We start from the raw sequence: 52904 nt of genomic DNA, 5'->3' as shown, positions 1-52904 counted from the left end.
CACTCGGCGACCGTGATGGCGCCCTCGAGGTCGAGATCGAGATCGTCGAGCTCGGCCTCATCGTCGTCGTCGGCGAGCAGCCGGTAGGCGTCGACGTGCTGCAGCGCGGGCCCGGCGGCGGTGCGATGGGTGCGAGCGAGCACGAAGGTGGGGCTCTGCACCGTGCCGCGCGCGCCCAGCGCCCTGCCGATGCCGCGAGTGAGGGTGGTCTTGCCGGCGCCGAGCGGGCCGATCAGCAGCACGGCATCGCCCGCGCGCAGCCGCGCGCCGATCCGCTCGCCGAGCGCCTCCATCTCGTCGGCGTCGGCGATCGAGCCGGCCAGCTCGACCGCGACGCGAGCGCCGATCATGCCGGTGAGCTCGGGGGCGGATGCGTGGGCGAGCTCGACCGCGTCGCCCACGCTCGCGAGGCGGTCGCCGATGTCGAGCACGAACTGATCCATGGCCACCCGGCCGCGGATCGGGTGCGCCTCGCCGGCGAGCACCGCGGGCCGGCCGCTCGCCGCGCGGGTGACGCCGTCGGCGTACCCCAGGCCGACGAGCGCGAGCGTCGTCTCGCCCGGTGTCACGTACTCGCCGCCGTAGGAGATGCCCAGGCCCGCCTCCGCGCGCTTGACCCCGATCACCTGACCCAGCAGCCGGCTCGGCTCGCCGTCGAGGCCGAGCTCGAGCACCCGGCGGGGCGCGGTGGCTGCGTCGCTGGCGGTGGCGGTGCCGCCGTCCGCGGCCGACATCCTGGTGACCGTCTCGTAGCCGATCGTGCCCGCGGCAGCGGCCCACGCATCCGCACTCGGCTCCCCTGCCGCCGGGTCGCCCCACAGCACGCCCTCGCCCGTCAGCGCCGGCTCGATGCGAAGCCGGCACGGGTCGATCGCGACGACCCGCGCGAGCTCGCCGCCGACGCGCACCGGCGCGCCGAGGGCGGGCAGCAGGCCGTCGTCGAGCCCGCAGCTCGCGACGCCGTCGACGAACTCCGCGGTCACCCGCATCGCCGGCACCAGGCCCAGCGCTCCAGCGGCTGCCCCGTCGCCGGCGGCCGGGCCGTTCGGGTCGATGCCGTAGGCAGCCATGCCGATGCGCACCAGGTCGAAGCGGGCCTCCGGCAGCGCGAGCGCGCCCTGCGAGTTCGCCAGGTGCCGCACCAGGGACCCGAGCGGCGCCGCCTGATCGAGCGCGGCCGTGAAGTCGGCGACCTGCGCGAGGTCGGCCTCGCGGTTGCTGCCGGCCAGGTGCGACATGGCGCCGCGGATGCGCGCACCGCCGTGGGCGAGCTCGATCGCTCGGGCGATCGCCCGTGCCCGATCCCGGCGCGCGATGCCGTTGCGGCCCAGGCCGGTGTCGAGCTTCAGGTGGATCGTGGCGCCGGCGGTCGCAGCGGCCTCGAGCTGCGCGATCGAGGAGACCGCCACCTCGATGTCGTACGCGGCGGCGACCCGGAAGTCGGTGCCCGCGCCGTGCAGCCAAGCCAGCAGCGGCGCGTCGATGCCGGCGCGGCGCAGCGCCAGCGCCTCGTGCAGGTCGACGACGCCTACCATCGCCGCGCCGCCCTCGAGCATGGCGGTCGCCGAGCGCAGCGCGCCGTGACCGTAGCCGTCGGCCTTCACGACGCCGCAGACGGGCACGCCGACGATGGACCGCAGCGCGCGGACGTTGGCGGCGATCGCCGCGGTGTCGACGTCGACGCGCATCAGGACTCCGCGATGACCGTCGCCGTGGCGATGCCGGCGTCGTGGCTCATCGACACGTGCAGGTGGGCAACGCCGAGCGCGGCGGCGCGCTCGGCGGCGGTGCCGCGCAGCTCGAGCGATGGCTTGCCGTCGGCGGCCTGCAGCACGACGTAGTCGACCCAGCGGGTGCCGGCGGTCGTGCCGATCGCCTTCTGCGCCGCCTCCTTCGCCGCGAAGCGGGCCGCGAGCGAGTGCACCGAGCGCGGCTGCCCGTCGGCGGTGAGCTCCTCGGCGTCGAACAGGCGCTCGAGCAGCTTCGGGGTGCGCGTGATGGCGCGCTCGAAGCGCGCCAGGTCGACCACGTCGACGCCGAGCCCGACGATCATGGCGCGACCGGACGCATCCGCATCACTCGACCGTGACCGACTTCGCCAGGTTGCGCGGCTGGTCGACGTCGAGGCCCTTCGCGGTCGCGAGCTCGAGCGCGAAGATGTGCAGCGGCACGACCTGCAGCACCGGCTCGAGCATCGGCAGCGTCAGCGGCACCCGCAGCACCACGTCGGCGTAGGGCATGACCGCCGCGTCGCCGGCCTCGGCGACCGCGATCACGCGGGCGCCTCGGGCGCGGATCTCCTGGATGTTGCTGATGATCTTCGAGTGCAGCACCGGCTCGTTGCGGGGGCTGGGCACCACCACGAAGACGACCTGGCCGGGCTCGATGAGCGCGATCGGGCCGTGCTTGAGCTCGCCGCCGGCGAAGCCCTCGGCGTGGATGTAGCTGATCTCCTTGAGCTTCAGCGCACCCTCGAGCGCCACCGGGTAGCCGACGTGGCGGCCGAGGAAGAGCACCGAGCGGGTGTCGCTCATCCAGTGCGCGAGCTCGTGCACCGAGGCCTGCTCGGCGAGCACCTGGCGCAGCTCGTCCGGCAGCTCCTTGAGCTCGTGCACCACCTCGGCGATGGCCGCGTCGGTCATCGTGCCGCGCACCTTCGCCAGGTGCAGGCCGAACAGCAGCTGGCCGATCACCTGCGCGAGGAAGGCCTTGGTGGAGGCGACGGCGACCTCGGGGCCGGCATGCGTGTAGAGCACCGCCTCCGACTCGCGCGGGATCGTGGCGCCCTGCGTGTTGCAGATCGACAGCGTGCGGGCGCCCTGCGCCTTCGCGTGCTGCACCGCCATCTTCGTGTCCATGGTCTCGCCCGACTGCGAGATCGAGATCACCAGCGTGTGCTCGTCGAGCACCGGGTCGCGGTAGCGGAACTCGTGCGCCAGGTCGACCTCGACCGGCACGCGGGCCCAGGTCTCGATCGCGTACTTGCCGACCAGGCCGGAGTAGTTCGCGGTGCCGCAGGCGACGATGACGATGCGATTGATGCCCTTGAGCGTCTCCTCGTCGAGCACGCCGAGCTCGCCCAGGTCGACGCCGTCGTCGGTGAGACGGCCGAGCAGGGTGTTCGCGACGGCCTCGGGGCCCTCGGCGACCTCCTTGGCCATGAACGACGACCAGCCGCCCTTGTCGGCGGCCGAGGCATCCCAGCTCACCTCGAAGCGCTTGGGCTCGACCGGGTTGCCGTCGAAGTCGGTGACGGATGCGCCGTCGGCGGTGATGGTGACGATCTGGTCGTTGTCGAGGGCCGCGGCGTTGGGCGTGAACTTCACGAAGGCGCTCACGTCGCTGCCGAGGAAGTGCTCGCCCTCGCCGTAGCCCAGCAGCAGCGGCGAGTTGTGGCAGGCGCCGACGACCACGCCGGGCTGCTCGGCGTGCACCGCGAGCAGCGTGAACTGGCCCTCGAGGCGCGCGACCACCTGCTGCATCGCCGTCGTCAGATCGCCGGTCTCGCGGAAGGCGCGGCCGACGAGCTTGGCGGCGGCCTCCGTGTCGGTCTCGCTCAGGAAGCTCTCTCCCTCGGCCTCGAGCTCGGCGCGCAGCGCGGCGAAGTTCTCGATGATGCCGTTGTGGATGAGCGAGAGCTTGCCGTCGTCGCCCAGGTGCGGGTGCGCGTTCTCGTCGGTCGGGCCGCCGTGCGTCGCCCACCGCGTGTGACCGATGCCGGCGCCCTCGTCGGGCAGCGGCGCATCCTCGAGGCTGCTGCGCAGCACGGCCAGCTTGCCGCCCTTCTTGCGCAGCGCGACGGTGTCGCCGTCGAGCACCGAGACGCCGGCGCTGTCGTAGCCGCGGTACTCGAGCCGGCTGAGCCCCTCGAGCAGCACCTCGACGGTGCTGCGCTGACCGGTGTATCCGACGATTCCACACATGCCGACAATCGTACCGGCGGTAGGCTCGCGCTCGTGTCGCACCCGATCCAGTCGCCGTTCGTCGAGATCGAGCGAGCCGACTGGGCTCGGCTCGCTCCCCGCATGCCGAACCCGCTCACCGAGGACGAGGTGCGGCGGCTGCGCGGCCTCGGCGACCGGCTCGAGCTGCGCGAGGTGGCGGAGGTCTACCTGCCGCTCTCGCGCCTGGTGAGCCTCTACCAGGAGTCGGCGGCCAGGCTGCACCGGGAGACGCACGCCTACCTGGGCACCGCCGCGCATCCGACCCCCTTCGTTATCGGCGTCGCCGGCAGCGTCGCGGTCGGCAAGTCGACCACCGCGCGGCTGCTCGAGGAGCTGCTGCGCCGCTGGGAGGGCTCGCCGCGGGTCGAGCTGCTCACCACCGACGGCTTCCTGCACCCCAACCGGGTGCTGGAGGAGCGCGGGCTGATGGAGCGCAAGGGCTTCCCCGAGTCGTACGACCGCCGGGCGCTGCTGGGCTTCGTCTCGCGGGTGAAGGCCGGCGAGGCCGAGGTGCGCGCGCCGGTCTACTCGCACCTGACCTACGACATCGTGCCGGGCGAGGAGGTCGTCGTGCGGCGGCCCGACATCCTCATCGTCGAGGGCCTCAACGTGCTGCAGCCGCCGCCCGCCGGCTCGCACCTCGCGGTGAGCGACCTGTTCGACTTCTCGATCTACGTGGATGCGCGCACGAGCGCGATCCGCGAGTGGTACGTCGACCGGTTCTGGGCGCTGAAGGAGAGCGCCTTCCAGGACCCCCAGTCGTACTTCCACCGCTTCGCCGAGATGACGCGGACGCAGGCGCGGATGTATTCGGAGGACGTGTGGGACTCCATCAACGGCCCCAACCTGGTCGAGCACATCCTGCCCACCCGCACGCGCGCCGACCTGGTGCTGCGCAAGGCCGACGACCACACCATCCGCTCGGTGCTGCTGCGCAAGCTCTGAGGCCCGAGCCGCTGAAGCTCAAGGACTCGGGATGCCCTCGACGATCGCCGGCCCCTTCGTGGGGCGCGGCCGCCGCACCTGGCCGAGCCGCACGAGCAGCACGCCGGCGATGATCGCCGCGGCGCCGAGCCACTGCACACCGGTGGGCAGGATGGCCAGCAGCAGCGCCGTCCAGAGGATGCCGAACATCGGCTCGGAGTAGCCGACGAAGCTCGCGAGCGTCGCGCCCAGCCGGCGGGCGCCGAGGATGCCCAGCACGTAGGAGAGCGAGGTCGCCAGCAGGATGAGCATGCCCATCGCCAGCCACCACGGCATCGGCGAGCCGGCGAGCACGACGGGCGCAGCGGTCGCGACGAAGGGCAGTAGGCCGGTCGCCGAGGCGATGCCGAGCACGACGGCGCCGACGATCAGCCCGAGGCCCGCGAGCGCGACCGGCGGCAGCTCAGAGTCGGCCTTCGACGCCGACGCCCAGTAGCCCGCGTTGCCGACCGCGGCCGCGAGCGCGAGCAGCACGCCCAGCGGGTGCAGCGCCTCGCCGCCGATCCCCGAGATCAGGCCGAGCCCGAGCAGCGCGACCCCCGCGCCGGCGAAGGTCAGGGCGGCGGGCGCGCGGCGGGTCCTGGCCCAGGCGTAGAACACCAGCAGCACCGGTCCGAGGAACTCGATCAGCAGGGCGAGCGAGGGGTCGATGTAGGCGACGGCGCTGAAGAACGCGAGCTGGCACACCGCGACGGCGAGCACGCCGAGCACGACCACCTCCCGCCACGACCGCAGCACCGCATCCCATCTGCCTCGCAGCATCCAGAGCGTCGGCACCAGCAGCACGAGCGCGCCGCCGGCGATGCGCACGAGCGTGACCGCGCCGGCGTTCCAGCCGCCGTCGAGCAGCGCGGACGCGAAGATCCCCGAGAGCGCGAAGGAGGCCGCGCTCGCGAGCGCGAGGGCGAGCCCGACCGGGCGACGAGACGGCATGACCACCAGCTTGCAGTTCTGCGGCTACGATCGTGCTCACCATGGCGCGGCACGCGTGTCACGACCGTGGGCCCTGACAGTCGTGAGCCTAGAGGAACGCACCGTGCCGCTGCATCACCCGCAAGAGCTCATGCATACGCTCGACTTCATGGCCGAGCTCTGCAACCGCCATCGCGAGGGCACGCTCGAGACGGCGGCGCAGCTGCGGCGGCTGTGCTCGGAGTGGTCGTTCCCGGGCGCCAGCGGTGCCACGAAGGCGGATGCGGAGGCGACGTGGGTGCAGCTGCGCACGATCGAGGCGCTCTGGGATGCCGATCGGGACGAGGCCGCCCAGATGGCGAATGAGGTCTTCGACGCGAACGAGGCGCAGCCCCGGCTCGTGCGGCACGGTGCCTTCGACTGGCACCTGCACGGCGTGTCGCCCGGAGCGCCGCTGCCCGGTGCCGTCGCGGTGCACGCGGCGATGGCCTTCGTCGACCTCGTGCGCACCGACGACACCGCCCGCTGCAAGCGCTGCGGCGACGGTCGGTGCGAGCGGATGTTCTTCGACCAGTCGCGCAACCGCTCCCGGCGCTTCTGCTCGACCACCTGCCAGTCGCGCACCAACGTCGCCGCGTTCCGTGCGCGCCACACGGCGCACACGGGCTAGACGCTACGCCGAGGCGCTGAGCTCGGCGCGCACCAGGTCGGCGAGCTCGTCGGCGATCGACTGCGCGCGGTGCTGCTCGTTCGCCTCGACCATGACGCGCACGATCTTCTCGGTGCCGGACGGGCGCAGCAGCACGCGGCCCTGCTCCCCCAGCTCGGCCTCCGCCTTGGCGACCGCGTCGGCGATCTGCTGATTGCCGCGCAGGCCGAGCCGGTCGACGCCCGTGACGTTGATGAGCACCTGCGGGTAGACCTGCATGACCGACGCCAGCTCTGCGAGCGAGCGACCGGTGCGCGCCATCTCGGCGGCGATCTGCAGCCCCGTGAGGATGCCGTCGCCGGTGGTGGCGTGCGCCGAGAAGATGATGTGCCCCGACTGCTCGCCGCCGAGGGAGAGCCCGTACTGGCCGAGCGCCTCGAGCACGTAGCGGTCGCCGACAGCGGTCTGCACGAGCGCGATGCCGTGCTCGTCCATCGCCACCTTCAGGCCCAGGTTCGACATCACGGTCGCCACGAGCGTGTCGTCGGCGAGCAGCCCGCGGCGCTTGGCCGAGAGCGCCAGCAGCGCCATGATCTGGTCGCCGTCGACGACGTTGCCGGCCGCGTCGATCGCGAGGCAGCGGTCGGCGTCGCCGTCGTGGGCGATGCCCAGGTCGGCGCCCGAGGAGACCACCAGCTCGCGCAGCTGCTCGAGGTGCGTCGAGCCCACCTCGCGGTTGATGTTGATGCCGTCGGGGTCGTTGCCCATCACGGTCACCCTCGCGCCGGCGTCGGTGAACGCCTGCGGGCTGACGCCCGCGGCCGCGCCGTGCGCGCAGTCGAGCGCGACGTGCAGGCCCTTGAGGCTCACGTCGAGCGTGCCCAGCAGGTGCACGAGGTAGCGGTCCTCGGCGTCCGCGAAGCGGCGCACGGTGCCCACCTCAGCGCCGATGGGGCGCAGCGGGGCGCCGCCGAGCGCGGTCTCGATCTCATCCTCGACGGCGTCGGGCAGCTTGCGTCCGCCGGTGGCGAAGAACTTGATGCCGTTGTCGGGCGCCGGGTTGTGCGATGCCGAGACCATCACGCCGAAGTCGGCACCGATGCTCGCCACCAGGTATGCGGCGGCGGGCGTGGGGATGACGCCGGCGTCGAGCACGTCGATGCCGCTGGAGGCCAGGCCCGCCGAGACGGCCGCGACGATGAACTCACCCGAGACGCGGGGATCGCGCGCGACGACCGCAACAGGGCGCCGCCCCTCCTGCCGGGCGAGTCGCCCGAGCACGAGTGCGGCGCCCTGTGCAAGCGCCAGCGCCGATTCTGCCGTGATGTCGAGACCCGCGAGGCCCCGAACTCCATCCGTGCCGAACAGGCGCGACACGGATCAGCGCTTCGAGTACTGCGGCGCCTTGCGGGCCTTCTTGAGACCGGCCTTCTTGCGCTCGATGACGCGAGCGTCGCGCGAGAGGAAGCCGGCCTTCTTGAGCTCCGGACGGTTGTTCTCGACGTCGATCTCGTTCAGCGCACGAGCGATGCCGAGGCGCAGCGCGCCGGCCTGGCCCGAGGGGCCGCCGCCCGAGATGCGGGCGATCACGTCGTAGCTGCCCGCGAGCTCGAGGAGCGTGAACGGGTCGTTGATCAGCTGCTGGTGCAGCTTGTTCGGGAAGTAGTCCTCGAGCGTGCGGCCGTTCACGGTGTACGAGCCGGAGCCGGGGATCAGGCGCACGCGGGCGATGGCCTGCTTGCGACGGCCGACGGCCTGGCCGCCGATGTTGACGACGCGAGGAGCCTTGGGAGCCTCAGCTGCCGGCGTCTCGGTCGAGAAGCTCTCAGGAGCCTCGATGGAGTCTGCGATCTTCGCCATGTCTGGTGTCTCCTCGCGCCCTACTGGGCGACCTGGTCGAACGTGTAGGGGGTGGGCTGCTGCGCCGCGTGGGGGTGCTCGGGGCCTGCGTAGACCTTGAGCTTCTTGATCTGGGCGCGGCCGAGCGAGTTCTTCGGCAGCATGCCGCGGATGGCCTTCTCGACGGTGCGGACCGGGTAGCGGTCGAGCATCTCGGCATAGCCGACGGCGCGGAGGCCGCCCGGGTAGCCGGAGTGGCTGTAGGCGACCTTCTTGGCCAGCTTCTGGCCCGTCAGCGCGACCTTCTCGGCGTTGACGATGATGATGAAGTCGCCCATGTCCATGTGGGGGGCGAACGTCGGCTTGTGCTTGCCGCGGAGCATTGCGGCTGCGTGGCTGGCCAGGCGGCCCAGCACCACGTCGGTGGCGTCGATGACGATCCAGTTGTGCTGGACGTCCGCCGCCTTGGGCGAATACGTGCGAGTCATTGATGCCTCACTGATCGAATGGATGGTCGTGAATCCCACTCCGAGGTGTTCCGGCAGCGACGCCGCGGGAACGATCCGGTGGAGGGCTCATTCGGGAGCGCACAGGCTGTGCGCACCAAGGATCGAGCATACTCGCCCGATCGCCCGGCGGTCAACCTCAGCGGTCGATCGCCGGGTCGTACGCCTCGTCCTCCTCGTGCCAGACGACGTCGACGACCTGCTCGCTCGTGGTGGACGCCTCGGCGCCGTCCTCGAGCGGCTCGCCCTCGACGGGCTCGTCCACCTCGATCGAGAGGTCTGCGAGCGGGTCGGCGTCGGGGGCGGATGCGGTGTGCGAGTCGGGCACGACGACGCGGTCCTCCGCGGCCACCGACGGCACCGCGGCCTGCGCGCTCGACGACGTGGACGCATCCGCCACCGCATCGCCCGGCTCGGAGCGCGCCTCGGAGCCCGCCGAACCCCAGGTGCGCGGGTCTGCCGCGTCGGCGACGTGCATGAGCGACTGCACCTCGGCCATGAAGCCGTTCAGCTGGGTCTGCTGGTAGCGCAGGCTCCGCGTGCGATCCTCGGCGTCGCGCAGCACGTCCTTCGTGTGCTTCGTGACCGTGTCGACGATCGACTGCGAGCGCTGGCGGGCCTCATCGAGCATCGACGACGCGCGCGCCTTCGCGCTCGCCTCGATCTGCGCGGCCTGCGCCTTCGAGAGCTGCTCGTAGGCCTCCGACTGCTCGGCCACGTGCTTGGCGTGCGCGAGCGCCGAGGCGACCTTGTCGTTGGCGTCGCTCGTGATGCGCTCGGCGTGGGCGACGGCCTGGCTGTGCAGCCGCAGGAACTCCTGCTGCGCGTCGTCCTGGCGACGGGTGATGGCCGCGTCGAGCTCGACCCGGCGCGCCTTCGCCTCGCGCACGATGCGGTCGGCGTCGAGCTTCAGGTCGTCGGTCTCGCGCTGCACCTGCGCGCGCATGGCGGCGGCGGCGCGCTCGGCCTCGCCGAGCAGCACCTGCGCCTCGCGGTCGGCCTGCGAGACCTTCTCGCCCAGCGAGCCGAGCTCGGTCTCGAGGCGGGCGCTGTGCGCGGTCTGCTCGGTCTCGCTGCGGCGACGGGTGAGCTCTGCCTCGTGCTGCGCCTCCTGCAGCACGCGCGCAGCCTCCTCCTTCGCGTCCTTGCGGATGCGGTCACGCTCGGCGTTCGCGTCGTCGAGGATGCGCTCAGCCGAGGTCGAGGCGTTGGTGACGAGCGTCGACGCCTGGTCCTCGGCGACGCGCAGGATCTCGGCGAAGCGCACGCGCGTCTGCCGGCCCTCCTCGCCGTCGCCCTCGGGGGTGGCGTCGTCGGCGCCCTCCTCGTCGAGCGTCTGCACCTGCTGCGCCAGGCGCAGCATGCGCGACTCCGCCTGGTCGGCGCGCGCGATCGCGGCGTCGAGATCCTCGCTCAGGTGCTGCACGCGCGCCTCGGTCGCGAGCGCGGCGGTCTCGCCCTGGCCCCGCAGCTCGTCGAGCTCGCCGCGCAGGGACGCCACCGCGGCGTCGACCTGCTCGCGGTCGTAGCCCCGGAATACCTGATCGAACGCCTGCTGCTGCTCCGACATGAGTGCCTCCCGAGTACCGCCGAACCCCTCGGCAACCGCTCACCAGTCTAAGCCGCGCGCGAACGCCTGGCGAGCCCGATCAGATACCTGAGAGCATGGTCGGACATGACTCACAGCGGCATCATCTTCGACCTCGACGGCACCCTCACCGACTCCAAGCCGGGACTCCTCGCGAGCCTCCGCCACATGCACGAGTCGGTCGGATGGCAGGTGCCCAGCGAGGCCGAGCTGCTGGAGTGGCTCGGGCCGCCGCTCGTGACCGTGCTCGGCGAGGCGGGCCGCACGCCCACCGAGATCGAGGTGGCGCTCGTCGCCTTCCGCGCCCGCCAGGCCGCCGGCGGCCTGGTCGACTCGACGCTCTACCCGGGGGTCGAGGCGCTGATCGCCTCCCTCGACGGCGCGGGCAGGCCGCTCGCTGTCGCCACGCACAAGCTGCAGAGGGATGCCGAGACCGTCATCGACCACTACACGCTGCGCCACCGCTTCCGCGGCGTGCACGGGCGCATCGACGACGAGGTCGGCCACTCGAAGGCGAGCGTCATCGCGCGTGCCGTCGAGTCCATCGGGCTGCCGGCCGCCGAGCTGGTGATGGTCGGCGACCGCGTCAACGACATCGCCTCGGCGCACGAGCTGGGCATGCGCTCGATCGGGGTCGCGTACGGCTACGGCGGCCGCGCCGAGCTCGAGGCCGCCGGGGCGACCCGCATCGTCGAGTCGGTCGACGAGCTCGGGCTGGTGCTCGCGGCCTGACCGCAGCGCGGCCAGCGCGACGCACATCGGCGCGCGCGGCCTGATGCAGCCGGCTCGCGCGCGCCGCCGCCCGGCCAAGCCGCCACCCGGCGCGACCTGCGCTGAGATGTGCACGCGCGCCCAGCCGCTCGACCCACGAATTCGCGGATCGCCGCGAGCCGGACCCGAGTCGGCGTGCACATCTCGGCCCGGCGACGAGCGCCGCTCGGCGCATCGACCACCGCGGCGCGCGCAGCGCTGGCTGGCCGAGGGCACTCAGGCGTCCAGGTCGGATGCGCTGCGTCGCGCCCTGGCGCGCTCGGCCTGCTGGGCGAGCAGGTCGTCGGGCGGATAGCCGACCGCGACCAGCGTGAGCCCATGCGCGGGCATCAGCCCGGTGAGCGGCGAGCGCCGGCGCTCGTCGAGCAGCGCGGCCGCCTCCGCGAGCCCGAGCCTGCCCTCCCCCACCCGCACGCATGCGGCTACGAGCGCGCGCACCATGGAGTGGCAGAACGCATCCGCCGTCAGTGCCGCGGTGAGCAGCGCGCCCTCCTGCTGCCACGTGAACGCGCGCAGCTCGCGGATCGTCGTCGCCCCCTCGCGCGGCTTGCAGAAGGCGGCGAAGTCGCGCAGCCCCACGAGCGCCTCGGCGGTGCGCTGCATCGCGTCGACATCGAGCGACTGCGGCACGTGCGCGGCGGTGCGCCGCTCGAGCGGGTCGGAAGCGGGGCTCGCCACGATGCGGTAGCGGTACGAGCGGGAGACGGCCGAGAAGCGTGCGTCGAAGCCCTCGGGCGCCCGCGCGGCGCCCAGCACGACGAGGTCGCCCTCCGGGGCCGCGAGCCGTGAGATGCGTCGCGCGAGCCGCGGCGCATGCGCATCGAGGTCCTGCGCGAGCGCCTGCGGCACATCGGCATGCGCGACCTGCCCGCTCGCATGTACGCCCGCGTCCGTCCGCCCCGCCACCGTCACGCGCACCGGCTCGCGCGCGATCGTCGTCAGCGCCCGCTCGAGCTCGCTCTGGCAGGTGCGCAGGCCCGGCTGCGCGGCCCAGCCGGCGAAGCCGCCGCCGTCGTAGGCGAGGTCGAGGCGGATGCGCGGCATGCCGCCAGCCTACGGTCGCGAAGCCCCAGGTTCCCGGCGCCGCGGCTGCCCGATAGCCTCGCGGCATGCCGAACCACGACACCTTGGCCATCGAGGACTACGCACTGATCGGCGACCGGACCACGGCGGCGCTCGTCGGCCGGAACGGATCGATCGACTGGCTGTGCCTCCCGCACTTCGACTCCCCCGCGTGCTTCGCGGCGCTGCTCGGCGGTCCCGAGCACGGCCACTGGCGCATCGGGCCGAGCACCGAGGCGAACTCGACCCGCCGCTATCTGCCGGGCAGCCTCGTGCTCGAGACGACGCACGAGACCGCGACCGGCAGCGTCACGGTGACGGATGCGATGCCCACCGGCGACGACCGGGCCGACGTGGTGCGCATCATCGAGGGCGTCGCCGGCGAGGTCGAGCTCGAGCAGGAGCTCGTCGTGCGCTTCGGCTACGGCAGCGTGCCGCCGTGGTTCCGCCGCCTGCAGGAAGACGGCAAGGACATCCTCGTCGCGATCGCGGGCCCGGACCGGCTGGTACTGCGCGGGCCGGAGCTGCCGCGTGCCGACGGCCACCGGCACCGCTCGAGCTTCACGGTGCGGGAGGGCGACCGGATCGTGCTCGACCTCTGCTGGCGCCACTCGTGGCGACCCTTCGCGGGCCCCGTGGGCGAGTCGGAGATCGTCGAGACGACGGTCGCCGAGTCGGCCGAATGGCTGCGCGAGCTCGACTACGAGGGGCCGTACCTCGAGGCGGTGCAGACGAGCGTGCTGGTGCTGCGCTCGCTGACCGACGGGGTGACCGGCGGCATCCTCGCCGCGCCGACCACCTCGCTGCCGGAGACCCCCGGCGGCGAGCGCAACTGGGACTACCGCTTCACCTGGCTGCGCGACGCATCCCTCACCGTCGACGCGATGCTCGCCGTGCGGCTGTCCGAGAAGGTCGACCTGTGGCGCAACTGGCTGCTGCGGGCGATCGCAGGCGACCCGCAGGACATGCGCATCATGTACCAGCGCGACGGCGGCCGCGACCTCCTCGAGCGCGAGCTCGACCACCTGCCGGGCTACGGCGGCGCCTCGCCGGTGCGGATCGGCAACGGTGCCGCCGGCCAGCGGCAGCACGACGTGCTCGGGCAGGTCATGCTGACGCTGCAGCGGTTGCGGTCGATCGGCCTCGACGACACCCAGGACTCCTGGCGCATGCAGCGGGCACTGCTGGGCGAGCTCGCCACCCACTGGGAGGAGCCCGACCAGGGGCTGTGGGAGATGCGCGGCGAGCCGCATTTCTTCACCCACTCCCGGGCGATGATGTGGGCGGCCTTCGACTGCGGCGTCCGCGCCATCGAGGAGGACGGCTGCGAGGGCGACCCCACGCACTGGATCGAGCTGCGGGATGCGCTGCGCGAGGAGGTGCTGACGCGCGGCTTCGACGAGTCCACGGGCTCGTTCCGCCAGCACTACGGCACGAGCGAGGTCGACGCCTCGCTGCTGCAGCTGCCGACCATCGGCATCGTCGAGGCGACCGATCCGCGCTTCCTCGGCACGATCGCCCGCATCGAGCAGGATCTGCTCGTCGAGGGCATCCCGCTGCGATATCGCACCACCGGCGTCGACGGCCTCAGGGGCCACGAGTTCCCGTTCGTGCTGTGCGGCTTCTGGCTCGTGACCGCCTACGCGCAGGCTGGCAGGCTCGACGAGGCGGAGCGGCTGATGGAGCGGCTGGTGTCGATGCGCAACGACGTCGGGCTGCTGGCCGAGGAGATCGACCCGGCGACCGGTCGCCACTGGGGCAACTTCCCGCAGGCCTTCTCGCACCTCGGGCTCGTGCTCGCTGCCACCGAGATCGCGAAGGCGCAGCAGGCGGCGGCAGGACCGGCGCAGGCGGAGTCGGCGGAGCAGGAGCAGCAGGACGCCGAGCGGGAGCAGGCCGATGCGACACTCACCGAGCCCGGCGAGACCGATCCCGCCGTGGCGCCGCCGGACGGCGGCGACGCGCCGCAACGCTGATCCGGCGCTCTGCGCCGCAGACGGCAGGAGGGGGCCCCGCGCGATGCGGGACCCCCTCAGTGCTGTGTCAGCGAGCTACTTGCCGGCCTCGGTGAAGCCTGCGGCCTCAGCGGCCTCGGCGGTGCGGAACCACACCTCGGCGACGGTCTGCTCGTACCACTGACCATCGGGGCGGTGGAACTTCATCGAGTCCTTGTTGCCCTTGATGTCGAAGCCCTCGGGAGCCGAACCGTCCTCGAGCGCGGCAGCGGAGTCCTCGCCGAACTCGCCGGCCTCGGTCTCGGCAACGGCCGTGTCGGCCACGGTGGCGACGCCCTCGAGGTCGCCCTCGGTGGTCTCCTCGGCCTCGGCGTCAGCGGCCTCGGCGTCAGCGGCCTTGGCCTCTGCAGCCTTGGCCTCCGATGCCTCCTGGTCGGCAGCTGCCGACTTGGCGGCAGCCGACGCCTTCGACTTCGAGGCCTTCTTCTGCACCGGCTCGAGCACGAGCTCGATCTGCGCCATCGGAGCGTTGTCGCCCTTGCGGAAGCCGAGCTTCGTGATGCGGGTGTAGCCGCCCTCGCGCTCGGCGACCAGCGGAGCGATCTCCGTGAAGAGCTCGTGCACGACGCCCTTGTCGCCGATGACGCCGAGCACACGACGACGCGCGTGCAGGTCGCCGCGCTTCGCGAAGGTGATCAGGCGCTCAGCGACGGGGCGGAGGCGCTTGGCCTTCGTCTCGGTCGTCTTGATCGACTTGTGCGTGAACAGCGCGGCCGCGAGGTTCGCCAGCAGCAGGCGCTCGTGGGCGGGGCCGCCTCCGAGGCGGGGACCCTTCGTGGGCTTGGGCATGATTCGTATCCCTCTAGTTGTTCAGTCGGCCCGCGTTCAGCGAGCGTCCTCGTCGTAACCGCTGTAGAAGTGGGCGCCGTCGAAGCCGGGCACCGCGTCCTTGAGCGAGAGGCCGAGCTCGACGAGCTTGTCCTTCACCTCGTCGACCGACTTCTGGCCGAAGTTGCGGATGTTCATCAGCTGCGTCTCGCTCAGCGCCACCAGCTCGGACACCGTGTTGATGCCCTCGCGCTTGAGGCAGTTGTACGAGCGGACCGACAGGTCGAGCTCCTCGATCGGCGTGGCGAGCTCGCCCGAGCCGATGGCCTCGGCGGGCGCCTGGCCGATCTCGATGCCCTCGGACTCGGCGTTCAGGTCGCGCGTCAGTCCGAACAGCTCGACCAGCGTGCGGCCGGCCGACGCGATGGCGTCGCGCGGCGAGATCGCCGGCTTCGACTCCACGTCGACGACGAGCGAGTCGAAGTCGGTGCGCTCACCGGCACGCGTCGCCTCGACGCGGTAGGTGACCTTGAGCACGGGCGAGTAGATCGAGTCGATCGGGATGACCCCGGCCTCGGCGAACTCGTCGCGGTTCTGGGCGGCCGAGACGTAGCCGCGGCCACGCTCGATCGTCAGCTCGAGCTGCAGCTTCGCCGAGTCGTTCAGCGTCGCGAGCACGAGCTCGGGGTTGTGGATCTCGACGCCGGCCGGAGCCGTGATGTCGGCAGCCGTGACCGTGCCCGCGCCCTGGCGCGAGAGGTAGGCGACGACCGGCTCGTCGTGCTCGGACGAGACGACGAGGCGCTTGATGTTGAGGATCATCTCGGTGACATCCTCCTTCACCCCCGCGATCGTCGAGAACTCGTGGAGCACGCCGTCCAGGCGGATGCTGGTGACAGCAGCGCCGGGGATCGACGAGAGGAGGGTGCGGCGGAGCGAGTTGCCGAGGGTGTAGCCGAAGCCCGGCTCGAGCGGCTCGATCGTGAACCGCGAGCGGTGCTCGGAGACGGTCTCCTCGGTGACAGTGGGGCGCTGGGCGATCAGCACGTGTCGGTTCCTTTCGGTCGCGAGTCCGCTATATGACTCGCGTGTTCAGTGACGGCGGATGGCCGGGCAGGCAAAGCGTGCCTGCCCGGCAGAAGCGACTTAGTTGCGGCGGGGCTTCGGCGGACGAACGCCGTTGTGCGCCTGCGGCGTCACGTCGTGGATCGCGCCGATCTCGAGGCCAGCGGCCTGGAGCGAGCGGATCGCCGTCTCGCGGCCCGAACCGGCACCCTTGACGAAGACGTCCACCTTCTTCATGCCGTGGTCCTGCGCCTGACGCGCGGCCGATTCGGCGGCGAGCTGTGCGGCGTAGGGGGTCGACTTGCGCGAACCCTTCATGCCGACGCCGCCACCGGAGACCTGCGAGACGACGGCCCCGGTGGTGTCGGTGATCGAGACGATCGTGTTGTTGAACGTCGACTTGATGTGGGCGTGGCCCGCTGCGATGTTCTTCTTGTCCTTCTTGCGCGGCTTGCGGACCGCGGACTTGGGAGCTGCCATGTTTCTCTAACCCTCCACGCGGCCTAGCGGCCGGCCTTCTTCTTGCCGGCGACCGTCTGCTTCCTGCCCTTGCGGGTGCGCGCGTTCGTCTTGGTGCGCTGACCGTGCACGGGAAGCCCGCGACGGTGGCGAATGCCCTGGTACGAGCCGATCTCGACCTTGCGGCGGATGTCTGCGGTCACCTCGCGGCGAAGGTCGCCCTCCACCTTGAACGCGGCCTCGATGTGCTCGCGGAGGGCGAGCAGCTGGTCGTCGGTGAGGTCCTTGACGCGGATGTTGCGGTCGATGCCTGTGGCTTCGAGCGTCTGGATCGACCGGGTGCGGCCGACGCCGAAGATGTACGTCAGTGCGATCTCCACGCGCTTCTCGCGCGGGATGTCGACACCTGCGATGCGTGCCATCGTGTGTCTCCTAAGGAGTGATGAGAGGTATGGAGCAGCGGAGGTGCCTGGGCCTCTCCCCAAGGTGTCGCCCTCGCGAAAGGGCTCTTACCGCTGCTGGGTGCTGTTGTGCGCCGCGCCCTCAGGGCGTGAGCGCCAGGATCAGCCCTGGCGCTGCTTGTGGCGGGGGTTGTCGCAGATGACCATCACGCGACCGTGCCGGCGGATCACCTTGCACTTGTCGCAGATCTTCTTGACGCTGGGATTGACCTTCATGTTTGCTTCCTCGCTGGCCTCGTGCTCGCGCGGGTGCGCGGGCCGTTCCTTTCCAGCAGCCTGATTACTTGTAGCGGTAGACGATGCGCCCGCGCGTGAGGTCGTAGGGGCTGAGCTCCACGATCACTCGGTCCTCCTGGAGGATGCGGATGTAGTTCTGCCGCATCTTTCCGGAGATGTGCGCGAGCACGATGTGTCCGTTCGAGAGCTCGACGCGGAACATCGCGTTCGGGAGTGCCTCGACGACCGTTCCTTCGATCTCGATGACGCCGTCTTTTTTGGCCATAGCCTTCTTCTGCAAGTTTCTGGTTGCCGGTCATGCGAGTGACGCGCGCAGAGGGCGCGCGACACCAACGGTCAACTCTACGCGGAAGGTGAGTGAACTTGCAAGCCGGGCGTGTCGGCGGCCGTTCAGGCCACCTCTGAGCGGTGCACCACGATGCTGCCCCACAGCATCGCACGATCGCGGCGCGCGCGCTTGGCGGCATCGTCGTCCATGGTGGTGGCGAACGAGCGGGCGATGATGGGCCCGCCGGGCACGACTGCCCGCACCGCGGCCTTGCGCAGGTCGCGCACCCATCGCTCGTCGGCACCGTCGACGACGTTGGAGAGCGTGATGGCGTCGTAGGTGCCGGGCTCGACCCCCTCGAGATGGTCGAGCAGCGGCGCATCGACCCAGCCGATCGCATCGGCGTCGACGCGCGGCAGCCGATGCCCGGGCAGCTCCTCCCCCAGCAGCAGCCGCCAGGCGTAGGGGTTGTCGCGCGGCGCGTGCTTCCGCAGCGCTCGCGCGATGCGGCCACGGATGGCCTCGTCGAAGTGGGGCGGGATGGGCGTCGAGAAGTCGCGCAGGACGAGCGCGGACAGCGAGCCCGCCGGGCCCAGCATCGTCTTCAGGATGGACGCGAGGCTGCGGTTGTCGAGCCGGTCCTTCCACGCCTGCGACGCCTTGATCGGATCGCCCTCCTGCAGGAACTGCCGCACGCGACGGCGGCTCCAGGCCGGGCTCGCCGCGCGGATCATCCCGCGGCCCAGGTCGATCAGCCGCTCCGCGGCCCCGGGCTCGAACGCCCCGCCTGCGACGCGCCGGCGCGCGTACTCCAGCTGGTTCCGGTTGGAGCCGATCGCGGTGACGCGATGGCCGGCGTCGGCGAGCACGGCGATCATCTCGCCGGCACCGCCGGAGACCAGCACACGGCTGGCGGGTGCGAGCTCCTCGAGCTCGATGCCGGGGTCGGACCAGTCCCAGCCGTGCAGCAGCCGCTGCCGCGGGTGGGCGCTCGAGCGACCGCGCCGGCGCGAGCCGCGCGTCAGCATCCCGGCGACCTCATGCGTGCGCCTGCCTCATCCCCATGCCCCCGATCCTGCCGCATCGCGGCTGGGAGCGGCGCAGGTCTCAGCCCTTCGCTGCCGCCACGCGCTGCGCGAGCGTCTCGGCGAGCGGGCCAGACTCGACACCGCTCACCTGCGCGACGAAGTCCGCCGGCTCCAGCTCGCCCAGCAGCCGCTGCAGCTCGACCGCCTGCTCGTCGCCCTGCGCGTCGAAGCGCAGCGCTGCGGCGTAGGCCGCGACCAGCCCCTCAGCGGGCTCGCCGCGCTCCACCAGCTCGACGGCCGGCTGCACGAAGCGCTCGTGGCGCGAGAGCTTGCGCAGCGGCTGGCGGCCGATGCGCTCACAGGTGTCGGGCAGCGCCGGGTTCTCGAAGCGCTCGATGGCGCGCGCGACGTAGGCGGCGTGCTCGCCGGCGTCGAAGCCGAACTTCGCCAGCAGCAGCCTCGAGGTGTCGGCGAGCGCGGCCTCGACGGCCGTGCGGATCTCCGGCTCCTCGAGCGCCTCCGCGATCGTCGCGATGCCGGCGTTCCAGCCGGCATAGGCGGTGGTCGCGTGCCCGGTGTTGACCGTGAACAGCTTCCGCTCGATGAACGGCGCGAGATCGTCGACGAAGTGCGCATCCGGGATGACCGGCGCGGTCGCCGTCGTGCCGGTGAACGCCGAGCGGTCGATCGACCACTCGAAGAAGTCCTCCACCACCACGTCGAGGCCCGCAGGGTCCTGCGGCGGGATGATGCGGTCGACCGCGGTGTTGGCGAACACCGCCCTGGCGCCCAGCTCCTCGGCGCCCTCGAGCACGGAGTCGCGCAGCGTGTCGCTGGCGCCGATGGCGTTCTCGCACGCCATCACGACCAGCGGTGCCCCCGATCGCAGCGCGAGCCCCTCGCGGATCACCGGGGCGATGAACCGCATGACCGTCGGGCCCACCGCGCACGTGACGACATCCGCATCCGCCACCGCCTGCGCGGCGGCCGCCGGCTCGGCCTTCGAGTCGATGCCGGTGAAGCCCGTGACCGTGTGCACGACCGCGTCGGGCCCGACCTCGCGCACCTGGTACGCATCCGCCGTCTGCAGCATGCCGATCAGCTCGGGGTTCACGTCGACGAACGTGACCTCGTAGCCGGCTCGGTGCAGGATCAGCCCGACGAAGCCGCGGCCGATGTTGCCCGCGCCGAAGTGGACCGCGCGCATCACTCGTTGACGTCGCCGAGCAGCTCGAGGATGGCCGCGGCGTCGGGCGCCGCCTCGAGCCTGGCGACCTCGTCCTCGTCGGCGAACACGATGGCGATCTTCGACAGGATCTCGAGGTGCCCGCCGTCCTTGCCGGCGATGCCGATGACGAATTTCACCGGGTTGCCGTCCCAGTCGATGGGGCTGTCGTAGCGCGCGACCGACAGCCCGGAGTCGAGGATCGACTCCTTCGACTCGTTCGTGCCGTGCGGGATCGCGAGCAGATTGCCCATGTAGGTCGACACGCTCGTCTCGCGCTCGCGCATGGCGTCGGCGTAGTCGGGCGTCACCGCGCCGGCGGCGACCAGTATGTCGGCCGCCTCCTGGATCGCCTCGTCCTTCGAGGTGGCTGTCGGGGTGGTGGTGATCTGCTCGAGGGAGAGGACGGGCATGGTGCTCCTATTCGGTCGCGTTCGACTCGCCGACCATCGTGACGACGTCGTCGTACTTCGGGCTGTTCATGAAGTTCTCGACCGACACGTGGGTGGCGCGGTCGTTCTGCTGGCGCGCGCGGGCGGTGAGGTCCTGATGCGTGACGATCAGATCCTCGCTGCCGTCGAGGTTGGCGATGGCCACGTTCTTGACCTCGATCCCCTCGATGCCGGCCTTCTTGAGCTTGTTGCGCAGCACGCTCGCGCCCATCGCGCTCGAGCCCATGCCCGCGTCGCAGGCGAAGACGATCGTGCGGATGGGGTCGCTCGCGACCGGCGCGCCGGTCGCGTCGGCGGCGGTGCCGGCCGCCGCTCCCCCGGATGCCGCGCTGCCCGCCGCAGCCGTGCCGGCCGCCGCGAGGTTCGACAGGTGCTCGGACTTCTTGCCCTTCGCCGCCTCGGTCTTGGCGACGGCAGCGGAGAGCGCGTCGCTCCCGTCGGCCTCTCGCGCGAGGTCGCGCTTGCGGCTGGCACGGAGGATGACCGCCGCGACCAGGAACGTGACGGCAGCGGCGATCACGACGGAGAGCATCACGCCGAGGAAGTTGCCGCCGCCGACGAGCAGCGCCTGCGCGCCCACCGCGAAGATGCTGCCGGGAGCTGCGGGACCGGCGAGGCCGGTGCCGAGCAGCATGTTCGTGGCGACGCCCGAGGCGCCGCCGGCCACCAGCGCGACGATGAGCACCGGCTTCATGAGCGCGTAGGGGAAGTAGACCTCGTGGATGCCGCCGGCGAACTGGATGATCGCGGCGCCGGGTGCGGTGGCGCGCGCTGCGCCAACGCCGAAGAACGAGAACGCCAGCAGCAGGCCGAGGCCCGGGCCGGGGTTCGCCTCGAGCAGGAACAGGATCGAGCTGCCCTCGGTGGCGACCTCGCTGGTGCCCAGCGGCGTGAGCACGCCGTGGTTGATGGCGTTGTTGAGGAAGAAGACCTTCGCGGGCTCGATCAGGAAGGACGCGAGCCACAGCAGGCCCGTGTCGACCAGCCAGCCGACGGCGCCGCCGACGACCGACATGATCCAGTTCACGATGGGGGCGATGACAAAGAAGCCGAGCAGCGCCATCAGGAACGCGAGGATGCCGGCCGAGAACATGTTGACGAGCATCTCGAAGCCGGCCCTGACCTTGCCGTCCCAGAGCTTGTCGAGCTGCTTCATCACCCACGCCGACAGAGGTCCCAGGATCATCGCGCCGATGAACATGTGCACGTAGCCGAGACCGCCCTCGCCTGCCGCGTTGACCTGGTCGATCAGCAGGTCTGAACCCGCGATGGCGCCCATCACCGAGAATGCGCCGACGACGGCGCCGCGGGTCTCGTAGACCATGCGGCCGCCGGTGCCGGCGATGAGGATCGGCAGCAGGTAGTGGATCGTCGGGTCGACCATCGACGCCAGCGCGTCGTTCGGGAAGGGACCGACAGGGATGAAGAGCGCCGTCAGGATGCCCCACGCGATGAGCGCGGGGATGTTCGGCATGATCATGCCGGACAGGAAGGTGCCGAACTTCTGGACGGCGACGCGCGCGCCGCCCGACTGCGTGGATGCGTGCGTGGTGGTCATCGTCGACTCCCTGCTGCGTGGTGTGGGGTGATCAGGCGTCGTGATCGGTGGCCAGGAGCTGCTCGAGCTCGTCGAGGATGCTCTCGTCGTCCGAGGTGATCGTGATCGAGTCGCCCTTGTTCACGCCCAGCGAGATGACCGAGAGGATGCTGGCCGCGTTGACCTGCTTCTCACCCTTGGTGACCGTGACGGGGCTGCTCGCCTTCGCCGCGGCCTGCGCGAAGAGCGAGGCCGGGCGGGCGTGCAGCCCGTGCGCTGACTCGACGGTGACGGTGCGCTCGGCCATGGTGCTCCTTCGAGATCAGGGCCGCGGTCGGCCCGAGGTGGCAACACGCTACCACCGAGGCACTGCGAGCGTCAGCGCTCTGCGATCGGCACCGGCACGATGCCGAACGGCTCCAGGCCCGCTGCTCCGCCATCGAGCGCGGTCAGTACCCAGATGCCCCCGGAGTGCACCGCGACCGAGTGCTCCCACTGGCAGGCGTCGCTGCCGTCGGCGCTGCGCACCGTCCAGCCGTCGTCGTCCACGGTGGTGTCGGTCGATCCGGCGTGGATGATCGGCTCGATCGCCACGCACAGTCCCGGCTTCACCGCCGGCCCGCGCACGCGCGTGCGGTAGTTGAACACCGGCGGATCCTCGTGCATGGCCGTGCCGATGCCGTGGCCGAGGTAGTCGTCGTTGATGCCGTAGTCGCTGTTGGCCTCGATGTGGTCCTCGACAGCGGCACCGATCTCTCCCAGCTGCTTCGCGGAGGCGAGCGCGACGATGCCTGCCCAGAGCGCGCCCTCGGTGACGTCGCTCAGCCGTTGCCGGGCCGCAGCGCGCTCCGGGTCGCCGCCGGGCACGACCACCGTGATGGCCGCATCGCCGTGGAAGCCACCGATGGTGGCACCGCAGTCGACCGTGACCAGGTCACCCGGTTCGAGCGGGGCGGAGCCGGGGATGCCGTGCACCACGACGTCGTTGACCCCGACGCACAGCGTGTGCTCGTAGCCTGGCTCGAGCTGGAAGTTGGGGACCGCACCGTGCCCGCGGATGACGCCCTCGGCCAGTCGGTCGAGCTCGAGCGGGGTGACGCCCGCCCGGATCTCCCGCGCAACCGCGGCGAGCGCCAGGGCGGTGATGCGGCCCGGCTCACGCATCGCGGCGAGCTCGCGCCGGGACTTGGTGTGCCCGCGGCCCCGCATCAGGCCGTGATGCCGCGCTCGGCCAGGCCGGCGAGGATGCGCTCGGTCACGTCGTCGACCGCCCCCATGCCGTCGATCTCGACGACCAGGCCACGCTCGGCGAAGATCGCGACCAGCGGAGCGGTCTCGCGCTCGTAGACCTCCTGGCGGTGTCGGATGACATCCTCGGTGTCGTCGCTGCGCCCCTGGTCCTGCGCGCGCGCGGCCAGCCGGCGGACGATCTCGTCGGTGTCAGCGACCAGGCGGATCACGGCGTCGATCTGCTCGCCGCGGCGGAGGTTCACCCCGTCGAGGAACTCGACCTGACCGGCGGTGCGCGGGTAGCCGTCGAGCAGGTAGCCCTGCTCGGCGTCGGACTGCGCGAGCCGATCGTCGATCAGCTCGTTGGTGAGGGAGTCGGGCACGTACTCGCCGGCGTCCAGGATGGCGGAGACGCGCTGCCCGAGCTCGGTCTGGTCCTTGATGTTCTGGCGGAAGATGTCTCCGGTGGAGACTGCCGGGACCCCGAGCGCCTCGGCGATGCGCGCTGCCTGGGTGCCTTTGCCCGCACCAGGCGGGCCCACGATGAGGAGATTCGACATCTAGCGGATGAGCCCTTCGTAGTGGCGCTGCTGCAGCTGCGCGTCGATCTGCCGCACGGTCTCGAGACCGACGCCGACGATGATCAGGATCGAGGCGCCGCCGAACGGGAAGTTCTGGTTCGCACCAACGGTGGAGAGCGCGATCAGCGGGATGAGCGCGACGATGCCGAGGTAGAGCGAGCCAGGCAGCGTGATGCGGGTGAGCACGTAGTCGAGGTACTCGGCCGTGGGTCGGCCAGCGCGGATGCCGGGGATGAAGCCGCCGTACTTCTTCATGTTGTCGGCGACCTCCTCGGGGTTGAAGGTGATCGCGACGTAGAAGTAGGTGAAGCCGACCGTGAGCAGGAAGAACACGAGCATGTAGAGCGGCGCGTCACCGGAGGTGAGGTTCGCCTGAACCCACAGCACCCACTCCGGCGGCGCGGTGCCGTCGTTCGGGGTGCTGAACTGCGCGACCAGCATCGGCAGGTACAGCAGCGACGAGGCGAAGATGACCGGGATGACGCCGGCCATGTTGACCTTGATCGGGATGTAGGTCGACTGCCCGCCGTACATGCGGCGACCCACCATGCGCTTGGCGTACTGCACGGGGATGCGCCGCTGGGACTGCTCGACGAAGACGACGAGCGCCATGATGATGACGCCGACCACCAGCACCATCGCGAAGGTGTTCGGGCCCTGCGTCTGGAAGATCTGGCCGAGCGCGGTGGGGAAGGTCGCAGCGATCGAGACGAAGATGAGCAGCGACATGCCGTTGCCGATGCCGCGCTCGGTGATGAGCTCGCCGAACCACATGATCAGGCCGGTGCCGGCTGTCATCGTGAAGATCATCAGCGTGATCGACCACCAGGAGTCGTTCGTCAGCAGGTTCTGGCACTGCGGCAGCGCGGGGCCGCCGGTCTGCGAGAAGAGGGCGCCGGAGCGGGCCACCGTGATGAGCGTGGTCGACTGCAGCACGGCGAGCGCGATGGTCATGTAGCGCGTGTACTGCGTGAGCTTCGCCTGCCCCTGCTGACCCTCCTTCTGGAGCGCCTCGAAGTGGGGGATGACGACGCGCAGCAGCTGCGTGATGATCGCCGCGGTGATGTAGGGCATGATGCCCAGCGCGAAGATGCTCAGCTGCAGCAGCGCGCCGCCTGAGAACAGGTTGACGAGCTGGTACAGCCCTTGCGCGGTCTGGTTGGCGGCGATGCACTCCTGCACGTTGCCGTAGTCGACGAACGGAGCGGGGATGAAAGACCCGAACCGGAACACCGCCACGATGGCGAGCGAGAAGAAGATCTTCCGACGCAGGTCGCGCGTCTTGAAGATGCGTGCGATGGCACTGAACACGTGCAGCCTTCCAGAGAATGGCAATCGGGGCGGTCCGCGCACGGACCGCCCCTCAGCCTACTTACTTGACCGAACCGCCAGCGGCCACGATCTTCTGCTCAGCCGCGGCCGAGACCTTGTCGACCGCGATCGTGAGCGCGACCGAGAGCTCGCCACCGGCGAGCACCTTGACCAGCTCGTTCTTGCGGACCGCGCCCTTGGCGACCAGGGCCGCCACGGTGACGTCGCCGCCCTCGGGGAACAGCGACTGCAGCTGGCCCACGTTGACGACCTGGTACTCCGTGCGGAACGGGTTCTTGAAGCCCCGCAGCTTCGGAGTGCGCATGACACTCGTGAGCTGGCCGCCCTGGAATCCCGGACGCACCTGGTAGCGGGCCTTCGTGCCCTTCGTGCCTCGACCGGCCGTCTTGCCCTTCGACGCCTCACCGCGGCCGACACGCGTGCGGGCGGTCTTCGCGCCCGGCGCGGGCCGGAGGTGGTGCACCTTGAGCGACGGCAGCTCGGCCGACTCGTTCTTGTCAGTCATTCTGGATCTCCTCGACCTTGACGAGGTGCCGAACCGTGTTGACGTACCCACGGTTCTGCTGGTTGTCCTCACGCTCGACCGACTGGCCGATGCGCTTGAGCCCGAGCGAGCGCAGCGTGTCGCGCTGGTACTGCTTCTCGCTGATCACAGACTTCGTCTGCGTGATCTTCAGCTTGCTCACTTGGATGCCGCCTTCGCGATCTCGGCCTCGTGCTTGGTGTTCTCCGCCTCGGCACGGAGCAGGCGCTCCGGCACGACGCGGTCCACGTCGAGACCACGACGGGCTGCCACTGCGCGCGGCTCCTCGAGCATGCGCAGTGCCGCGACCGTCGCGTGGACGATGTTGATGGAGTTCGACGAGCCGAGCGACTTGCTCAGCACGTCGTGGATGCCAGCGCACTCCAGGACCGCGCGAACCGGGCCGCCCGCGATGACGCCGGTACCGGCGGCAGCGGGACGCAGGAGCACGACGCCGGCTGCGGCCTCGCCCTGCACCGGGTGCGGGATCGTCTTGGCGATGCGGGGAACGCGGAAGAAGTTCTTCTTCGCCTCCTCGACGCCCTTGGAGATTGCGGTGGGGACCTCGCGCGCCTTGCCGTAGCCGACGCCGACCATGCCGTCGCCGTCACCCACGACGACGAGCGCCGTGAAGCTGAAGCGGCGGCCGCCCTTGACGACCTTCGAGACGCGGTTGATCGTCACGACGCGCTCGAGGAACTGGTTCTCCGTGCGGTCGTCGCGACGCCCGCGCTCGTTGCGCGTGCCGCGGTCGCGGCTGCCGCGACGCTGCTCGCGGGGCTCGTCGCGGTGGTCGGCCGACTGGCCGGCCTCAGCCGCGGGAGCACCGGCTGCAGCCTGCTGCGTGGTGTCCGTCACCTGCGTGTCCTTGTTCTCTTCGCTCACAGTCCCAGCCCTGCCTCTCGTGCGCCGTCGGCGATCGCTGCGACGCGACCGGCGTAGCGGTTGCCGCCGCGGTCGAAGACGACCGACTCGACGCCTGCAGCCTTCGCACGCTCAGCGAGCAGCTCGCCGACGCGCTTGGCCTTGGCCGTCTTGTCGCCGTCGAGCGCACGGAGGTCTGCCTCCATGGTCGACGCCGAGGCGACGGTGATGCCCTGCGAGTCGTCGACGATCTGCACGAACACGTGGCGTGCCGAGCGGGTGACGACCATGCGCGGCACCGAAGCGGTGCCGACGATCTTCTTGCGGAGGCGTGCGTGACGACGGCCGCGGGCAGCCGACTTGCTCTTGCCTCGGGTACCGATGCCCATCACTTACCAGCCTTTCCAGCCTTGCGGCGGATCTGCTCGCCTGCGTAGCGCACACCCTTGCCCTTGTAGGGCTCAGGCTTGCGCAGCTTGCGGAGATTCGCGGCCACTTCGCCGACGGCCTGCTTGGAGATGCCGCTGACGGTGACCTTGTTGTTGCCCTCGACGGCGAACGAGATGCCGGCGGGCGGCTCGATGTTCACCGGATGTGAGAAGCCGAGCGCGAACTCCAGGCCCGTGCCCTTCGCCTGCACGCGGTAACCGGTGCCGACGACCTCGAGCGACTTGGAGTAGCCCTCCGTGACGCCGACGATGTCGTTGGCGATGAGGGTGCGGGTGAGGCCGTGCAGCGAGCGCGACTCACGCTCGTCGTCGGGCCGGGTGACCTGCACCTGGCCGTCGGTGACCTCGACCTCGATCGGCTGTGCGATGCGGGTCGTGAGCTCGCCCTTGGGGCCCTTGACGGTGACGACGCCGTCGTTCACCGAGATCTCGACACCCGAGGGGATGTCGATGGGGAGACGTCCGATTCGTGACATGTCAGCTCACCACACGTAGGCGAGGACTTCCCCGCCGACGCCCTTCTGCTCGGCCTCACGGTCAGTGAGGAGTCCCGAGCTCGTGGACAGGATGGCGACGCCGAGGCCGCCGTGCACCTGGGGGATCTCGGTCGATCGCGCGTAGACGCGCAGACCGGGCTTCGAGACCCGCTTGAGGCCGGCGAGCGCGCGCTCGCGGTTCGTGCCGTACTTGAGGCTCAGCGTCAGCGTCTTGCCGACGCGTGCGTCCTCGACCTTCCAGCCCGAGATGAAGCCCTCGCGCTCGAGGATCTCAGCGATGTTCGCCTTGAGGTTCGACGACGGCAGCGTGACCTCGTCGTGCATCGCCGTGTTGGCGTTGCGCAGACGCGTCAGCATGTCGGCGACCGGGTCGGTCATCGTCATGGATGTTCTCCGTTCTGGTTTCGCTGCCCGTTCCGCGGACAGCGACCTTGAATTCAGCTCGGCGCCGGCGGCGCCGATGGGGTCAGGACTTGAAGGGGAAGCCGAGCGCCTTGAGCAGCGCGCGACCCTCGTCGTCCGACTTCGCCGTCGTGACGACGGTGATGTCGAAGCCGCGGACGCGGTCGATCTTGTCCTGGTCGATCTCGTGGAACACGGACTGCTCCGTGAGGCCGAAGGTGTAGTTGCCGTTGCCGTCGAACTGCTTGGGCTCGAGGCCGCGGAAGTCGCGGATGCGCGGGAGGGCGAGCGTCAGCAGACGGTCGAGGAACTCCCACATCCGGTCGCCGCGCAGCGTGACGTGCGCGCCGATCGGCATGCCGTCGCGCAGCTTGAACTGAGCGATCGACTTGCGGGCAGCGGTGACCTTCGGCTTCTGTCCGGTGATCTGCGTCAGGTCGCGGATCGCGCCATCGATCACCTTCGAGTCGCGCGCGGCCTCGCCGACACCCGTGTTGACGACGATCTTGGTCAGGCCAGGCACCTGCATGACGTTCGTGAAGCCGAACTCCTCCTGGAGCTGCTTCACGATCGTCTCGCGGTACTGCTGCTTGAGCCTGGGCAGGCGCACAGCGGTGTCAGTCATTGCTCTTGATCTCCTTGCCCGACTTGCTCGAGACGCGAACCTTCTGCGGGATCGACGCGCCGTTCTTCTCGACGGTCTTGAACTCGCTGCGGACGCGCGTGGGCTTCTTCGACTCGGGGTCGACGAGCGCGACGTTCGACACGTGGATCGGGGCCTCGTGGGTCTCGATGCCACCCGTGCGGGTGCCGCGGTTGGTCTGGCCGACCTTGATGTGCTTGGTGACGAGGTTGATGCCCTCGACGATCACTCGGTCCTGCTCGGTGAGGACCTGGATGACGCGACCGGTCTTGCCGCGGTCACCGCCGCGCGACTCGCGCGCGCCGGCGATCACCTGGACCAGGTCGCCCTTCTTGATGCTGGCCATGGGTCAGATCACCTCCGGTGCGAGCGACACGATCTTCATGAAGCGCTTGTCGCGGAGCTCGCGACCGACGGGTCCGAAGATGCGAGTGCCGCGGGGGTCGCCGTCCGTCTTCAGGATGACTGCTGCGTTCTCGTCGAACTTGATGTACGAGCCGTCGGCGCGACGCGTCGACTTCACGGTGCGGACGACGACGGCCTTGACCACGTCGCCCTTCTTGACGTTGCCGCCGGGGATGGCGTCCTTGACCGTGGCCACGATGGTGTCACCGAGGCCGGCGTAGCGGCGGCCGGAGCCGCCGAGCACGCGAATGGTCAGGAGCTCCTTGGCGCCGGTGTTGTCGGCAACCTTGATGCGGGATTCCTGCTGAATCATGTCTGGATCTCCTTCGAGGCCGAGGCCTACTTGGCCTTCTCGAGGATCTCGACGACGCGCCACCGCTTGGTGGCGCTCATCGGGCGGGTCTCGGCGATCATCACGCGGTCGCCGATACCGGCTGCGTTCTGCTCGTCGTGCGCCTTCACCTTCGAGGACTTGCGGAGCACCTTGCCGTACAGGGCGTGCTTGACGCGGTCCTCGACCTCGACGACGACAGTCTTGTCCATCTTGTCGGAGGTGACGTAGCCGATGCGCGACTTGCGGTAGCCGCGCTGGACGGTGTCGTCCTTGGGCTGCTCGGTAGCCATCAGTTGTCCTCAGCCTTCTCGTCATTCTCAGAAGCCTTGGCCTCGTCGGCCTTCTTCGACTTCTTCTTGTCCGCAGGCTTCTCGACGGGCGCCGGGGAGGCGCTGATGCCGAGCTCGCGCTCACGGATCACGGTGTAGAGCCGCGCGATGTCGCGCTTGACAGCGCGCAGGCGGCCGTGCGACTCCAGCTGGCCGGTGGCCGACTGGAAGCGCAGGTTGAACAGCTCTTCCTTGGCCCGCTTCAGCTCGACGACGAGTCGCTCGTCATCGAGGGTGGCGAGCTCGGCGGGCATGAGCTCCTTGGAACCGATCGCCATTATGCGTCAGCCTCCTCGCGCTTGATGATGCGTGCCTTGAGCGGCAGCTTGTGGATGGCTCGCGTCATCGCCTCGCGGGCGAGCTCCTCTTCGACACCGGCGACCTCGAACAGGACGCGGCCCGGCTTGACGTTCGCGACCCACCACTCGGGCGAACCCTTGCCGGAACCCATGCGGGTCTCAGCAGGCTTCTTCGTGAGCGGACGGTCGGGGTAGATGTTGATCCACACCTTGCCACCGCGCTTGATGTGACGCGTCATGGCAATACGTGCGGCCTCGATCTGGCGGTTCGTGACATACGCAGGCGTGAGGGCCTGGATGCCGTAGTCACCGAACGACACGGCCGTGCCGCCGGTGGCCTGGCCACGACGGTTCGGGTGGTGCTGCTTGCGGTGCTTGACTCGACGGGGAATAAGCATTACTTCGCCTCTGCTCCTGCTGCGGCCGGAGCTGCGTCGCGACGGGGACCCCGGCGCTCGCGCTGCTGCGGCTTCTGGTTCGCCTGCTCGCGAGCCAGCTCGCGGTTGGTGAGCTCACCGTTGTAGATCCAGACCTTCACGCCGATGCGGCCGAAGGTGGTGCGGGCCTCGTAGAAGCCGTAGTCGATGTTCGACCGCAGCGTGTGCAGGGGCACGCGGCCCTCGCGGTACTGCTCGCTGCGGCTCATCTCGGCGCCGCCGAGACGACCCGACACCTTGATCTTGACGCCCTTGGCGCCGGCGCGCTGCGCCGACTGCAGGCCCTTGCGCATCGCGCGGCGGAAGGCCACGCGAGCACTGAGCTGCTCGGCGATGCCCTGCGCGACGAGCTGCGCCGAGCCCTCGGGGTTCTTGACCTCGAGGATGTTCAGCTGGATCTGCTTGCCGGTGAGCTTCTCGAGGTCGGCGCGGATGCGCTCGGCCTCGGCGCCACGGCGACCGATCACGATGCCCGGACGGGCGGTATGGATGTCGACGCGGACGCGGTCCTTGGTGCGCTCGATCTCGATGCGGGCGACGCCGGCGCGGTCGAGGCTGGTGATCAGCATCTTGCGGATGCGGACGTCCTCAGCCACGTAGTCGGCGTAGCGCTGTCCCGGCTTCGTCGACTCGGCGAACCAGCGCGACACGTGGTCGGTGGTGATGCCGAGGCGGAAGCCGTACGGGTTGACCTTCTGTCCCATTACTTCTCGTCCTCCGTGGTCGGCGTCGCGAGCACGACGGTGATGTGGCTCGTCCGCTTGTTGATGCGGAACGCGCGACCCTGTGCACGCGGCTGGAACCGCTTGAGCGTGGTGCCCTCGTCGACGAAGATGCGGGACACGTAGAGGTCCTGCTCGTCGAGGAACTCGTTCGTCGCATCGGCCTTGACCCGGGCGTTCGCCATCGCCGAGGCGACGAGCTTGTACACCGGCTCCGAGGCGCCCTGCGGGGCGAACTTCAGGATCGCGAGGGCTTCCTCTGCCTGCTTGCCGCGAATCATGTCGACGACACGGCGGGCCTTCTGAGGGGTCACGCGGATGTGACGAACGCGAGCGATCGACTCAACCATTGCCTTCTCCTTCTTCCGTCACCGCGCTTAGCGGCGACGGCCCTTCTTGTCGTCCTTCACGTGTCCACGGAAGGTACGGGTGGGCGCGAACTCGCCCAGCTTGTGGCCGACCATCGTCTCGGTGACGAAGACCGGGATGTGCTTGCGACCGTCGTGCACGGCGATCGTGTGACCGAGCATGGCCGGCACGATCATCGAACGGCGCGACCACGTCTTGATGACGTTCTTGCTGCTGGCCTCGTTCTGGCGAACCACCTTGGTGAGGAGGTGGTCGTCGACGAACGGACCCTTCTTGAGGCTGCGGGGCATCGGACTCTCCTACTAGCGCTTCTTCTTGCCGGTCGAACGGCGACGGACGATGAGCTTGTCACTCGGCTTGTTGGGCCGACGGGTGCGGCCCTCTGCCTGGCCCCAGGGGCTGACGGGGTGGCGGCCACCGCTCGTCTTGCCCTCGCCACCACCGTGCGGGTGGTCGACCGGGTTCATCGCGACACCGCGGACGGTCGGGCGGACACCGAGCCAGCGCTTGCGGCCGGCCTTGCCCCAGTTGATGTTCGACTGCTCGGCGTTGCCGACCTCGCCGATCGTTGCGCGGCAGCGCGCGTCGACGTTGCGGATCTCGCCCGACGGCAGGCGGAGCTGCACGTAGGGGCCGTCCTTCGCGACCAGACGCACCGAGGCGCCCGCCGAACGAGCCATCTTGGCGCCGCCGCCGGGGCGGAGCTCCACTGCGTGGATGACCGTACCGGTGGGGATGTTGCGCATCGGCAGGTTGTTGCCCGGCTTGATGTCGGCGCCTGCGCCCGACTCCACGACGTCGCCCTGTCCGAGCTTGTTCGGGGCCAGGATGTAGCGCTTCGTGCCGTCCTCGAAGTGCAGCAGCGCGATGCGCGCCGTGCGGTTGGGGTCGTACTCGATGTGCGCGACGCGGGCGTTCACGCCGTCCTTGTCATTGCGACGGAAGTCGATGACGCGGTACTGGCGCTTGTGACCGCCACCGATGTGCCGCGTGGTGATGCGACCGGTGTTGTTGCGGCCGCCCGTCTTGGGCAGCGGGCGGAGCAGCGACTTCTCGGGCGTCGACCGTGTGATCTCAGCGAAGTCGGCGACGGACGAGCCTCGACGACCCGGGGTCGTCGGCTTGTACTTGCGAATAGCCATGTTCTCGTTCCTTCAGTCTCAGCCGACAGCCGTGAAGATGTCGATCGAGCCGGACTTCAGCTTGACGATGGCGCGCTTGGTGTCCTTGCGCTTGCCGGTGCCGAAGCGGGTGCGGCGCGACTTCCCGATGCGGTTCAGTGTGTTGACGCGCTCGACCTTGACGCTGAAGATCTTCTCGATGGCGAGCTTGATCTCCGTCTTGGTGGCACGAGGGTCGACCTCGAACGTGTAGCTGCCCATGTCGATGAGCGCGTAGCTCTTCTCCGACACGATCGGTCGGATGATGACGTCGCGAGGGTCCTTGTTGTAGCCGCTCATCAGTTGTCCTTCTCTGCCTTGTCAGCCTTCGAGGCCTTGCCGGCCTCGGCGAAGCCTGCGGCCTCAGCGGCCTCTGCGGTGCGGAACCACACTTCGGCCTCGGTCTGGTCGTACCAGCGACCGCCGGGGCGGTGGAACTTCATCGAGTCGGCGTTGCCCTTGATCTCGAAGCCCTCGGGTGCCGAGCCGTCCTCCAGCGCGGCGTGCGAGTCGGCGCCGAAGTCAGCGGCGGCAGCAGCCGGCGCGTCCTCGACGACCTCGACCTTGGCCGGCTTCTCAGCCTTCTCGGCCTTGGCGGGCTGCGCAGCCTTGGGAGCTGCGGCGACCTCTGCCTTCGCGCCCGACTTCGCGGCGACGAACGCCTCGTAGGCCGGCTGCGAGAAGACGATGTCGTCGCTGACGAGCACGTCGTAGGCGTTGAGCTGGTCCCACGTGAGCACGTGCACCTCGGGGAGGTTGCGCACCGAGGTGAACGCCGTCTCCTCCGCGCGGTCCAGCACGATCAGCACGTTCTTGGCGACACCGAGTGCCGTGAGCATCTCGACCGCGACACGGGTCTTGGGCGTCTCGCCTGCGAACGCCTCGACGACGTGCAGCTTGCCGCCGCGAGCGCGGTCGGAGAGCGCGCCGAGCAGGGCTGCGGCGATCATCTTCTTGGGCGTGCGCTGCGAGTAGTCGCGCGGCACGGGGCCGTGGACGATGCCGCCGCCGCGGTGCTGCGGCATGCGGATCGAGCCCTGACGGGCGCGGCCCGTGCCCTTCTGCTTGTGGGGCTTGGCGCCGGAGCCGGAGACCTCGCCGCGACCCTTGACCGCGTGGGTGCCCTGACGGGCGGCAGCCAGCTGCGCCACGACGACCTGGTGGATGAGCGGAACGTTCGTCTGCACGTCGAAGATGCTCGCGGGCAGCTCGATCGAGCCTGCCTGCTTGCCCTCGGCGTTGACGATGGCGACCTGTGCAGTCATGCTCAGGCTCCCTTCACAGCGTTGCGGACGAACACAAGACGGCCGCGAGCGCCGGGGACGGCGCCCTTGACGAGCATGAGACCCTGCTCGGCGTCGACCGAGTGGATCGTGAGGTTCAGCACCGAGACGCGGTCCGTGCCCATGCGGCCGGGCATGCGCTTGCCGCGGAAGACGCGGCTGGGCGTTGCCGAGGCACCGATGGAGCCGGGCTTGCGGTGGTTGCGGTGGGCACCGTGCGAGGCGGAGACGCCGGCGAAGTTGTGACGCTTCATGACACCGGCGAAGCCCTTGCCCTTGGACGTGCCGACGACGTCGACCTTCTGGCCGACGCCGAACAGGTCGACCGTCAGCTCCTGGCCGAGCTCGTACTCAGCGGCGTTGTCCGTGCGGACCTCGGTGATGTGGCGGCGCGGCGTGACGCCGGCGGCCTCGAAGTGGCCGGCAGCGGGCTTGTTGACCTTGCGCGGGTCGATCTGGCCGGCGGCGATCTGGATGGCTGCGTAGCCGTCCTTCTCGGGCGTGCGGATCTGCGTGACCACGTTCGGCGTGATCTCGAGCACCGTGACCGGGACGAGCTTGTTCTGCTCATCCCAGACCTGGGTCATCCCGAGCTTCTTGCCGAGCAGGCCGCGAGTCGTCATGATCTTCGACATGGCGTTCCTTAGAGCTTGATCTCGATGTTGACGTCAGCGGGCAGGTCGAGGCGCATGAGCGAGTCGACAGCCTTCGGCGTCGGGTCGATGATGTCGATGAGTCGCTTGTGCGTGCGCTTCTCGAAGTGCTCGCGGCTGTCCTTGTACTTGTGAGGTGAACGGATCACCACGACCACGTTCTTCTCGGTCGGCAGCGGCACAGGGCCCACCACCGTCGCGCCCGCACGGGTCACGGTGTCGACGATCTTGCGCGCCGAAGAGTCGATGACCTCGTGGTCGTACGACTTCAGTCGGATGCGGATCTTCTGTCCCGCCATGGCTGACTCTCTTCCTGTCGACGCAGCCGTTCAGGCTGCTCGCAACGCACTGCTCGAGTGCACCGCTGTTCTTCTGTCAATGCCCACAAGGGGCGCGCACCGATGCCGAGCACGGCCATGCCGCACTCGAATCCGGTGAAGTTCTCGTTGGGGCTGCCCGCGGCCCAGGTTCGTGATCGACCTGTGCACAGCCAGAGCAGTGAGCGACCTGAAACGCCGCGTTTGCAACCTGTCGATTCTCGCACGGATGCAGAGGTTCGTGCAACCCGGGCGTGTCGTGCGTGCTCCCCCGTGCTCGCGCGGCTCGGACCGGCCCGTGCCGGCACAGCAGAAGGGGGACGGGACCGAAGCCCCATCCCCCTCCTCTGCAGCGACTACTACTGCTGCTGCTGCTCCTGCTGGTCCTGCTGGCCGATGAAGCCGTCAGCCTGCTGCTGCACGCCATCGGTGTGCTCGGCGAACTTGCCGCCGGTCAGCTTGTCGAAGCCGTCGCCGGCCCCCTGGATGGCCTGGTCGCTCATCTGCTCGCCCTGCTCGCTGTTGAGCGCTTCCTTGCCCTTGTTGACGAGATCTTCGAAGCCCATGTGCACTCCCTCGGTTGTCGCCGCGCTGTTCGCGGCTTCCGCGCACACAGAACCACACTTGCCTGGCAAGCGCCACCCCTCGCGGGGCACTGCGGCGCCGGCTCAGAGGCCGCGCATCGTGAACGCCCGCGAGAGCGCGGTGCGCGCGGGCGGCAGCGCGAGCGCACGCGCGAACGCGAGCCGAGCACCGAGCGCGACCCCTGATGCGGGCGCTCCCATCGCCATGTTCCAGGCCGCCCGCCGGATGGCCAGCTCGGCGGATCGACGTCGGGCGCGCGCGTAGCGCTCGATCTCGCTCGCGTCGACGGGGCCGCCGGCGAGCATCCGGTCGAGCGCGAGCGCGTCGAGCCACCCGAGGCTCATGCCCTGGCCGCCGATGGGGCTCACCTCATGCGCCGCATCCCCCACGAGCACCACGCGGCCGTGCGCGCAGCGGGCCACGATCCGCTGCTGCGCGACGAACGTGCTCACGCGCGCGGCGGCCGGCAGCAGCGGCGGCTCCCGAAGGCGCGCGTCGAGGATCGACTGGAAGGCCTCGATCGGCATGTCGTCTGCGGGTGCAGCCAGCCGCGCGACCCACCGCCGCATGCCGCCTGGCATGGGGAACGACTCGACGATGCCGTCAGGCTCGAGGTGCAGCAGGGCCGCGTCGGCCGCAGCCGGGTCCGTCCGCGCAGCGGCATCCTCCATCGCATCGACCATCGCGTAGGCACCGAGGCCTCGTCGCGGGAGCCAGTCGATGCCCAGCAGCTCGCGCACGGTGCTGCGCACGCCGTCGGCGCCGACCAGCCAGTCGACGACGAGCCGCCGACCGTCGGCGAGCGCCATCTCGACGGACGCGCTCCCTGGGCTGAGCGCCACGACCTCGGCACCGGATCGCAGCGCACCCGGAGACAGCGCAGCCAGTCGCTCGCGCAGCAGCGTCTCGGTGCGCAGCTGCGGCAGCGAGCGGATCGGCTCGGCAGAGAGCCGCAGCCCCGCGACCTCGCGGCCGCCGCTGAGGGCGATGCCTCGACGGATGGGCGCGCCCTCGCGCCTGATCGACGCGCCCACGCCGGCCACGTCGAGGGCTGCGAGGCCCGGCGGATGGATGCCGATCGCGCGCGCGGACGTCGACGGCTGCCCGCGTCGCTCGAGCACCACCACATCGACGCCGCGCTGCGCCAGCAGGCACGCGAGCAGCAGCCCGACGGCGCCCCCGCCGACGACCGCGACCTCGTGCCGCCCGGTCATGGCGCTCCTGGGCCGACCAGCGCGACCTCGCGCCGCCCCGTCACCGCGCGCCCCAGACCAGCTCGAGCCGCGAGGGGAATCCGCGCTGCACCCGCCAGCCGGCGGGCGCGGCCGCGGAGAGCTCGCTCGGCGTGTGGCTGCGGCGGATGGACGCGAGGCCGTCGGAGCGGATGAACGAGTCGCGCAGCAGCGTGCCCTGAAACGGCAGCGTGCCCGCGGCGAATGCGAGGTAGCCGAGCGCGGATCGCGCGATGTCGCCGTGCACGGCCACGCCTCCCGGTGCGACGAGCCGCTCGGAGTCGGCGAGGATCGCGCCGAGCTCGCGCGGCGCGAGGTGGTGGAGCACGTGGCCGGAGACGACGACGTCGAAGCGCGCCCCGGCCCGAGCGAGCTCACGCGTCGTCGTCTGCCGCAGCTCCAGCCCCCGCATGCCCCGGAGCCCGGCCGCGAAGGCGATCGCGCGCGGGTCGGGGTCGATCGCGACCACCTCGAGCGTGCCGGGCTCGCGCGCGGCCCAGCGCAGCAGGCGCCGGGGCAGGTCGGCGCCGCCCGTGCCGACGTCGAGCAGCCGCACGCGCGATCCGGTGCGCAGCCGGGGGCGGATCCACCGCCGGTACAGCGCGCCGCGGCCGGAGACGACCGCGTTCACGAGGTCGAAGCGGGCGTAGGTGCGGGCGAGCATGTCGGGGTCGCATGCCGGGTCGTCCATGACCTCGTGCGCGTCAGGATCGCGCCGCCGCAGTCCGCTCAGCAGCATCTCAGCCGCGGATGGTCAGCAGCGCCGACTCCACCGTCAGCCCCGGCCCGAACGCCATCGCCGCCACCCGGTCCCCGTCGGTCGCCGCGGGATCCCGCAGGATGCGCTCGAGCACGAACAGCACCGTGGCGCTCGACATGTTGCCGTAGTCGCGCAGCGTCTCGCGCGCGGGCACGAGCTGCGCCTCGCTCAGCACGAGCGTCGACTCGACCCGGTCGAGGATGCTGCGGCCGCCGGGATGGATCGCCCAGTGCTCGATCGCGCCACCCGCGCGCCCCTCCGCGAGCGCCTCGCCGAGCGCCGGCTCCGCCGCCAGCAGCGGCGCGATCGCGCCGGTGACGTGCTCGCCGATGATCGACGGGATCGCGTTCGAGAGCACCATCTCGAAGCCGTGGTCGCCGATGCGCCATGCCATGTCGCCCTCACCCTGCGGTGTGGTGCGCGTCGCGAAGGCGTCGAGCTGCAGCGCGCGCTCGCGCTCGCCCGGCGGCCGGGCCGTCACGAGCGCCGCCCCCGCCCCATCGCCGAACAGCGAGGTCGCGACGATCGTGTCGGGGTCGTTCGAGGTGCGCAGGTGCAGCGTGCACAGCTCGACGCTCACGACCAGCACGACCGCATCCGCATCGGCCTCGCACAGCTGCTTCGCGAGCCGCAGCGCGGGCACCGCGGCGTAGCACCCCATGAAGCCCAGGTGGTAGCGCTGCACGCCGGCCCGCAGCCCGAGGTCGCGCGCGAGCACGAAGTCGGGCCCGGGCGCGTAGAAGCCGGTGCACGAGACGGTGACGACGTGCGTCACATCGGCCGGCTCGAGACCGTCGACCGCGTCGAGCGCAGCCCGGCCGGCCTCGACGTACAGCCGGCTGGCGTGCGTCTCGTAGCGGTCGTTGCGCAGCCTGGTGCCGGGGTCGAGCAGCAGGCCGGAGTCGCGGTCGAAGAACTCGGGCTCCGCCGTCGCGGGGCCGTCGAGGGTGAGCTCGTCGATCACGGTGTAGCGGCGCTCGATGCCGGAGACCCCGAACGAGGTGCTCACGATGCGCTGCGCGAGCCGGCTCAGGCCCGGCTGCGACGCGAAGACCTCGGCGACCTGCGGCTGCGAGAGCTCGGTCGACGGCACCGCTGTGGACAGGCCTCGCATCGTCACGGTCATGGCGCGAGGGTAATGGGGCACGCTGTGGGTTCGCCCGACGGGCGCGCGCAGCGCAGCCGGCTCGACCTCGCTCAGCCGCCGCAGCTCAGACGACCCGCTCGCCTGCGCGCCAGACGCCGCTCGTGAGCGGCACCCCCGGCCGGTAGGCCAGGTGCGTGATCGACGGAGCATCGAGCACCTGCAGGTCGGCGCGGGCACCGGGGCGGATGCGTCCCAGCGGCAGGCGGGCACGCCCGGCGCCCGAGGCGGCCGGGCCGGGCGTGCCACGCCCGCCGGAACCGGCGACGCGCACCGGCGCGGCCGCGGGCTCGTCGCCGTCGAGCCCGAGGGCGACGGCACCGCCGAGCGTCGCCGCCCGCACCGCCTCCTCGACCGTCAGCCCCATCTGCAGCACGGCGGTCGCGACGCAGAACGCCATCGACGTCGTGTAGCTGGTGCCGGGATTGCAGTTCGTCGCGATCGCGATCACGGCGCCCGCGTCGACCAGCCGCCGCGCGGGCGCGAGCGGCATGCGGGTGGAGAGGTCGCAGGCGGGCAGCACGGTGGCGACGGTGCCGGTGCCGCCCTGCCAGGTCTCCGCGAGCATCCGCACCTCGTCGTCGTCGAGGAAGGCGACGTGGTCGACGCTCGCGGCGCCGAGCTCGACCGCGAGCCGAACGCCCGGGCCGGGGCCGAGCTGGTTGCCGTGCACCCGCAGCGCGAGCCCCGCGGCGCGGCCCGCCTCGAGCACTCGGCGCGACTGCGCCTCGTCGAAGGCCCCGCGCTCGCAGAAGACGTCGATCGCATCGACGTGCGGCCCGACCGCCGTCAGCATCTCGCCCGTCACCAGGTCGACGTAGGCATCCGCCCCGCCGCGCTCGGCCCAGTCCTGCGGCACCAGGTGCGCGCCGAGGAACGTCACCGAGTCGGCGCGGGTCGCGGCGATGCGGGCGCTGCGCAGCTCGTCGGCGACGGTCAGCCCGTAGCCGGTCTTGGTCTCGAAGGCGGTGGTGCCGCCCCGCAGCATCTCGTCGGCGAGCCGGTCGAGGTTGGCGGTGAGCGCTTCGTCGCTCGCGGCGCGGGTGGCGCCCACCGTCACACCGATGCCACCCGCCGCGTAGGCCTCGCCCGCCATGCGCGCCTCGAACTCGGCGGTGCGGTCGCCGGCGAACACCAGGTGGGTGTGGCTGTCGACCCAGCCGGGCAGCACCGCGCGGCCCTCGACGTCGACGCGCTCGTCGGCGGCCGGTGCGGCGGATGCCTCACCCACCCACGCGATCACGTCGTGGTCGACCACCAGGGCCGCATCGCGCATCCGCCCGCGCTCGTCGTCGTTGGTGGTCAGCTCGCCGATGCCGGTGATCAGGGTGGTGCTCATCGCCGCGCCTCTCGCTCGGGCGCGGTGAAGGTCGTCGACACGGCCGAGTACCCGTACGCCCGACGCGGCATCCACGCCTCCGCGTGGTCGAGCAGCCCGGCTGCGAGCAGGGCGCCACCGCCGACGGCGAAGGCGACGGATGCCTCGATGTCGCGGGCGAGGAAGCGGTCGGGCCCGACGCCCGGCACCAGCCGGCGGAGCGCCTCGATGACCCGCCCGGTGCGGGGTCCGGGAGCGTCGTCGCGCAGCTCGATGCCGCGCGCGGCGGTCATGATCTCGATCGCGAGCACGCGGCCGAGGCCGTCGACGGCGCGGCGCAGCTTGCGCGCGGCGCCCCAGCCCATCGAGACGTGATCCTCCTGCATGGCGCTCGAGGGGATCGAGTCGACCGATGCCGGGCTCGCGAGGCGCTTGAGCTCGGAGACGATGCCGGCCTGCGTGTACTGCGCGATCATCAGGCCCGAGTCGACGCCTGGGTCGCCGGCGAGGAACGGCGGCAGCCCGAAGGAGCGCGCCGGGTCGAGGAAGCGGTCGCTGCGGCGCTCGCTCATCGAGGCGACATCCGCGATCGAGATGGCGAGGAAGTCGAGCACGGCGGCGACCGGCGCCCCGTGGAAGTTGCCGTTCGAGACCACGCGGCCGTCGGGCAGCACCACCGGGTTGTCGATCGCGCTCGCCAGCTCGATCTCGGCGACGCGGGCGGCGTGCGCGGCGGTGTCGCGCGCCGTGCCGTGCACCTGCGGCGCGCAGCGCAGCGAGTAGGCGTCCTGCACGCGGGTGTCCTCCGGCCCCTTGTGGCTCGCGACGATGGGGCTGTCGGCCAGCAGCGCGGCGATGTTCGCGGCGCTGGCGGCCTGGCCGGGGTGCGGGCGCAGCGCCATCAGCTCGGGCGCGAAGGGCGCATCGGTGCCGAGCAGCCCCTCGACGCTCATCGCCGCGGCGAGGTCGGCCGTGTCGAGCAGCTTGTCGAGGTCAGCGAGCGCCAGGCACAGCATCGCCAGCATGCCGTCGGTGCCGTTGACGAGCGCCAGCCCCTCCTTCTCGGCCAGCACGACGGGCGTGAGGCCGGCCCGAGCAAGCGCCTCGGAGGCGTCGAGGAGCTCGGTGGCCGGCTCGAGCGGCCCCTCGCCCCGGCGGTCGACGCGCACGGTGCCCTCCCCCATCGCGGCGAGGGCGATGTGCGACAGCGGCGCGAGGTCGCCCGAGCAGCCGAGCGAGCCGTACTCGCCGATGACGGGGTGGATGCCGGCGTTGAGCATGCCGGCGTAGAGCTCTGCCGTCGCGCGGCGGATGCCGGTGCGGCCGGTCGCGAGCGTCTGCAGCCGCAGCAGCATGAGCCCGCGCACCACCTCGCGCTCGATCTCCTCGCCGCTCGACGCGGCGTGCGAGCGGATGAGCGACTGCTGCAGGCGTGTGCGGTCCTCCGGTGCGATGGCCGTGTTGGCGAGCGCACCGAATCCGGTGGAGATGCCGTAGTGCGGGCTGGTCTCGGCAGCAAGAGAGTCGATCACGGCGCGCGAGGCGTCGATGCGCTCGAGCGCCGCGGCGCTCAGCTCGACGCGCGCGTCGAACCGGGCGACCTGCACGACCTCGTGCCGGGTGAGGGGGGAGTCTCCGAGAACCACAGTCATGGCCCCATTCCATCTGCGAAGCCGGTCACGCGCATCCGCTTCGGTCATACTCGTGTCTGAGATCTCAGACTCGGAGGCGATCATGGCGATGGCGCGGATGCCGGCGGCCAGGAGCGCGCTGCGCGTGCTGTCGCTGCTCGCAGAGCAGGCCGGGCCGGTGCGCGCGGCGACCATCGCCCGCGAGCTCGGGCTGCCCCGGTCGAGCGCCTACCAGCTGCTGCAGGTGATGCGCGACGAGGGCTTCCTCGTGCACTACCCGGAGCTGGGCGCGTGGGGCGCGAGCGCGCGGGTGCAGCAGATCGGCTCGCGGGTGGCAGCGGCGACCAGGCTCGAGCGCCTCGCGCAGCCGCTGCTCGACGGCCTCGTGCGCACCGCGCCGGTGCCGGTCACCAGCCACCTGGCCGTGCTGGCCGGCAGCGATGTCGCCTACGCGGGCCGGGGCGAGGGTCGGCGCTCGCCCGCGACCGTCTCGAACGTCGGGGTGCGGCTGCCCGCGGTGCGCACGGCGACCGGCAGGGCGATGCTGGCAGCGCTCGGCGACCAGCAGGTGCGCGCGCTCATCCCCCACGACCGCGACCTGGCGGGTGAGCGGCCGGCGACGCGCTCGGCCCTGACGACGCTGCTCGCCGGGGTGCGGCGGCGCGGCTGGGCGAGGGAGGACGGCGAGGTGGATGCGGCCTACGGCTCCGTCGCCGCCGCCGCGCGCGACGCCGCCGGCTATCCCGCCGCGGCCGTCGGGCTGACCTTCCGGCTGGCGGCGCTGGCGCCCAGTGACTGGGAGATGCTCGGCAGCGGCGCTTCGGCTCAGGCGGGCCGCTCGTCGGCGTCGGGCCCGGACGGCGGGGAGTCTGCCAGCGCGGCCTCGGAGGCATCGTCGGGCTGCAGCTCCGGCTTGTCCATCGCGTGCGTCCGATCGATCACGGCCTGCGCCCGATCGGCCTGCTCGTCGTAGGAAGCGCCGGTGGTGTCGTCGACGAAGTCCCGGCTCCCGTCGACGTCTGCACCCGGCAGCTCGACATCAGGCTCGTCCTCGTCGCGGCGGTCGTCGTCCTGCGGTTGGTACTCAGCCATCTCGCACCCCTCTCGTGACGCGGCGGCGGTGCGCCGCCTGCTGACAGCACACCACGCCGAGCGCCGCCAGGCAATGGCGACGCTCGGCGTGCGGATCAGGCGAGCCGGCTCGTCACCGGCGTCGGGTTCGAGAAGAGGTCGTGCACGGGGCAGTGCGCGTCGACGACGCGGCGCAGCTCGTCGAACTGCTCGGCCTCGTGCGGGCCGTCGATGTCGACGACGATCTCGATGCCCGCGAGCCCCGGTCGCACGTCGTCGGCGCCGAACAGGCCGCGCACATCCAGGTCGCCCTCGGCGCGCAGCTCGAGGCTGTCGATAGTGAGCCCGAGGCGCTGCGCGTAGAGGCGGTAGACGACGGTCTGGCACGCGAGCAGCGCACCGAGCGCGGCCTCCACCGGGCTCGTGCCCGCGTCGTCGCCGGCCAGCGCCGCCGGCTCATCGATCAGCCACTCGTGGCGGCCGGCGCGGACGCGCGTGGCGACCGAGCCCTGCGCCGTACCGGCGGCGGCGACGACCAGGCGGCCGTTCGCGGGGTCGGCGGCGAGGCGCTCGCCCCAGGCCTGCTCGGCCCGCTCGAGGCGCTGCGTGCGCTCGTCGGCGGTGACGTCGACGGCGGGGGTGGCGGTGGATGCGGTGGCGATGCTCATGGGGTCTCCTTCGGTCGGGAGTCCACACGCTACGGAGGAACGCGGCGGGCCCGGAAGCCCACCGCGTCACCGATCGTCATGCCGCGTCACGCGGCGTCACGGAGTTGCTCAGCCGCCCGGCGGAGGCGTCGGGTCGGCGGGCCATTCGGGCGCCACGGGCGGCGGACCCAAGGGGGCCTCCGGCGCGCTCGGTGCACCGGGTGCGCCGGGGCCCACGCGCACGGGAGGCTCCTGCTCCGGCGGATCCGCGGCCGTCGGCATGCCGACGCCGCTCATCGCACGGCTCCGCTGTCGGCGGGGTCGTCGTTGCCCGGCTGCGCTCCTGGCGGTGGCGCGATGCCGGTGTCGCTGGCGCCAGCGTCGTCGGCGTCCGCCCAGTTGCCGCCGGTGCGGTCGGTGTCGGCTGCGCCGACGCCGAAGGCATCGGGCCCGCCCGTCTCGGAGCCGACGGGCTCGTTGGTGGGCGCCTGCGTGCCGGGGGCGACCGAGTCGTCTGCGACATCATCCGCGGCGCCGCCGGCCTCCGCCTCCTCTGCGGCAGCCCGGTCGGGTCGCTCGCCGGGCTGCTGCACCAGCTCGTGCTCCTGGTCGAACGCCGCGAGCCCTGCGTCGGCGATGTCGTCGGTCCCGGTCATCTCGCACCTCCTGTGCCGAGCGGGCGGCGGTCGCCCGCGCACCTGCCAGCCAAGCCGATCCGGCCCTCGCCCGCCAGTCCCCAAAGCGGCTCAGCGCCTTCCGGGGCGGAGGTCAGTCGATCAGCCACCAGATGCCGGCCACCGCCTGCGCGGTCGCGATCAGCAGCGCGATCGTGATCAGCACCACGTGCACGGTCAGGAACCGCGTCGGCCTGCCGTGCGCATCCCTTGCCCGCTCGTCCTTCGCGACCCGTCGCAGGAACGTCGGCCAGACGAGCAGGCTGAAGGCGGCGCCGATCAGCAGCAGCACGGCGCCGACGACGCCGACCGCATCACTCATCGCGGGCCGGATCGTCGCCGCGCGCGTGGGCGATGCGGATCAGCTCCCGCAGCACGGCCTCGTCGACCTGCTCGAGCCGCTTCACGTACACGCAGCCGGCGCCTTCCGTGTAGCCGCCCAGCTGCGGCAGCAACGCCGCACCCTCGGGCAGATCCTTCAGTCCGTAGAGCGAGAGCGCCCCCTTGCGCGGCGAGAAGCCCACCTTCGGCCACTCGCCCTCGGCGCGTGAGGTCTTCGAGGGCGACACGTAGCGGTAGCTGCCGAAGCCGACGATCGACGGGCCCCACAGCACCGGCTCCTCGCCGGTCTCCTCGCGCATGATCGCGGCCAGCCGATGCCCCTCCTCGACTCGCCGAGCCGGCTCGGCCGCATCGAGGAATGCGTCGACGGATGCGCCAGTGGGCTTGGTCTTCTGCTCTGCCATGCGACCATCCTCTGCTGGATCGAGGTCGGCGTCCAAGACGACTGGCCGAAGTCAGCCGGATGCGTCCGAGCACGCAGAAGGGGCTCCGCATCGCGCGGAGCCCCTTCTGTTGTCGTGCAGGTCTTACTTGTTGATCTTCGTGACCGTGCCGGCGCCGACGGTGCGGCCACCCTCACGGATGGCGAAGCCGAGGCCCTCCTCCATGGCGATCGGCTGGATCAGCTCGACCGTCATGTCGGTGGTGTCGCCGGGCATGACCATCTCGGTGCCCTCGGGCAGCGAGATGACGCCGGTGACGTCGGTGGTGCGGAAGTAGAACTGCGGGCGGTAGTTCGTGAAGAACGGGTTGTGGCGGCCGCCCTCGTCCTTGGCGAGGATGTACGCCGTGCCCTCGAAGTTCGTGTGCGGCGTGACCGAGCCCGGCTGCACGACGACCTGGCCGCGCTCGACGTCCTCGCGCTTGGTGCCACGGAGGAGCAGACCGCAGTTCTCGCCGGCCCATGCCTCGTCGAGCTGCTTGTGGAACATCTCGATGCCGGTGACCGTGGTCTTCTGCGTCGGGCGGATGCCGACGATCTCGACCTCGGAGTTGATCTTCAGCGTGCCGCGCTCGGCGCGACCCGTCACGACCGTGCCGCGGCCGGTGATGGTGAAGACGTCCTCGACGGGCATCAGGAACGGACGGTCGCGGTCGCGGACCGGGTCCGGGATGTGCTCGTCAGCGGCTTCCATGAGCTCGATGACAGAGTCGACCCACTTCTGCTCGCCCTCGAGCGCCTTGAGCGCCGAGACGCGGATGACCGGAGCGTTGTCGCCGTCGAAGCTCTGGCTCGAGAGCAGCTCACGGACCTCCAGCTCGACGAGCTCGAGGATCTCCTCGTCGTCGACCATGTCGGACTTGTTGAGCGCGACCATCAGGTACGGCACGCCGACCTGCTTCGCGAGCAGCACGTGCTCGCGGGTCTGCGCCATGGGGCCGTCGGTGGCGGCGACCACGAGGATCGCGCCGTCCATCTGGGCCGCACCCGTGATCATGTTCTTGATGTAGTCAGCGTGACCAGGAGCGTCGACGTGCGCGTAGTGGCGCTTCGGCGTCTCGTACTCGATGTGCGAGATGTTGATCGTGATGCCGCGCTGGCGCTCCTCAGGAGCGGAGTCGATCGTTGCGAAGTCGCGCTGCACGTTGGTCGCCGACGGGTACTTGTCTGCCAGGACCTTCGAGATCGCTGCCGAGAGCGTCGTCTTGCCGTGGTCGACGTGACCGATCGTTCCGATGTTGACGTGCGGCTTGGTCCGCTCGAACTTGGCCTTAGCCACTATGTCCTCCTAGGACTGTTCTCATGAGTGCACCGCCGCATCCGCGGCGATCCTTCGGGGTGGTGTTGATCTATCGTACTTCGACCGCGGTTGCAGGGAAAACCGAAGTCGCAGGCGTGCAGGTCGGGGCGCCGTGGTGGCCGCCCCGACGCGTCACTCGCCCTTGCTCTTCTGGACGATCTCGTCCGAGACGGCCCTGGGGACCTCGGCGTAGCTCGAGAACTCCATCGAGTAGACGGCGCGGCCCGAGGTCTTCGACCGAAGGTCTCCGACGTAGCCGAACATCTCCGACAGTGGCACGTGGGCCTTGATGACCTTCACGCCCTGCGCGTCCTCCATCGACTGGATCTGCCCGCGGCGGGAGTTGAGGTCGCCGATGACGTCGCCCATGTACTCCTCGGGCGTGCGCACCTCGACCGCCATCAGCGGCTCGAGCAGGATCGGCTGGGCCTTGCGGGCAGCCTCCTTGTACGCCATCGATCCGGCGATCTTGAACGCCATCTCCGAGGAGTCGACATCGTGCGCCGCACCGTCGAGCAGCGTCGCCTTGACGCCGACCGTCGGGTAGCCGGCGAGCACGCCGACCTGCATCGCATCCTGCATGCCGGCATCGACCGAGGGGATGTACTCACGAGGCACGCGACCACCGGTGACGGCGTTCACGAACTCGTAGGTGGTCTCCGTGGTGACCTCCATCGGCTCGAGCTTGATCTGCACCTTCGCGAACTGACCGGAACCACCGGTCTGCTTCTTGTGGGTGTAGTCGTACTTCTCGACGGTGCCCTTGATGGTCTCGCGGTACGCGACCTGGGGCTTGCCGACGTTCGCCTCGACGTTGAACTCCCGCTTCATGCGGTCGACCAGGATGTCGAGGTGCAGCTCGCCCATGCCCTTGATGACCGTCTGACCGGTCTCCGGGTTGTTCTCGGTGCGGAAGGTCGGGTCCTCCTCGGCGAGCTTCTGGATGGCGATGGAGAGCTTCTCCTGGTCCGCCTTCGTCTTCGGCTCGATCGCCACCTCGATGACGGGCGCGGGGAAGGTCATCGACTCGAGCACGACCTGGTTGGCCGGGTCGCTGAGCGTGTCGCCCGTCGTCGTGTCCTTGAGGCCGATCACCGCGTAGATGTGCCCCGCGCTCATCGACGCGACAGGGTTCTCCTTGTTGGCGTGCATCTGGAAGATCTTGCCGATGCGCTCCTTCTTGCCCTTGGTCGAGTTCACGACCTGGGCACCGGAGTCCACCTGGCCCGAGTAGACGCGCACGTAGGTCAGGCGACCGAAGAACGGGTGCACGGCGACCTTGAACGCGAGCGCCGCGAACGGCTCGTCACGGTCTGCATGGCGCTCGATGATGAGGTCCTCGTCGCGCACATCGCGGCCCGGGATGGCCGGGACGTCGAGCGGGTTGGGGAGGTAGTCGACGACCGCGTCGAGCATCGGCTGCACGCCGCGGTTCTTGAACGCGGAGCCGCAGAGCACGGGGTAGATCTCGGAGTTGACCGTCATCTTGCGGATGGCGGCCTTGATCTCGGCGACCGAGATCTCCTCGCCCTCGAAGAACTTCTCCATCAGAGCGTCGTCGGTCTCGGCGACCGTCTCGATGAGGGCCGCGCGGTACTCGTCGGCCTTCTCCTTGAGGTCGGCCGGGATCTCCTCGATGGCGTACTCCGCGCCCATCTTCACGTCGCCCTTGGAGTCGCCTCGCCAGGTCTTCGCGTTCATCTCGACCAGGTCGACGACGCCCTCGAAGGAGCTCTCCTCGCCGATCGGCAGCTGCAGCACGAGCGGGCGAGCGCCCAGGCGGTTGATGATCGTGTCGACCGTGAAGTAGAAGTCGGCGCCCAGCTTGTCCATCTTGTTGACGAAGCAGATGCGCGGCACGTCGTACTTGTCGGCCTGTCGCCAGACGGTCTCGGACTGGGGCTCGACGCCCTCCTTGCCGTCGAAGACGGCGACCGCGCCGTCGAGCACGCGGAGCGAGCGCTCGACCTCGACCGTGAAGTCGACGTGGCCGGGGGTGTCGATGATGTTGATCTGGTTGTTGTCCCAGAAGCAGGTCACGGCGGCAGACGTGATCGTGATGCCGCGCTCCTGCTCCTGCTCCATCCAGTCAGTCGTGGCTCCGCCGTCGTGGGTCTCGCCCATCTTGTGATTGACGCCCGTGTAGAACAGGATGCGCTCGGTCGTGGTGGTCTTGCCGGCATCGATGTGCGCCATGATGCCGATGTTGCGGACCTTCGTCAGGTCCGTGAGCACGTCCTGTGCCACAGGGTTCCTCCGATGAGTGGATGGATGCGTTTGGTTGAGCAGTGACCCGGAGTCCGAGACGGACTCCGGCGCTGGTGTCGCGGTGGAGGCCCGAAAGGGCCTCCACCCTCAGCTCCAGCGCGCAGTGATCACCAGCGGTAGTGCGCGAAGGCCTTGTTCGACTCGGCCATCTTGTGCGTGTCCTCGCGGCGCTTCACAGCGGCGCCGAGGCCGTTGGATGCGTCGAGGATCTCGTTCATGAGGCGCTCGGTCATCGTCTTCTCGCGACGAGCCTTGGCGTACGAGACGAGCCAGCGCAGCGCGAGCGTGTTCGCGCGGTGCGGCTTGACCTCGACGGGCACCTGGTAGGTCGAGCCGCCGACGCGGCGCGACTTGACCTCGAGGGTCGGACGGATGTTGTCGAGGCCCTTCTTGAGCACGACGACGGCGTCCTCGCCCGACTTGGTGCCGACGCCTGCGAGCGCGCCGTAGACGATGCGCTCGGCGAGGCCCTTCTTGCCGTCGAGCAGGATCTTGTTGACGAGCTGCGAGACGATCGGTGCGCCGTAGACGGGGTCAGCAACCACCGGGCGCTTGGGTGCGGGTCCCTTGCGAGGCATTACTTCTTCTCCATCTTCGCGCCGTAGCGGCTGCGAGCCTGCTTGCGGTTCTTCACGGCCTGGGTGTCGAGCGCGCCGCGCACGATCTTGTAGCGCACGCCGGGCAGGTCCTTCACACGACCGCCGCGGACGAGCACCATCGAGTGCTCCTGGAGGTTGTGGCCCTCACCGGGGATGTAGGCCGTGACCTCGGTGCCGTTCGAGAGCTTCACGCGCGCGACCTTGCGGAGCGCCGAGTTCGGCTTCTTGGGGGTGGTGGTGTAGACGCGGGTGCAGACGCCGCGCTGCTGGGGGTTCGCCTTCAGTGCCGGCGCCTTGGTCTTGGTGACCTTCGGCGACCGACCCTTGCGGACCAGCTGCTGGATTGTGGGCACGTTGCTTCTTCCTGCTGCACGGTGACAGCGCTTCGATGTGGTTTGCCGGCTCGGCCGGCTCCATCGGTGATCCAGCTCTGACGCTCTCGCGTGCTCCTGGATATGCCGTGGGGGTCTGCGGATAGGCTCCGCAGCCCGAGTGAACTCGTACGCTCCCTGCGCATGACGCAGGGCGCGCATGTGCGCACACCCGCTCAATGTTACCGGTGGCGGGAAATCTGGTCAAGCACGGACATCAGGCCTGCGGCGCGGCGTCCCGATCGAGGGTCCACCACTCGCCCAGCCGCGTCGCGCGGGCACGATTGGCGCCGCACTCGGCAGCGCCTGCGCTCGCTCCGCCAGCGCGATCTCCTCGCGATGCGGCACCGTCGGCCGCGACAGCGTCAGGTGCGCCACCAGCGCAGCCACGCCCACCAGCCCGGTCACGACGATGGGCACGAGCAGGCTCGCGAGCGCGTTCGGCGGCAGCGTGCTCGAGAGCTCGATCAGGCGTCGGTGTCGGCGTCGGCGCGGTCGGTGGCCTCGCGCAGCGCCGCGTCGTCGAGCAGCTCGAGGTCGGTGCGGGTGATGAGGTTCGACATCACCGCATACTCGACCAGCCGCGCCTTGCGGTTCGACGCCAGCCTGCCTGCGCCGCCACGCAGCCCCTGCACCCCGTAGCGGTCGAGCTTGTCGCAGACGTTGTCGAGCTTCCGGTTGAACCGGCTGCTGGTCCACCCCAGTCGGGCTGCGGCCTGCTGACTGGTCGGCATCTCGGCGACACTGACGCCCTCGCGTCGCAGCATCGGCTCGGCGAGCGAGACGATCAGCAGCCGCTGCGCCGGGGTCAGGCTGACGGGTCGCCTGGTCGTCTCGCCGAACGCGGTGACGGGCAGGCCCGAGACCACGTCGTACTGCGCGTCCGGCTGCGCGATCAGCAGCTCGTAGGTCGTCGGCCCCGCCGAGAAGACCACGGTCGAGTCCGGGAACACGAGCGGCAGCCGGGCACCGGGCGAGAGCCATGACTGCACGGTGCCGTCCGCGCTGGAGACGGATGCCGCGATCGTCGATCCGACGTTCGCCAGCCACCACAGACCGCCCTCGGCGAAGATCTGCAGGAACGCGCGATGCAAGTACTGGTTGTCGTCGATCCGCAGGTGGCCCTCGCGGCCGACGATGAAGCGCGTGCCCGGGTCGATGCGGTGCAGCTCGCCGGCGAACTCGAGCGTGATGGCCTGCATCGGCTCAGCCATCGATGCACTGCTCCACCAGCGCCGACGACGCGCCGCTCGCCCGCTCGACGGCGACCTGGATGCAGGTGCGGCCGTCAGGGTCCACAGGCACGCGGATGGTGAGGTCGTCGCTGCGCTCGGTCTGCGCGTTCGCGGCCGACGAATCGACCCGATAGCGCAGCCGGTCGCCCTCCTGCGGCTGCGGGTTGCCCAGCACGAAGACCGCCTCGCCGCTCTCGATGCGCTGCTCCACCAGGATGGGTGCCTGCGGCGGCGGCGCAGCCTGCGCGGGGCCGTCGGTCGGACCGGTCTGCGGCTCGCTCCGCGGGTCGGCGCCGAGCGAGAGCAAGGAGATCGTCAGCACCGTGCCGAGCACGATCGCGATCGAGATCGCGGCCGCGATCCCGCCCCAGCGCGTGCGTCGGCTGCGGACGACCGGCTCAGGCTGCCGCTCGGAGGGCGCGGCCGGCTCCGGCGCCGCGCCGAGCATGGGCACCGGGCGCGGGCCGCCGGGCCGCAGCTCGGTGCGACCGGCGTCGGCGTCCCCCTCGTGCGGGTCGATGTGCACGACGCCCCGGATGCGCGTGGCGCCACCGTCGTCCTCCTCCACCTCGTCCGGCGGCAGGTTCTCGTCGAGCACATCCATCTGCGTCGGCGGCAGGTGCAGCTCTGCCTCCACCTGCTGCAGCGCGCGCCCGAACTCGAGCGCCGTAGCGTGGCGCCGGCGCGGGTCGGGGTGCATCGCCTGCTGCAGGACGGTCTCCAGCGTCTGGGGCACGTCGGCGCGCGCGATCGGTGCCGCCTGCCCGCGCTGGATGCGTCCGATGAGGTCGATCGCCGTGTTGCCGAGGCCCGGCATCTCGAACGGCGTGCGCCCGGCGAGCAGCGTGGCGAGTGTGGCGGCGAGCGAGAAGACGTCCGACTCCCGGCCGGCCCGCGGCGGGGAGTCGAATGCCTCCGGCGGCGACCACGGGATCGACATGCCCTCGCCGCCGGCACGGCTGTCGGAGGCAGCGATGCCGAAGTCGGTCAGCGCCGGCCGGTTGTACGCGGTGACGAGGATGTTGGCCGGCTTGATGTCACGGTGCAGCACCCCGGCGCGGTGCGCCGTCTCGAGCGCACCAGAGATCTGCACGCCGAGCTGCAGCACCTCGGGCACCGCGAAGCGGTCGCGCCGGTAGCGGGAGCCGAGGTTCGGCCTCGGGCAGTACTCCATCGCCAGGTACGGCCGGCCATCCTCGCTCACGGCCGCGCCGAAGATCGTCACGATCGACGGATGCGAGGAGAGCTGGGCCATGATGTTGGCCTCGTGCCGGAAGTCCTCGATGAGGTCGCGGTCGACGAGGTCGGGCAGCAGCACCTTCACCGCCACCGGACGCGTGGGCAGCAGCTGCTGGTACAGGAACACGTCGGCGAAGCCGCCGGATCCGAGCAGCCGGTCGAAGTCGTACCCGGGGATGCTCGGGGGCGGCGATGCGGCGCGCTTGGGACTCATAGAGCCTCGATCGCGACGACCGCGCCGTCGCCCAGATCGAGCCGATCGCCGATCGCGATGATCGTCGGCTGCCCGGCGCGCAGGCGCTGCGGAGGCCTGCCGGGCTGCAGCAGCACCGTGCCGTTGGTGGAGTCGAGGTCGACGGCGACGATCGTCCACTCGTCGCAGCGCACCTCCAGGTGGCTGCGCGAGACATCCTCGTTCGGGCTCTCGACCGCGACCAGGCGCGGCAGGCGGTCGTGCTCGGCTCGCGAGGTGCGGGGCCGGCGACCGACGACGACGCCGCGGCCGAGCGGCACCCGCTCGCCGCTGGGGCTGACCAGCACCGCGAAGTCGGGGCGGTTGCGACGCCCGTCGCTGCCTGCCCGCACGGCGGCCCCGCAGTGCAGGCAACGGGTCGATCCTGGCGGGCTCACGTGACCCTGCTCGCACAGCACCGAGAGCACCAGCGGGCCAGTGGCGGGCATGCTCGAGGGCTCCGGCTCGCCCTGCTGGGTCGCGGTGTGCTCCCCGCGCAGTCGGCGCGCCTCCGCCACGGTCAGCGTGCGACCGTCGTGGTCGCCCAGCGGAGCCGCAGCCTCGGTCGGCGGCTGCGGCGATGACGTCGCCCGCATCGCCTCGTCGATCGCGGGAGCGGGTTCCGCGACAGCGGGGCGCACGAACCCCGGCACCGAGTCGATCAGCCCGCTGAGCCCACCCGGGGCCGTGACGGGGGCGGATGCGGTGCTGGGCTCTGACGCGGATGCGGACGGTGCCGTGAACGCGGGCGACGTCGCTGCAGGCGGTGGAGGCGCCGACGCCGATGGCGCTGGTGCGGAGAGCACCGCGGGTCCTGTCTGCGCGCGCTCGCGACCCGGCATCACCACGGTGTGCTCGTCGATCGGCTCGTCGAATGCCTCCTCGTCCGGCTCGGCTGCGGGCGGCGGCACCACGATTGCCGCGGCCGGCTCCGGCTCGGATGCCGGCACCGGCTCCGGCTGGACAGGCTCCGGCTGGACAGGCTCCCGCTGCGCGGGCTCGGCTGGCGCAGGTGCCGGCGGTGCACCCCATCCGAAGGCGGGCGGACGCAGCGCCGACTCGGTCGGCGCCGCTGCGGGCACCGGCTCGGCAGCGGACGGATCGGGCTGGGCGCCGGGCTCGGGCTCGGGCTCGGGCGTCGAGCCAGGAGCCGCTTCCGCCGCTGGAGCGGACGCGAGATCCGGCGCCGCAGCGGGAGCGGGGGCGGGAGCGGGC

General features: G+C 70.8%; 65 protein-coding genes (1 of these 65 cut by a window edge). 5 read left to right on the top strand and 60 right to left on the bottom strand.

The window, feature by feature from the left end; all coding sequences use genetic code 11:
• The 3 genes in view from tsaE to glmS are tightly spaced (at most 22 nt apart) and all read right to left on the bottom strand, a layout consistent with a single transcriptional unit that may run on beyond the window.
• A protein-coding gene (gene tsaE, locus J1M46_RS15530) for a tRNA (adenosine(37)-N6)-threonylcarbamoyltransferase complex ATPase subunit type 1 TsaE (protein WP_241249129.1) crosses the window boundary here: on the bottom strand, positions 1–1688 show its 5' portion. The gene continues 295 nt to the left of window position 1, outside the view; the window shows 1688 of its 1983 coding nt (coding positions 1–1688); it begins with the start codon at positions 1686–1688; its stop codon lies off the left edge, out of view.
• Positions 1688–2053, bottom strand: a complete 366-nt coding sequence (locus J1M46_RS13830) for a holo-ACP synthase (protein ID WP_206448313.1) — start codon at positions 2051–2053, stop codon at positions 1688–1690. Before J1M46_RS13830 ends, tsaE begins: the two co-directional genes overlap by 1 nt.
• Positions 2054–2075: 22 nt before the next feature.
• Positions 2076–3923, bottom strand: a complete 1848-nt coding sequence (glmS, locus tag J1M46_RS13825) for a glutamine--fructose-6-phosphate transaminase (isomerizing) (RefSeq protein WP_206448312.1) — start codon at positions 3921–3923, stop codon at positions 2076–2078.
• Positions 3924–3956: 33 nt separating this feature from the next.
• On the opposite strand from glmS, the gene coaA reads away from it, so the two are divergent.
• A complete protein-coding gene (coaA, locus tag J1M46_RS13820; protein ID WP_206448311.1) occupies positions 3957–4889 on the top strand; it encodes a type I pantothenate kinase in 933 nt (310 codons plus the stop codon).
• 18 nt (positions 4890–4907) lie between these two features.
• On the opposite strand, the gene J1M46_RS13815 is transcribed toward coaA, so the two are convergent.
• The gene (locus J1M46_RS13815) at positions 4908–5861 is read right to left on the bottom strand and encodes an EamA family transporter (protein ID WP_206448310.1); all 954 of its coding nucleotides are present in this window, start codon (positions 5859–5861) and stop codon (positions 4908–4910) included.
• Between the two features lie 103 nt (positions 5862–5964).
• Here J1M46_RS13815 and J1M46_RS13810 point away from each other — a divergent pair, with 103 nt between their 5' ends.
• Positions 5965–6510, top strand: coding sequence for a CGNR zinc finger domain-containing protein (locus J1M46_RS13810; protein ID WP_206448309.1), 546 nt, complete (start codon positions 5965–5967; stop codon positions 6508–6510).
• 3 nt (positions 6511–6513) lie between these two features.
• On the opposite strand, the gene glmM is transcribed toward J1M46_RS13810, so the two are convergent.
• The 4 genes from glmM to J1M46_RS13790 form a co-directional block, all read right to left on the bottom strand.
• Complete coding sequence (gene glmM, locus J1M46_RS13805) at positions 6514–7866, bottom strand: phosphoglucosamine mutase (RefSeq protein ID WP_206448308.1); 1353 nt, start codon at positions 7864–7866, stop codon at positions 6514–6516.
• 3 nt (positions 7867–7869) lie between these two features.
• Positions 7870–8349, bottom strand: coding sequence for a 30S ribosomal protein S9 (gene rpsI, locus J1M46_RS13800; protein WP_092915786.1), 480 nt, complete (start codon positions 8347–8349; stop codon positions 7870–7872).
• Between the two features lie 20 nt (positions 8350–8369).
• On the bottom strand, positions 8370–8816 hold the full coding sequence (gene rplM, locus J1M46_RS13795; protein ID WP_206448307.1) for a 50S ribosomal protein L13: 447 nt from the start codon (positions 8814–8816) through the stop codon (positions 8370–8372).
• A gap of 157 nt (positions 8817–8973) precedes the next feature.
• Positions 8974–10404 carry a DivIVA domain-containing protein gene (locus J1M46_RS13790; protein ID WP_206448306.1) on the bottom strand — a complete coding sequence of 477 codons (1431 nt, stop codon included), beginning with the start codon at positions 10402–10404 and terminating at the stop codon, positions 8974–8976.
• A gap of 105 nt (positions 10405–10509) precedes the next feature.
• Here J1M46_RS13790 and J1M46_RS13785 point away from each other — a divergent pair, with 105 nt between their 5' ends.
• Positions 10510–11154 (top strand): HAD hydrolase-like protein, encoded by a 645-nt coding sequence (locus J1M46_RS13785; RefSeq protein WP_206448305.1) that lies wholly within the window; start codon positions 10510–10512, stop codon positions 11152–11154.
• Positions 11155–11409: 255 nt separating this feature from the next.
• Here J1M46_RS13785 and truA read toward each other — a convergent pair whose 3' ends face one another.
• Entirely contained in the window at positions 11410–12237 is an 828-nt protein-coding gene (truA, locus tag J1M46_RS13780; RefSeq protein ID WP_206448304.1) for a tRNA pseudouridine(38-40) synthase TruA, read from the bottom strand.
• 65 nt (positions 12238–12302) lie between these two features.
• Here truA and J1M46_RS13775 point away from each other — a divergent pair, with 65 nt between their 5' ends.
• Positions 12303–14231, top strand: a complete 1929-nt coding sequence (locus J1M46_RS13775; protein WP_206448303.1) for a glycoside hydrolase family 15 protein — start codon at positions 12303–12305, stop codon at positions 14229–14231.
• Positions 14232–14306: 75 nt separating this feature from the next.
• Here the strand turns inward: J1M46_RS13775 and rplQ are convergent, their stop codons facing one another.
• The 40 genes from rplQ to hutH all read right to left on the bottom strand — a co-directional run bounded on the left by rplQ (position 14307) and on the right by hutH (position 41290).
• Entirely contained in the window at positions 14307–15059 is a 753-nt protein-coding gene (rplQ, locus tag J1M46_RS13770; RefSeq protein WP_206448302.1) for a 50S ribosomal protein L17, sunset domain variant, read from the bottom strand.
• A gap of 36 nt (positions 15060–15095) precedes the next feature.
• Positions 15096–16085 carry a DNA-directed RNA polymerase subunit alpha gene (locus J1M46_RS13765; protein ID WP_206448301.1) on the bottom strand — a complete coding sequence of 330 codons (990 nt, stop codon included), beginning with the start codon at positions 16083–16085 and terminating at the stop codon, positions 15096–15098.
• 99 nt (positions 16086–16184) lie between these two features.
• The gene (gene rpsK, locus J1M46_RS13760; RefSeq protein WP_092915802.1) at positions 16185–16583 is read right to left on the bottom strand and encodes a 30S ribosomal protein S11; all 399 of its coding nucleotides are present in this window, start codon (positions 16581–16583) and stop codon (positions 16185–16187) included.
• Between the two features lie 23 nt (positions 16584–16606).
• The gene (gene rpsM, locus J1M46_RS13755) at positions 16607–16984 is read right to left on the bottom strand and encodes a 30S ribosomal protein S13 (protein ID WP_206448300.1); all 378 of its coding nucleotides are present in this window, start codon (positions 16982–16984) and stop codon (positions 16607–16609) included.
• 141 nt (positions 16985–17125) lie between these two features.
• Positions 17126–17239 carry a 50S ribosomal protein L36 gene (gene rpmJ, locus J1M46_RS13750; protein ID WP_038503151.1) on the bottom strand — a complete coding sequence of 38 codons (114 nt, stop codon included), beginning with the start codon at positions 17237–17239 and terminating at the stop codon, positions 17126–17128.
• Between the two features lie 64 nt (positions 17240–17303).
• The gene (gene infA, locus J1M46_RS13745; RefSeq protein ID WP_092915808.1) at positions 17304–17525 is read right to left on the bottom strand and encodes a translation initiation factor IF-1; all 222 of its coding nucleotides are present in this window, start codon (positions 17523–17525) and stop codon (positions 17304–17306) included.
• 125 nt (positions 17526–17650) lie between these two features.
• Positions 17651–18556 carry a hypothetical protein gene (locus tag J1M46_RS13740; RefSeq protein ID WP_206448299.1) on the bottom strand — a complete coding sequence of 302 codons (906 nt, stop codon included), beginning with the start codon at positions 18554–18556 and terminating at the stop codon, positions 17651–17653.
• 79 nt (positions 18557–18635) lie between these two features.
• The gene (locus tag J1M46_RS13735; protein ID WP_206448298.1) at positions 18636–19763 is read right to left on the bottom strand and encodes a mannitol-1-phosphate 5-dehydrogenase; all 1128 of its coding nucleotides are present in this window, start codon (positions 19761–19763) and stop codon (positions 18636–18638) included.
• A complete protein-coding gene (locus tag J1M46_RS13730) occupies positions 19763–20194 on the bottom strand; it encodes a PTS sugar transporter subunit IIA (RefSeq protein WP_206448297.1) in 432 nt (143 codons plus the stop codon). The genes J1M46_RS13735 and J1M46_RS13730 overlap by 1 nt, the downstream gene beginning before the upstream one ends.
• Before the next feature lie 7 nt (positions 20195–20201).
• Entirely contained in the window at positions 20202–21791 is a 1590-nt protein-coding gene (locus tag J1M46_RS13725) for a PTS mannitol transporter subunit IICB (RefSeq protein WP_206448296.1), read from the bottom strand.
• 31 nt (positions 21792–21822) lie between these two features.
• Positions 21823–22077 carry an HPr family phosphocarrier protein gene (locus J1M46_RS13720; RefSeq protein ID WP_206448295.1) on the bottom strand — a complete coding sequence of 85 codons (255 nt, stop codon included), beginning with the start codon at positions 22075–22077 and terminating at the stop codon, positions 21823–21825.
• A gap of 71 nt (positions 22078–22148) precedes the next feature.
• Complete coding sequence (gene map, locus J1M46_RS13715; protein ID WP_206448294.1) at positions 22149–22979, bottom strand: type I methionyl aminopeptidase; 831 nt, start codon at positions 22977–22979, stop codon at positions 22149–22151.
• Entirely contained in the window at positions 22979–23560 is a 582-nt protein-coding gene (locus J1M46_RS13710; RefSeq protein WP_206448293.1) for an adenylate kinase, read from the bottom strand. The genes map and J1M46_RS13710 overlap by 1 nt, the downstream gene beginning before the upstream one ends.
• The gene (gene secY, locus J1M46_RS13705; RefSeq protein WP_206448292.1) at positions 23561–24892 is read right to left on the bottom strand and encodes a preprotein translocase subunit SecY; all 1332 of its coding nucleotides are present in this window, start codon (positions 24890–24892) and stop codon (positions 23561–23563) included.
• A gap of 61 nt (positions 24893–24953) precedes the next feature.
• The gene (gene rplO / locus J1M46_RS13700) at positions 24954–25418 is read right to left on the bottom strand and encodes a 50S ribosomal protein L15 (RefSeq protein ID WP_206448291.1); all 465 of its coding nucleotides are present in this window, start codon (positions 25416–25418) and stop codon (positions 24954–24956) included.
• Entirely contained in the window at positions 25411–25599 is a 189-nt protein-coding gene (rpmD, locus tag J1M46_RS13695) for a 50S ribosomal protein L30 (RefSeq protein WP_092915828.1), read from the bottom strand. The genes rplO and rpmD overlap by 8 nt, the downstream gene beginning before the upstream one ends.
• Positions 25596–26321, bottom strand: a complete 726-nt coding sequence (gene rpsE, locus J1M46_RS13690; protein WP_092915830.1) for a 30S ribosomal protein S5 — start codon at positions 26319–26321, stop codon at positions 25596–25598. Before rpsE ends, rpmD begins: the two co-directional genes overlap by 4 nt.
• Positions 26318–26689 (bottom strand): 50S ribosomal protein L18, encoded by a 372-nt coding sequence (gene rplR / locus J1M46_RS13685; protein ID WP_092915832.1) that lies wholly within the window; start codon positions 26687–26689, stop codon positions 26318–26320. The genes rpsE and rplR overlap by 4 nt, the downstream gene beginning before the upstream one ends.
• Complete coding sequence (gene rplF, locus J1M46_RS13680) at positions 26689–27225, bottom strand: 50S ribosomal protein L6 (protein ID WP_206448290.1); 537 nt, start codon at positions 27223–27225, stop codon at positions 26689–26691. The genes rplR and rplF overlap by 1 nt, the downstream gene beginning before the upstream one ends.
• Before the next feature lie 6 nt (positions 27226–27231).
• Positions 27232–27630 (bottom strand): 30S ribosomal protein S8, encoded by a 399-nt coding sequence (rpsH, locus tag J1M46_RS13675; protein WP_092915836.1) that lies wholly within the window; start codon positions 27628–27630, stop codon positions 27232–27234.
• Positions 27631–27712: 82 nt separating this feature from the next.
• Positions 27713–28273 carry a 50S ribosomal protein L5 gene (rplE, locus tag J1M46_RS13670; RefSeq protein ID WP_274606943.1) on the bottom strand — a complete coding sequence of 187 codons (561 nt, stop codon included), beginning with the start codon at positions 28271–28273 and terminating at the stop codon, positions 27713–27715.
• Positions 28266–28637, bottom strand: coding sequence for a 50S ribosomal protein L24 (gene rplX / locus J1M46_RS13665; RefSeq protein ID WP_206448289.1), 372 nt, complete (start codon positions 28635–28637; stop codon positions 28266–28268). The genes rplE and rplX overlap by 8 nt, the downstream gene beginning before the upstream one ends.
• 3 nt (positions 28638–28640) lie before the next feature.
• Positions 28641–29009, bottom strand: coding sequence for a 50S ribosomal protein L14 (gene rplN / locus J1M46_RS13660; protein WP_092915842.1), 369 nt, complete (start codon positions 29007–29009; stop codon positions 28641–28643).
• 26 nt (positions 29010–29035) lie between these two features.
• Positions 29036–29320 carry a 30S ribosomal protein S17 gene (gene rpsQ / locus J1M46_RS13655; protein ID WP_206448288.1) on the bottom strand — a complete coding sequence of 95 codons (285 nt, stop codon included), beginning with the start codon at positions 29318–29320 and terminating at the stop codon, positions 29036–29038.
• Positions 29320–29637, bottom strand: coding sequence for a 50S ribosomal protein L29 (rpmC, locus tag J1M46_RS13650; RefSeq protein ID WP_092915846.1), 318 nt, complete (start codon positions 29635–29637; stop codon positions 29320–29322). Before rpmC ends, rpsQ begins: the two co-directional genes overlap by 1 nt.
• On the bottom strand, positions 29637–30056 hold the full coding sequence (gene rplP, locus J1M46_RS13645; protein ID WP_092915848.1) for a 50S ribosomal protein L16: 420 nt from the start codon (positions 30054–30056) through the stop codon (positions 29637–29639). The genes rpmC and rplP overlap by 1 nt, the downstream gene beginning before the upstream one ends.
• Positions 30056–30799, bottom strand: a complete 744-nt coding sequence (gene rpsC, locus J1M46_RS13640; RefSeq protein WP_092915850.1) for a 30S ribosomal protein S3 — start codon at positions 30797–30799, stop codon at positions 30056–30058. Before rpsC ends, rplP begins: the two co-directional genes overlap by 1 nt.
• A complete protein-coding gene (gene rplV / locus J1M46_RS13635) occupies positions 30799–31167 on the bottom strand; it encodes a 50S ribosomal protein L22 (RefSeq protein ID WP_092915852.1) in 369 nt (122 codons plus the stop codon). The genes rpsC and rplV overlap by 1 nt, the downstream gene beginning before the upstream one ends.
• 27 nt (positions 31168–31194) lie before the next feature.
• Positions 31195–31476: a 30S ribosomal protein S19 gene (rpsS, locus tag J1M46_RS13630; protein ID WP_092915854.1), complete on the bottom strand. Its 282-nt coding sequence runs from the start codon at positions 31474–31476 to the stop codon at positions 31195–31197.
• 12 nt (positions 31477–31488) lie between these two features.
• Positions 31489–32328 (bottom strand): 50S ribosomal protein L2, encoded by an 840-nt coding sequence (gene rplB / locus J1M46_RS13625; protein WP_092915856.1) that lies wholly within the window; start codon positions 32326–32328, stop codon positions 31489–31491.
• 18 nt (positions 32329–32346) lie between these two features.
• Complete coding sequence (rplW, locus tag J1M46_RS13620; protein WP_206448287.1) at positions 32347–32646, bottom strand: 50S ribosomal protein L23; 300 nt, start codon at positions 32644–32646, stop codon at positions 32347–32349.
• A complete protein-coding gene (gene rplD, locus J1M46_RS13615) occupies positions 32646–33611 on the bottom strand; it encodes a 50S ribosomal protein L4, sunset domain variant (RefSeq protein ID WP_206448286.1) in 966 nt (321 codons plus the stop codon). The genes rplW and rplD overlap by 1 nt, the downstream gene beginning before the upstream one ends.
• A gap of 2 nt (positions 33612–33613) precedes the next feature.
• Positions 33614–34264: a 50S ribosomal protein L3 gene (gene rplC, locus J1M46_RS13610; protein WP_206448285.1), complete on the bottom strand. Its 651-nt coding sequence runs from the start codon at positions 34262–34264 to the stop codon at positions 33614–33616.
• A gap of 8 nt (positions 34265–34272) precedes the next feature.
• Positions 34273–34581: a 30S ribosomal protein S10 gene (gene rpsJ / locus J1M46_RS13605; protein WP_021010896.1), complete on the bottom strand. Its 309-nt coding sequence runs from the start codon at positions 34579–34581 to the stop codon at positions 34273–34275.
• Between the two features lie 377 nt (positions 34582–34958).
• Positions 34959–35165: an antitoxin gene (locus tag J1M46_RS13600; protein WP_206448284.1), complete on the bottom strand. Its 207-nt coding sequence runs from the start codon at positions 35163–35165 to the stop codon at positions 34959–34961.
• Positions 35166–35267: 102 nt separating this feature from the next.
• A complete protein-coding gene (locus J1M46_RS13595) occupies positions 35268–36398 on the bottom strand; it encodes an FAD-dependent oxidoreductase (RefSeq protein ID WP_206448283.1) in 1131 nt (376 codons plus the stop codon).
• A gap of 40 nt (positions 36399–36438) precedes the next feature.
• Complete coding sequence (locus tag J1M46_RS13590) at positions 36439–37155, bottom strand: methyltransferase domain-containing protein (protein WP_206448282.1); 717 nt, start codon at positions 37153–37155, stop codon at positions 36439–36441.
• A gap of 1 nt (position 37156) precedes the next feature.
• A complete protein-coding gene (locus J1M46_RS13585; RefSeq protein ID WP_206448281.1) occupies positions 37157–38302 on the bottom strand; it encodes a type III polyketide synthase in 1146 nt (381 codons plus the stop codon).
• Positions 38303–38387: 85 nt separating this feature from the next.
• Complete coding sequence (gene hutI / locus J1M46_RS13580) at positions 38388–39659, bottom strand: imidazolonepropionase (protein WP_206448280.1); 1272 nt, start codon at positions 39657–39659, stop codon at positions 38388–38390.
• Positions 39656–41290 (bottom strand): histidine ammonia-lyase, encoded by a 1635-nt coding sequence (gene hutH, locus J1M46_RS13575; RefSeq protein WP_206448279.1) that lies wholly within the window; start codon positions 41288–41290, stop codon positions 39656–39658. The genes hutI and hutH overlap by 4 nt, the downstream gene beginning before the upstream one ends.
• A 52-nt stretch (positions 41291–41342) precedes the next feature.
• Between hutH and J1M46_RS13570 the strand changes: the two genes are divergently transcribed.
• Entirely contained in the window at positions 41343–42242 is a 900-nt protein-coding gene (locus tag J1M46_RS13570) for an IclR family transcriptional regulator (protein ID WP_342384385.1), read from the top strand.
• A gap of 214 nt (positions 42243–42456) precedes the next feature.
• On the opposite strand, the gene J1M46_RS13565 is transcribed toward J1M46_RS13570, so the two are convergent.
• From J1M46_RS13565 to J1M46_RS13515, 11 genes are all read right to left on the bottom strand, one after another.
• Positions 42457–43008, bottom strand: coding sequence for an OsmC family protein (locus J1M46_RS13565; RefSeq protein ID WP_206448278.1), 552 nt, complete (start codon positions 43006–43008; stop codon positions 42457–42459).
• A gap of 272 nt (positions 43009–43280) precedes the next feature.
• Positions 43281–43643 carry a hypothetical protein gene (locus J1M46_RS13560; protein ID WP_206448277.1) on the bottom strand — a complete coding sequence of 121 codons (363 nt, stop codon included), beginning with the start codon at positions 43641–43643 and terminating at the stop codon, positions 43281–43283.
• Positions 43644–43755: 112 nt separating this feature from the next.
• Positions 43756–43983 carry an SCO4848 family membrane protein gene (locus J1M46_RS13555; protein ID WP_206448276.1) on the bottom strand — a complete coding sequence of 76 codons (228 nt, stop codon included), beginning with the start codon at positions 43981–43983 and terminating at the stop codon, positions 43756–43758.
• The gene (locus tag J1M46_RS13550) at positions 43976–44407 is read right to left on the bottom strand and encodes a DUF1801 domain-containing protein (RefSeq protein ID WP_206448275.1); all 432 of its coding nucleotides are present in this window, start codon (positions 44405–44407) and stop codon (positions 43976–43978) included. Before J1M46_RS13550 ends, J1M46_RS13555 begins: the two co-directional genes overlap by 8 nt.
• A gap of 123 nt (positions 44408–44530) precedes the next feature.
• Complete coding sequence (gene tuf, locus J1M46_RS13545) at positions 44531–45724, bottom strand: elongation factor Tu (RefSeq protein ID WP_206448274.1); 1194 nt, start codon at positions 45722–45724, stop codon at positions 44531–44533.
• 153 nt (positions 45725–45877) lie between these two features.
• A complete protein-coding gene (fusA, locus tag J1M46_RS13540; RefSeq protein WP_206448273.1) occupies positions 45878–47992 on the bottom strand; it encodes an elongation factor G in 2115 nt (704 codons plus the stop codon).
• Positions 47993–48120: 128 nt separating this feature from the next.
• Entirely contained in the window at positions 48121–48591 is a 471-nt protein-coding gene (rpsG, locus tag J1M46_RS13535) for a 30S ribosomal protein S7 (RefSeq protein ID WP_092915890.1), read from the bottom strand.
• Complete coding sequence (gene rpsL / locus J1M46_RS13530; RefSeq protein ID WP_055787040.1) at positions 48591–48965, bottom strand: 30S ribosomal protein S12; 375 nt, start codon at positions 48963–48965, stop codon at positions 48591–48593. Before rpsL ends, rpsG begins: the two co-directional genes overlap by 1 nt.
• A 485-nt stretch (positions 48966–49450) precedes the next feature.
• Positions 49451–50197 (bottom strand): hypothetical protein, encoded by a 747-nt coding sequence (locus tag J1M46_RS13525; RefSeq protein ID WP_241249128.1) that lies wholly within the window; start codon positions 50195–50197, stop codon positions 49451–49453.
• Positions 50190–51671: a serine/threonine-protein kinase gene (locus J1M46_RS13520; protein ID WP_206448272.1), complete on the bottom strand. Its 1482-nt coding sequence runs from the start codon at positions 51669–51671 to the stop codon at positions 50190–50192. Before J1M46_RS13520 ends, J1M46_RS13525 begins: the two co-directional genes overlap by 8 nt.
• A partial coding sequence (locus J1M46_RS13515; protein ID WP_206448271.1) for an FHA domain-containing protein occupies positions 51668–52904 on the bottom strand: 1237 nt, incomplete at its 5' end. The genes J1M46_RS13520 and J1M46_RS13515, both read right to left, overlap by 4 nt.

Source organism: Agrococcus sp. KRD186 (assembly GCF_017168255.1).
Lineage (GTDB): Bacteria > Actinomycetota > Actinomycetes > Actinomycetales > Microbacteriaceae > Agrococcus.
The sequence above is the reverse complement of the archived record's forward strand: the minus strand, read 5'-3'. Positions and strand labels throughout refer to the sequence as shown.

Excerpts from the sequence above, each read along its gene's own strand:
- J1M46_RS13830 (WP_206448313.1), bottom strand. The coding sequence starts at position 2,053 with ATGATCGTCGGGCTCGGCGTCGACGTGGTCGACCTGGCGCGCTTCGAG.
- glmS (WP_206448312.1), bottom strand. The coding sequence starts at position 3,923 with ATGTGTGGAATCGTCGGATACACCGGTCAGCGCAGCACCGTCGAGGTG.
- J1M46_RS13815 (WP_206448310.1), bottom strand. The coding sequence starts at position 5,861 with ATGCCGTCTCGTCGCCCGGTCGGGCTCGCCCTCGCGCTCGCGAGCGCG.
- rpsI (WP_092915786.1), bottom strand. The coding sequence starts at position 8,349 with ATGGCGAAGATCGCAGACTCCATCGAGGCTCCTGAGAGCTTCTCGACC.
- rplM (WP_206448307.1), bottom strand. The coding sequence starts at position 8,816 with ATGACTCGCACGTATTCGCCCAAGGCGGCGGACGTCCAGCACAACTGG.
- J1M46_RS13790 (WP_206448306.1), bottom strand. The coding sequence starts at position 10,404 with ATGTCGGAGCAGCAGCAGGCGTTCGATCAGGTATTCCGGGGCTACGAC.
- J1M46_RS13785 (WP_206448305.1), top strand. The coding sequence starts at position 10,510 with ATGACTCACAGCGGCATCATCTTCGACCTCGACGGCACCCTCACCGAC.
- truA (WP_206448304.1), bottom strand. The coding sequence starts at position 12,237 with ATGCCGCGCATCCGCCTCGACCTCGCCTACGACGGCGGCGGCTTCGCC.
- J1M46_RS13775 (WP_206448303.1), top strand. The coding sequence starts at position 12,303 with ATGCCGAACCACGACACCTTGGCCATCGAGGACTACGCACTGATCGGC.
- rplQ (WP_206448302.1), bottom strand. The coding sequence starts at position 15,059 with ATGCCCAAGCCCACGAAGGGTCCCCGCCTCGGAGGCGGCCCCGCCCAC.
- rpsK (WP_092915802.1), bottom strand. The coding sequence starts at position 16,583 with ATGGCAGCTCCCAAGTCCGCGGTCCGCAAGCCGCGCAAGAAGGACAAG.
- rpsM (WP_206448300.1), bottom strand. The coding sequence starts at position 16,984 with ATGGCACGCATCGCAGGTGTCGACATCCCGCGCGAGAAGCGCGTGGAG.
- rpmJ (WP_038503151.1), bottom strand. The coding sequence starts at position 17,239 with ATGAAGGTCAATCCCAGCGTCAAGAAGATCTGCGACAAGTGCAAGGTG.
- infA (WP_092915808.1), bottom strand. The coding sequence starts at position 17,525 with ATGGCCAAAAAAGACGGCGTCATCGAGATCGAAGGAACGGTCGTCGAG.
- J1M46_RS13740 (WP_206448299.1), bottom strand. The coding sequence starts at position 18,556 with ATGCTGACGCGCGGCTCGCGCCGGCGCGGTCGCTCGAGCGCCCACCCG.
- J1M46_RS13735 (WP_206448298.1), bottom strand. The coding sequence starts at position 19,763 with ATGCGCGCGGTCCACTTCGGCGCGGGCAACATCGGCCGCGGCTTCGTC.
- J1M46_RS13730 (WP_206448297.1), bottom strand. The coding sequence starts at position 20,194 with ATGCCCGTCCTCTCCCTCGAGCAGATCACCACCACCCCGACAGCCACC.
- J1M46_RS13725 (WP_206448296.1), bottom strand. The coding sequence starts at position 21,791 with ATGACCACCACGCACGCATCCACGCAGTCGGGCGGCGCGCGCGTCGCC.
- J1M46_RS13720 (WP_206448295.1), bottom strand. The coding sequence starts at position 22,077 with ATGGCCGAGCGCACCGTCACCGTCGAGTCAGCGCACGGGCTGCACGCC.
- map (WP_206448294.1), bottom strand. The coding sequence starts at position 22,979 with ATGCGGGGCCGCGGGCACACCAAGTCCCGGCGCGAGCTCGCCGCGATG.
- J1M46_RS13710 (WP_206448293.1), bottom strand. The coding sequence starts at position 23,560 with ATGTCGAATCTCCTCATCGTGGGCCCGCCTGGTGCGGGCAAAGGCACC.
- rplO (WP_206448291.1), bottom strand. The coding sequence starts at position 25,418 with ATGACTGACAAGAACGAGTCGGCCGAGCTGCCGTCGCTCAAGGTGCAC.
- rplR (WP_092915832.1), bottom strand. The coding sequence starts at position 26,689 with ATGGGCATCGGTACCCGAGGCAAGAGCAAGTCGGCTGCCCGCGGCCGT.
- rplF (WP_206448290.1), bottom strand. The coding sequence starts at position 27,225 with ATGTCACGAATCGGACGTCTCCCCATCGACATCCCCTCGGGTGTCGAG.
- rpsH (WP_092915836.1), bottom strand. The coding sequence starts at position 27,630 with ATGACGATGACCGACCCGGTCGCCGACATGCTGACGCGTCTGCGCAAC.
- rplE (WP_274606943.1), bottom strand. The coding sequence starts at position 28,273 with ATGACTGACACCGCTGTGCGCCTGCCCAGGCTCAAGCAGCAGTACCGC.
- rplX (WP_206448289.1), bottom strand. The coding sequence starts at position 28,637 with ATGGCCAGCATCAAGAAGGGCGACCTGGTCCAGGTGATCGCCGGCGCG.
- rplN (WP_092915842.1), bottom strand. The coding sequence starts at position 29,009 with ATGATTCAGCAGGAATCCCGCATCAAGGTTGCCGACAACACCGGCGCC.
- rpsQ (WP_206448288.1), bottom strand. The coding sequence starts at position 29,320 with ATGGCTACCGAGCAGCCCAAGGACGACACCGTCCAGCGCGGCTACCGC.
- rpmC (WP_092915846.1), bottom strand. The coding sequence starts at position 29,637 with ATGGCGATCGGTTCCAAGGAGCTCATGCCCGCCGAGCTCGCCACCCTC.
- rplP (WP_092915848.1), bottom strand. The coding sequence starts at position 30,056 with ATGCTTATTCCCCGTCGAGTCAAGCACCGCAAGCAGCACCACCCGAAC.
- rpsC (WP_092915850.1), bottom strand. The coding sequence starts at position 30,799 with ATGGGACAGAAGGTCAACCCGTACGGCTTCCGCCTCGGCATCACCACC.
- rplV (WP_092915852.1), bottom strand. The coding sequence starts at position 31,167 with ATGGTTGAGTCGATCGCTCGCGTTCGTCACATCCGCGTGACCCCTCAG.
- rpsS (WP_092915854.1), bottom strand. The coding sequence starts at position 31,476 with ATGCCCCGCAGCCTCAAGAAGGGTCCGTTCGTCGACGACCACCTCCTC.
- rplB (WP_092915856.1), bottom strand. The coding sequence starts at position 32,328 with ATGGCTATTCGCAAGTACAAGCCGACGACCCCGGGTCGTCGAGGCTCG.
- rplW (WP_206448287.1), bottom strand. The coding sequence starts at position 32,646 with ATGAGCGGCTACAACAAGGACCCTCGCGACGTCATCATCCGACCGATC.
- rplD (WP_206448286.1), bottom strand. The coding sequence starts at position 33,611 with ATGACTGCACAGGTCGCCATCGTCAACGCCGAGGGCAAGCAGGCAGGC.
- rplC (WP_206448285.1), bottom strand. The coding sequence starts at position 34,264 with ATGTCGAAGATCATGACGACTCGCGGCCTGCTCGGCAAGAAGCTCGGG.
- rpsJ (WP_021010896.1), bottom strand. The coding sequence starts at position 34,581 with ATGGCGGGACAGAAGATCCGCATCCGACTGAAGTCGTACGACCACGAG.
- J1M46_RS13600 (WP_206448284.1), bottom strand. The coding sequence starts at position 35,165 with ATGGGCTTCGAAGATCTCGTCAACAAGGGCAAGGAAGCGCTCAACAGC.
- J1M46_RS13595 (WP_206448283.1), bottom strand. The coding sequence starts at position 36,398 with ATGACCGGGCGGCACGAGGTCGCGGTCGTCGGCGGGGGCGCCGTCGGG.
- J1M46_RS13590 (WP_206448282.1), bottom strand. The coding sequence starts at position 37,155 with ATGCTGCTGAGCGGACTGCGGCGGCGCGATCCTGACGCGCACGAGGTC.
- J1M46_RS13585 (WP_206448281.1), bottom strand. The coding sequence starts at position 38,302 with ATGACCGTGACGATGCGAGGCCTGTCCACAGCGGTGCCGTCGACCGAG.
- hutI (WP_206448280.1), bottom strand. The coding sequence starts at position 39,659 with ATGAGCACCACCCTGATCACCGGCATCGGCGAGCTGACCACCAACGAC.
- hutH (WP_206448279.1), bottom strand. The coding sequence starts at position 41,290 with ATGACTGTGGTTCTCGGAGACTCCCCCCTCACCCGGCACGAGGTCGTG.
- J1M46_RS13565 (WP_206448278.1), bottom strand. The coding sequence starts at position 43,008 with ATGAGCATCGCCACCGCATCCACCGCCACCCCCGCCGTCGACGTCACC.
- J1M46_RS13560 (WP_206448277.1), bottom strand. The coding sequence starts at position 43,643 with ATGACCGGGACCGACGACATCGCCGACGCAGGGCTCGCGGCGTTCGAC.
- J1M46_RS13555 (WP_206448276.1), bottom strand. The coding sequence starts at position 43,983 with ATGAGTGATGCGGTCGGCGTCGTCGGCGCCGTGCTGCTGCTGATCGGC.
- J1M46_RS13550 (WP_206448275.1), bottom strand. The coding sequence starts at position 44,407 with ATGGCAGAGCAGAAGACCAAGCCCACTGGCGCATCCGTCGACGCATTC.
- rpsG (WP_092915890.1), bottom strand. The coding sequence starts at position 48,591 with ATGCCTCGCAAGGGACCCGCACCCAAGCGCCCGGTGGTTGCTGACCCC.
- J1M46_RS13525 (WP_241249128.1), bottom strand. The coding sequence starts at position 50,197 with ATGGCTGAGCCGATGCAGGCCATCACGCTCGAGTTCGCCGGCGAGCTG.
- J1M46_RS13520 (WP_206448272.1), bottom strand. The coding sequence starts at position 51,671 with ATGAGTCCCAAGCGCGCCGCATCGCCGCCCCCGAGCATCCCCGGGTAC.